At 57.6% G+C, this 44,093-nt stretch carries 37 protein-coding genes and 1 pseudogene; 12 read left to right on the forward strand and 26 right to left on the reverse strand.

What is annotated here, in order from left to right:
* Positions 1-567, reverse strand: a 567-nt coding sequence (locus ACYP33_RS00520) for an MFS transporter (protein WP_459618969.1), incomplete at its 3' end; no start/stop codon positions are given.
* A 118-nt stretch (positions 568-685) separates the two neighbouring features.
* Here ACYP33_RS00520 and ACYP33_RS00525 point away from each other — a divergent pair.
* The 4 genes from ACYP33_RS00525 to gcvA all read left to right on the forward strand — a co-directional run bounded on the left by ACYP33_RS00525 (position 686) and on the right by gcvA (position 4,918).
* Entirely contained in the window at positions 686-1,699 is a 1,014-nt protein-coding gene (locus ACYP33_RS00525; protein ID WP_459618971.1) for a LysR family transcriptional regulator, read from the forward strand.
* Between the two features lie 11 nt (positions 1,700-1,710).
* The gene (locus tag ACYP33_RS00530; protein ID WP_459619038.1) at positions 1,711-2,454 is read left to right on the forward strand and encodes a TrmB family transcriptional regulator; all 744 of its coding nucleotides are present in this window, start codon (positions 1,711-1,713) and stop codon (positions 2,452-2,454) included.
* Between the two features lie 518 nt (positions 2,455-2,972).
* Entirely contained in the window at positions 2,973-3,875 is a 903-nt protein-coding gene (locus tag ACYP33_RS00535; RefSeq protein WP_459618973.1) for an alpha/beta fold hydrolase, read from the forward strand.
* Positions 3,876-4,003: 128 nt separating this feature from the next.
* Complete coding sequence (gcvA, locus tag ACYP33_RS00540) at positions 4,004-4,918, forward strand: transcriptional regulator GcvA (RefSeq protein ID WP_459618975.1); 915 nt, start codon at positions 4,004-4,006, stop codon at positions 4,916-4,918.
* A gap of 69 nt (positions 4,919-4,987) precedes the next feature.
* Here the strand turns inward: gcvA and ACYP33_RS00545 are convergent, their stop codons facing one another.
* The 14 genes from ACYP33_RS00545 to ACYP33_RS00610 form a co-directional block, all read right to left on the reverse strand.
* Positions 4,988-6,442, reverse strand: coding sequence for an NAD-dependent succinate-semialdehyde dehydrogenase (locus tag ACYP33_RS00545; RefSeq protein ID WP_459618977.1), 1,455 nt, complete (start codon positions 6,440-6,442; stop codon positions 4,988-4,990).
* Positions 6,443-6,537: 95 nt separating this feature from the next.
* Positions 6,538-7,698 (reverse strand): iron-containing alcohol dehydrogenase, encoded by a 1,161-nt coding sequence (locus tag ACYP33_RS00550; protein WP_459618979.1) that lies wholly within the window; start codon positions 7,696-7,698, stop codon positions 6,538-6,540.
* Positions 7,699-7,713: 15 nt separating this feature from the next.
* The gene (locus ACYP33_RS00555; protein WP_459618981.1) at positions 7,714-8,376 is read right to left on the reverse strand and encodes an ATP-binding cassette domain-containing protein; all 663 of its coding nucleotides are present in this window, start codon (positions 8,374-8,376) and stop codon (positions 7,714-7,716) included.
* Positions 8,373-9,149, reverse strand: coding sequence for an ABC transporter ATP-binding protein (locus ACYP33_RS00560; protein ID WP_459618983.1), 777 nt, complete (start codon positions 9,147-9,149; stop codon positions 8,373-8,375). Before ACYP33_RS00560 ends, ACYP33_RS00555 begins: the two co-directional genes overlap by 4 nt.
* A complete protein-coding gene (locus ACYP33_RS00565; RefSeq protein WP_459618985.1) occupies positions 9,146-10,105 on the reverse strand; it encodes a branched-chain amino acid ABC transporter permease in 960 nt (319 codons plus the stop codon). The genes ACYP33_RS00560 and ACYP33_RS00565 overlap by 4 nt, the downstream gene beginning before the upstream one ends.
* A 1-nt stretch (position 10,106) precedes the next feature.
* Complete coding sequence (locus ACYP33_RS00570) at positions 10,107-11,009, reverse strand: branched-chain amino acid ABC transporter permease (RefSeq protein ID WP_459618987.1); 903 nt, start codon at positions 11,007-11,009, stop codon at positions 10,107-10,109.
* A gap of 65 nt (positions 11,010-11,074) precedes the next feature.
* On the reverse strand, positions 11,075-12,388 hold the full coding sequence (locus ACYP33_RS00575) for an ABC transporter substrate-binding protein (protein WP_459618989.1): 1,314 nt from the start codon (positions 12,386-12,388) through the stop codon (positions 11,075-11,077).
* Between the two features lie 30 nt (positions 12,389-12,418).
* On the reverse strand, positions 12,419-13,783 hold the full coding sequence (locus ACYP33_RS00580) for an ABC transporter substrate-binding protein (protein WP_459618991.1): 1,365 nt from the start codon (positions 13,781-13,783) through the stop codon (positions 12,419-12,421).
* 212 nt (positions 13,784-13,995) lie between these two features.
* Entirely contained in the window at positions 13,996-15,369 is a 1,374-nt protein-coding gene (locus ACYP33_RS00585) for a sigma-54-dependent transcriptional regulator (protein WP_459618993.1), read from the reverse strand.
* On the reverse strand, positions 15,366-17,051 hold the full coding sequence (locus ACYP33_RS00590; protein ID WP_459618995.1) for a sensor histidine kinase: 1,686 nt from the start codon (positions 17,049-17,051) through the stop codon (positions 15,366-15,368). Before ACYP33_RS00590 ends, ACYP33_RS00585 begins: the two co-directional genes overlap by 4 nt.
* Positions 17,052-17,985: 934 nt before the next feature.
* Positions 17,986-18,885, reverse strand: a complete 900-nt coding sequence (locus ACYP33_RS00595) for a LysR family transcriptional regulator (RefSeq protein WP_459618997.1) — start codon at positions 18,883-18,885, stop codon at positions 17,986-17,988.
* Between the two features lie 108 nt (positions 18,886-18,993).
* On the reverse strand, positions 18,994-20,001 hold the full coding sequence (locus ACYP33_RS00600; protein ID WP_459618999.1) for a zinc-dependent alcohol dehydrogenase family protein: 1,008 nt from the start codon (positions 19,999-20,001) through the stop codon (positions 18,994-18,996).
* A 42-nt stretch (positions 20,002-20,043) separates the two neighbouring features.
* Positions 20,044-20,439, reverse strand: coding sequence for a nuclear transport factor 2 family protein (locus ACYP33_RS00605; protein ID WP_459619001.1), 396 nt, complete (start codon positions 20,437-20,439; stop codon positions 20,044-20,046).
* Positions 20,440-21,466: 1,027 nt separating this feature from the next.
* Positions 21,467-22,060, reverse strand: a complete 594-nt coding sequence (locus ACYP33_RS00610) for a hypothetical protein (protein ID WP_459619003.1) — start codon at positions 22,058-22,060, stop codon at positions 21,467-21,469.
* A 755-nt stretch (positions 22,061-22,815) separates the two neighbouring features.
* Here ACYP33_RS00610 and ACYP33_RS00615 point away from each other — a divergent pair.
* Positions 22,816-24,306 carry an amidase gene (locus ACYP33_RS00615; RefSeq protein ID WP_459619005.1) on the forward strand — a complete coding sequence of 497 codons (1,491 nt, stop codon included), beginning with the start codon at positions 22,816-22,818 and terminating at the stop codon, positions 24,304-24,306.
* An 84-nt stretch (positions 24,307-24,390) separates the two neighbouring features.
* Here the strand turns inward: ACYP33_RS00615 and ACYP33_RS00620 are convergent, their stop codons facing one another.
* Together ACYP33_RS00620 and ACYP33_RS00625 are read right to left on the reverse strand one after the other, a co-directional pair.
* Positions 24,391-24,969 (reverse strand): chlorite dismutase family protein, encoded by a 579-nt coding sequence (locus ACYP33_RS00620; RefSeq protein ID WP_459619007.1) that lies wholly within the window; start codon positions 24,967-24,969, stop codon positions 24,391-24,393.
* Between the two features lie 317 nt (positions 24,970-25,286).
* Positions 25,287-25,868, reverse strand: coding sequence for a YceI family protein (locus ACYP33_RS00625; protein WP_459619009.1), 582 nt, complete (start codon positions 25,866-25,868; stop codon positions 25,287-25,289).
* Between the two features lie 463 nt (positions 25,869-26,331).
* Between ACYP33_RS00625 and ACYP33_RS00630 the strand changes: the two genes are divergently transcribed.
* Positions 26,332-27,324, forward strand: a complete 993-nt coding sequence (locus ACYP33_RS00630) for an alpha/beta fold hydrolase (protein WP_459619011.1) — start codon at positions 26,332-26,334, stop codon at positions 27,322-27,324.
* A gap of 261 nt (positions 27,325-27,585) precedes the next feature.
* On the opposite strand, the gene ACYP33_RS00635 is transcribed toward ACYP33_RS00630, so the two are convergent.
* The 8 genes and pseudogenes from ACYP33_RS00635 to ACYP33_RS00670 form a co-directional block, all read right to left on the reverse strand.
* Positions 27,586-27,987: a hypothetical protein gene (locus ACYP33_RS00635; protein ID WP_459619013.1), complete on the reverse strand. Its 402-nt coding sequence runs from the start codon at positions 27,985-27,987 to the stop codon at positions 27,586-27,588.
* Positions 27,988-28,288: 301 nt separating this feature from the next.
* A complete protein-coding gene (locus tag ACYP33_RS00640; protein WP_459619015.1) occupies positions 28,289-29,110 on the reverse strand; it encodes an IS3 family transposase in 822 nt (273 codons plus the stop codon).
* A pseudogene (locus ACYP33_RS00645) lies at positions 29,107-29,325 on the reverse strand (DUF1153 domain-containing protein); the annotation flags it as partial. The gene ACYP33_RS00640 and the pseudogene ACYP33_RS00645, both read right to left, overlap by 4 nt.
* A 541-nt stretch (positions 29,326-29,866) precedes the next feature.
* The gene (locus ACYP33_RS00650) at positions 29,867-31,384 is read right to left on the reverse strand and encodes a hypothetical protein (RefSeq protein ID WP_459619017.1); all 1,518 of its coding nucleotides are present in this window, start codon (positions 31,382-31,384) and stop codon (positions 29,867-29,869) included.
* Positions 31,375-31,971, reverse strand: coding sequence for a hypothetical protein (locus tag ACYP33_RS00655; protein WP_459619019.1), 597 nt, complete (start codon positions 31,969-31,971; stop codon positions 31,375-31,377). Before ACYP33_RS00655 ends, ACYP33_RS00650 begins: the two co-directional genes overlap by 10 nt.
* Before the next feature lie 1,057 nt (positions 31,972-33,028).
* Positions 33,029-33,742: a hypothetical protein gene (locus tag ACYP33_RS00660; RefSeq protein ID WP_459619021.1), complete on the reverse strand. Its 714-nt coding sequence runs from the start codon at positions 33,740-33,742 to the stop codon at positions 33,029-33,031.
* 183 nt (positions 33,743-33,925) lie between these two features.
* On the reverse strand, positions 33,926-34,174 hold the full coding sequence (locus tag ACYP33_RS00665; RefSeq protein WP_459619023.1) for a hypothetical protein: 249 nt from the start codon (positions 34,172-34,174) through the stop codon (positions 33,926-33,928).
* A 164-nt stretch (positions 34,175-34,338) separates the two neighbouring features.
* Positions 34,339-35,007 carry a GntR family transcriptional regulator gene (locus ACYP33_RS00670; RefSeq protein WP_459619024.1) on the reverse strand — a complete coding sequence of 223 codons (669 nt, stop codon included), beginning with the start codon at positions 35,005-35,007 and terminating at the stop codon, positions 34,339-34,341.
* 176 nt (positions 35,008-35,183) lie between these two features.
* On the opposite strand from ACYP33_RS00670, the gene ACYP33_RS00675 reads away from it, so the two are divergent.
* The 4 genes from ACYP33_RS00675 to ACYP33_RS00690 all read left to right on the forward strand — a co-directional run bounded on the left by ACYP33_RS00675 (position 35,184) and on the right by ACYP33_RS00690 (position 40,567).
* Positions 35,184-36,374 carry a mandelate racemase/muconate lactonizing enzyme family protein gene (locus tag ACYP33_RS00675; RefSeq protein WP_459619025.1) on the forward strand — a complete coding sequence of 397 codons (1,191 nt, stop codon included), beginning with the start codon at positions 35,184-35,186 and terminating at the stop codon, positions 36,372-36,374.
* 70 nt (positions 36,375-36,444) lie between these two features.
* Positions 36,445-37,785, forward strand: coding sequence for an MFS transporter (locus tag ACYP33_RS00680; protein WP_459619027.1), 1,341 nt, complete (start codon positions 36,445-36,447; stop codon positions 37,783-37,785).
* Positions 37,786-38,556: 771 nt separating this feature from the next.
* Positions 38,557-39,579 carry a 2-keto-3-deoxygluconate permease gene (locus tag ACYP33_RS00685; RefSeq protein WP_459619028.1) on the forward strand — a complete coding sequence of 341 codons (1,023 nt, stop codon included), beginning with the start codon at positions 38,557-38,559 and terminating at the stop codon, positions 39,577-39,579.
* Positions 39,580-39,643: 64 nt separating this feature from the next.
* The gene (locus tag ACYP33_RS00690) at positions 39,644-40,567 is read left to right on the forward strand and encodes a cupin domain-containing protein (protein WP_459619030.1); all 924 of its coding nucleotides are present in this window, start codon (positions 39,644-39,646) and stop codon (positions 40,565-40,567) included.
* A 280-nt stretch (positions 40,568-40,847) separates the two neighbouring features.
* On the opposite strand, the gene ACYP33_RS00695 is transcribed toward ACYP33_RS00690, so the two are convergent.
* Positions 40,848-41,543, reverse strand: a complete 696-nt coding sequence (locus tag ACYP33_RS00695) for a Crp/Fnr family transcriptional regulator (protein ID WP_459619039.1) — start codon at positions 41,541-41,543, stop codon at positions 40,848-40,850.
* A gap of 490 nt (positions 41,544-42,033) precedes the next feature.
* On the opposite strand from ACYP33_RS00695, the gene ACYP33_RS00700 reads away from it, so the two are divergent.
* Positions 42,034-42,381, forward strand: coding sequence for a hypothetical protein (locus ACYP33_RS00700; protein ID WP_459619032.1), 348 nt, complete (start codon positions 42,034-42,036; stop codon positions 42,379-42,381).
* Positions 42,382-42,615: 234 nt separating this feature from the next.
* Positions 42,616-43,956 (forward strand): sigma-54-dependent transcriptional regulator, encoded by a 1,341-nt coding sequence (locus ACYP33_RS00705; protein WP_459619034.1) that lies wholly within the window; start codon positions 42,616-42,618, stop codon positions 43,954-43,956.
* The last annotated feature ends 137 nt before the right edge of the window (positions 43,957-44,093 follow it).

Raw genomic sequence — 44,093 nt, forward strand, 5'->3', positions numbered from 1 at the left:
CTCGCTCAACCACATCGACAACAGCGCGGCGATGAACGTGCCGATCAGGAACGCGGCGGCGGCCGTGCCCGTGATGACGCTCGCGGCGAGCGCGCGGCGCGCTCTCGGTGCGCTCTCGACGATGTAGATGCCCGCGCTCGACCACTCGCCGCCCACCATCATCCCTTGCAGGAAGCGCAGCACCACCAGCAAGGTCGGCGCGGCCAGGCCGAGCGTGGCATAGCCGGGAAGCAGCCCGATCAGCGTGGTCGACACGCCCATCCCGAACACGGTCGCGATCAATACCGCGCGGCGCCCGAGGCGATCGCCGATCGGCCCCAGCACCAGCGCCCCGAGCGGCCGCGAGATGAACCCCACCGCGAACACCGCCAGCGCGGAGAGCAGCGAGATGCCGGGCGCGCTCGACGGAAAGAAGGTCTTGCCGATGATCGACGCGAAATAGCCGTAGATCGCGAAGTCGAACCATTCCATGAAATTGCCGATACCCACGGCAAGCGAGCGTTTGCGCAAGTCGACGCGCTCGTTGGCGCCCGCCTCCTCATGCATCGCGATAGCAGTGTTCGTCATACGATTCCCCTCTGTTCATCCCCGTTCCAGCCCCGATAGATTTGATGCACGCGGTGTTGCATAACGTGCCGGCGTCAGTGTTAAATGAGCGCTTGATTTAATCAAACGATTGATAAAAATGAGCGTGATTAACGTGGCTAATATCAGCCGCCTGGACCTGAACCTGCTGGTGGTGTTTCAGTGCGTGATGAGCGAGCGCAGCGTGACGCGCGCGGCCGAGATCCTGAATCTGACGCAGGGCGCGGTCAGTTCGTCGCTGCGGCGGCTGCGCGAGAATTTCGGCGACGAGTTGTTCGTGCGCGGCGAGGGTGGCATGCTCCCGACCCGGCGGGCCCTCGAACTGGCGCCCAAGGTGACCGAAGCCTTGGCCGCGATCGCGGTGATGATCGACGGCAAGTCGCCGTTCGCGGCGGAAACCTCGGCTCGCGTGTTCAATATCGCGCTGTCCGACGATATCGAAAGCTGCGTCTCGCCGATGCTCGTCAACGAAGGGGCCGCGCGCAATCTGTCGATCAGCCTCGCGTTCCTGCAAACCAACAGCACGCTGTGGAAATCGGCGCTGGCCGACGACGCGGTGGATCTGGCGCTGGTGTCCGAGCCGAAGGCGCTCAGTTCGCACTACTCATCGCAGATCCTGTTCTCGTCGTCATACTCGTGCCTGTACGACGGCCCGCGGCTTCACATCAAGAGCCCGATCACGCGCGATGAGTATCTGGCGCATCCTCACGTGCGCGTGTCGCGCGACGGCCGGCGCGGCTTCGTCGACGACCTGCTGGAAAGCGAGGGCATTCCGCGCCGCGTCAGCGCGTCGTTTACGCACTTCTCGGGCGCGCTGGCCTCGCTCGTATATTGCGACGCGATCGCCACGCTGCCCACCTTCGCCGCGCACGCCTATGCGCGCATCGCGCGGCTTACCGTCAGCCCCGTCCCCATCACCACGCCGGCATTTCGGGTGTTCATGGTGTGGAAGGCGTCGCGCAACGACGATCCTCAGAACGCGTGGCTGCGACGCTTCATTCTCGACACGACCCGAGAGTTGCAATACGAAGGCACGCGCACGGCGGCAGTGGCCGGCGCTCACACACAGACACGCAAGAAATCGGCAACCGGGTTACCAGGAGCAAAAGCATGAATCTTGTGGAGATGTTGCAGTTGGCGGGCATTGACGGGCACAAAGCCGACTTCTATCTCGCCTCGCTCGAGCTTGGTGAAGCCACGGTTGCCGCGATCGCCCAAAAGGCCGGCATCGGCCGCACGAATGCCTACGAGGTGATGGATCGCCTGCTCGCCACGGGGCTTGTTGCCACCGTTCAGAAAGGCGCGCGCAGTTACGTGATTCCTCAGGATCCGATCATGTTGCTACGGCGCGTAGAGGCGCAACGGCAAGCCGTGCAGGAAATGCTGCCGCAATTGCGCGCGATGCATAACTCGGCGGGAGGCAAGCCCAAGGTACGGTATTTCACCGGCATCGAAGGCATCAAGGCGGTGCTCGATGAAATGCTCGATTGCCGCTCGCGCGAATTGCGCGCGATCATGTCGAACAGCGAATTGTTCCGGATGCCCGGCTACGAAACGATCGCGAGTGTCGTGGCCAAGCGCGTGAAATCGGGTGTTTCATTGCGCGTGATCCGCTGCGGGCCGGCCGATATGCGCGACTTGTGGCGCAGTTCGAAACGCGAGCGCCGCGAGTTGCGCTTCGCGCCCGCTGCGTTCGACGCCGGCGTGACGACTTACCTGTACGACGACACGGTGGCCTTCATTTCATCGAAGGCCGAGCATTACGCCTTGTCGATTCAAAGCGCCGAAATGACGGCGTTTCAGACCAGCCTGTTCGAAGTGCTTTGGGAAGCCAGCACGCCGGATGGGGACGCCAGTCCGGCCGACTGACCCGCCCCGACATCCATTCATTTCGCATTCCTTCCTACGCAGAGCCGCAGCGCGAGCGATGACCAGCCCCTGCAGATCGGTGGATATCCGTGTAGATTGACCAGGATCTGCGGCGGTCAGCTCAACTCGAGCCGGGGCCTGTGATCACCCATGGCGCCTTCGACTGAGCACGGAAGAACCCTGACCAGCGCGTGTTTCGTGTCGAGAACTTTGATCAACTGGCGTCCAGAATTTTCCAGTACATCCATGCCGTGCGCTTCATTGACGCCATCGGAACCACGAGGCCTCCACCGAGCAACGCCGTCGGATTTCATCAGGCCCGCACGAGAGCAAGTGGACGTGTCGACCACACGAAGCAAACTATCGCGAATAGTTTTTCTTCTCGGGTGAAAAAGATTTACTAGTTTGCCGAGGACATTGACCACGGCGACAGTTGCCCTTGCACGTCGCGTCACTGATTCCCGCGATGGGAAGGTCGACGTCAGGTTTGAAGCAACCTTACTTCTGAAGAGAAAGCCATGTTCGATGGGTTTAAAAGTGCGACTACATTCGTTGACAACACCGAGATCCATGCAATTATTGGCGGGGACGGACCGCCGTTGCTGTTGCTGCACGGCCATCCGCAAACGCACGTCATATGGCACAAAATCACGCCATTTCTTGCCCGGCACTTCACCGTTGTTGCTGCAGACCTGAGAGGATACGGCGACAGCGGCAAGCCGGTTGGTTCGGAGGATCACGCGACCTATTCCAAGCGGCGCATGGCGCTGGACCAAGTCGGCCTCATGCGTGCACTCGGCTTCGAATCCTTCATGGTTATCGGGCACGACCGTGGCGGTCGTGTGGCCGCACGAATGGCGATCGACCATCCGGACGTCGTGACCCGGCTCGTAACGCTTGACATCGCACCGACCCTCTCGATGTATGAACAAACATCCTTCGAGTTTGCGCGCGCATATTGGCATTGGTTCATGCTTGTGCGACCAGCACCCTTTCCGGAAACGCTCATCCGTGCCGATCCAAAACTCTTTCTAGATCAAAGCATGTGTAGTGGCAGCGCCGGCCGGACGCCATTCACGGATGAAGCCTACGCGGAATATCTTCGCTGCATCTCGAATCCTCAAACGGCTCACGGCATGTGTGAAGACTACCGAGCGAGTATATCCATTGATCTTGATCACGATCGCGACGCGTTGCAGCAAGGAAAGCAAATACGATGCGCGTTTCTCGCATTGTGGGGCGAAAACAATGTAATCCATCATCACTTCGACGCGTTGAATGAATGGCGAAAATTCGCACCGCATGTCGAGGGCGGCCCTCTACCATGCGGACATTTCATCCCGGAAGAAATTCCGGACCTTCTCCTGGAGCGCATGCTTCCATTTCTCTTGGAAAACTGCGACACCACCGCATCCAAATGACCAGCAGATGCATTTGAATTGAGTTTTTCAGCATCAGTTCGAGATTGGTAGAGCGCTAGGCCGGAGTTGATAAAATAAGGTATTATTATCAATCTGGTTTATGCACTCAAATCCTCTCTTACCGAAAAATGCGGGCACCGAACAACCTGAACGCGTTGCGTGCCTTTGAGGCAGTAGCTCGCCATCTCAGCTATCAAACCGCAGCCGTGGAGCTCAACGTGACCCCGGCGGCTGTTGGTCAATTAATCAGAGGGCTCGAGAGCCACCTAGAGGTCGAGCTATTTCACCGCTCGACCTCTGGTCCGTCCAGATTGACGCTAACGGATGCGGCGCGAACTGCGTTATCCGATCTGCAGAGTGGCTTTGATCTATTGTCTACAGCAGTAGAAAGATTGAGGGCGAGCAAGTCCCGCATTATCTTCACGATAACGATACCGCCAGCGTTCGCAGATAAGTGGTTGACTTTGCGGGTCGATTCCTTTCAAAAGCAACATCCTTATTACGACCTTCGCATAGATAGCAGCAGGCGTCTCGTCGATTTCACGGCGGACCGAATTGACGTCGGTATTCGATATGGTGCGGGAACGTGGACAGACATGGTCTCCACATTCTTGCTCCGAGATGAATTTTTCCCGGTCTGCAGCCCAGCCCTACTCGATGGCAAGCATCGCTTAAAATCCCCAACTGATTTAAAACATCATCGCCTCATTCATGATATTTCAATGAGTGATTTTGGAGCATTCCCTACCTGGCGCTCGTGGCTTCAGAAATTTGGCGGTGCCGAGGCTGTCGATTGCGACCGCGGACTACAGTTCAACGATTCCGCCTTGGCTATTCAAACGGCAATCTCGGGAAATGGCGTCGCACTTGGAAGAAGTTCTCTGGTCGAACGAGATCTTGCCGATGGCCGACTCGTTCAACCATTTCCGGAAGTCGAAACCTGCGAACTAGCCTATTACCTTGTTTATCGAAAAGAACGCGAAACTTCAGCGCCGGTAGTCGCATTCAAGGAATGGCTACTCAATCAAGTTGGGACTCGATGAAGCAAGCCGAAATCAAGTCCCATCACTAAGCCGGGGTCGCGAATCGCATCAAGCGCCCCGGCGTCATGTTCAATTACCGCCGAGACAGAGATACTTGATCTCGAGGTATTCGTCGATGCCGTATTTCGAACCTTCTCGACCAGTACCCGATTCCTTCATGCCGCCGAACGGCGCGACTTCGGTTGAAATCAAGCCCTCGTTGGCGCCGACGATGCCGTACTCCAGCGCTTCCGTCACGCGCCAGACACGGTGGATGTCCTTGGTATAAAAATACGCGGCCAATCCGAAAGGCGTATCGTTGGCGAGCGCAACCGCCTCTTCCTCGGTCTGGAAGCGGAAGATCGTGGCGACCGGGCCGAAGATCTCTTCACTGGAAATGTCCATCGACGCGGTCACGTCAGTCAGGATGGTCGGCATGTAGAAGGTGCGGCCTTTCTCGTGTCGCGATCCGCCCAGCGCCACCTTTGCACCACTCTCCACGGCCGCTGCAACAAGACGTTCGACCTTGGCGACCGCCGCTTCGTTGATCAGAGGCCCAATTTCCACACCGGGAACGAGGCCGTTGTCGACTGCCATCGCCGCCGTAACCTCGGCGAGTCGGGTCACGAACTTATCGTAAATACCGCTTTGAACCAGGAAGCGATTGGCGCATACGCACGTCTGACCGGCGTTGCGATACTTCGATGCGATGGCCCCCTTCACTGCGGCTTCGACATCCGCATCGTCGAACACAATGAACGGTGCATTGCCGCCCAGTTCCAACGAGACGCGCTTGACCGTTCCGGCGGATTGCGCCATCAGCTTCTTGCCCACCGCCGTGGAGCCCGTGAACGAAATCTTGCGCACGATCGGGCTGCTGGTCAGCACTTCGCCCACGACCGCCGGGCGAGCCGTCGTGACGATGTTCAGGACGCCTGCAGGAATACCGGCCCGGATGCCCAGTTCGGCGATTGCCAAGGCAGACAGCGGCGTCGCCTCGGCAGGCTTCACCACCGACGTGCAACCGGCCGCCAACGCCGGACCGACTTTGCGAGTAATCATCGCAATCGGGAAATTCCAGGGCGTGATGGCCGCCGTGACACCGACCGGCTGTTTGATCACGATGATGCGCTTGTCGGCGCTCGGAGCCGGGATGACATCGCCATACACGCGCTTGGCTTCTTCGGCGAACCACTCCACGAACGCGGCGCCGTACCGCACCTCTCCACGCGCTTCGGCCAACGGCTTTCCTTGCTCGAGCGTCATGATCAAGGCGAGATCATCCTCGTTTTCCAGCATGAGGTCGTACCAACGGCGGAGAATGACGGAACGCTCCTTTGCCGTCTTGGCGCGCCACGCAGGCAAGGCCTGGTTGGCCGCGTCGATTGCCGCGCGCGTTTCTGCCTCGCCCATATCCGGCACCGTCGTGATCAGTTCGCCGGTTGCGGGGTTACGAACCTCGTGCGTTGCGCCACTGTGCGCGCCCATCCAGAGACCGTTGATGATGCCGTGCGAGCGCAACAGTGTTTCGTCTTTGAGTTTCATGATCGTCCTTTGAGAGATTGCGACTCGGGAGGCACTCCCGAGCAAAGCAGTAATGAGTCCGTGTACATCTCGTCCATCCGACGCCGAGCCAGCGCTCATTGCCGGAAGGCGGCCTCGTAGATTGAAATTGCGTCGCTGATGGTGACTTCCCGAGGGTTATTCATCAAAAGTCGTTGCACATTCATGGCATCTGCCGCGAGCGCCGGAATGTCATGCTCGGCCACACCCGCTCGCGAGAGGTTCTGCGTGATCGGCATGGCGGCAACCTGGTCCTTCAGCGCATCGATCAATGCACGGGCGCTCGTGTCATCGTCCGCTCCGGCCAGCTCGGGGAGAATGACTCTGCCGAGTTCCGCATAAAGCGTTTGCGCGTGGGGCAAATTGAACTCCATGACCGGAATCAGAACCAGCGAGTTGCAGAGTCCATGAGGCAGGTGATAACGGGCGCCCAGAGGGTATGCGAGCGCGTGAACGGCGCCCACCGGCGCATTCGCGAACGCCATGCCGGCCAGCAAGGACCCGACCAGCATGGCTTCACGTGCAGCGAGATTGCTTCCGTCCTCGACGACCGTCGGAAGATTGGCGTATAGCAGCCTCAGAGCTTGAATCGCCAGGGCATCCGAGATCGGGTTCTTTTTAATCTTGCTCGTGTATGCCTCGATTGCGTGGACCATCGCGTCGACACCCGTCATGGCCGTCACTGCCGCGGGAAGACCGGTGGTCAGCGTGCTGTCGAGCACGGCAATATCGGGATACAGATACGGCGATACCACGCCCTTCTTTTCGAGCGACGGCGTGGTCACGACAGAAATCGGCGTGACCTCCGACCCCGTTCCTGCAGTCGTTGGCACCTGAATGAGCGGCAGGCGCGGGCCTCGCGCATTGCCGATGCCATAGACTTCAGTCAGCGTTTGTTCGGCACGCGCGAGCAGCGCGACCAGCTTGGCGGTGTCCAGTGAGCTTCCCCCACCGAAGCCAATCACGCCGTCGATCTGGCTCGCCTGAGCGTGGCCGATCGCAGCGACAATGCTTGCCTCGGGTGGGTCTGCCAGCACGTCCGAAAACACGGTTACCGTCAGGCCGTCTTTCTCGAGTGCGGATATCGCCCCCTCGACTAGCCCGGCCTTGAGCACGCCCGAGTCGGTAACGAGAAACACCCGTTTCATTCCCAGTTGCTTTGCGAGTGATCCGAGACGCAAAGACGCGCCTGCTTCGCAAACAATCTTGGGTGCGGTTTCGAAGAGAAAATCCGACATATCGTTCCTGGTAAGTTAGCGGTCCTCGTCGGATCGAACGACACCGCGTTCGATCCGAAAGACCACATCGACGAGATCGGACGAATGCGTGTCGTCCGACTCCGAGAGAATGATCGAGAGCCCTTGCGCCCGCAGTTGCGCGATTACTTCCGTCAGTCGCCGCGAAAGCACGGGCGCCACGCCTTCGAACGGCTCATCGAGAAGAATGAGGTTGGTTCCGGCCATCAGCGCGCGCCCCAGCGCAACGAGCTTCTGCTGTCCGCCAGAGAGTTGCAGGGCGCGGCGCTTGCGGTATTCCGCGATTTCGGGCATTAGCTCGTAGGTCCATTCCAGACGCTTCTGCGCGTCGGGGATGTTCGTGGCCCACGCCGGCATGAGGATGTTTTCCTCGACTGTCAGGCTCGGGATCAGCCTCCGGTCTTCCGGCAGATAGCTGATGCCCAAGCGAGCCAGCCGGTACGGGGGCACCTTCGCAAGGTCTTGGCCATCGGCATGGAAACGGGCCGCTTTGGACGGCAGCAGACCCATGATCGCCCTCATCAGGGTCGTCTTGCCCGCGCCATTGCGCCCGATGAGCCCGGCCATCTTGCCCTTCGGAACCGACATGGACACATCACGAAGAATCGGAATCCTATCTATCGATACGTTTAGCGACTGAATATCCAAAGCGAGGCTCATGTGGCTTTCCCCAGAGAGGCGATGTCGAGATGGTGGCCGATGACGAGCTCCTGGACCTTGGCATTGGCCAACACGTCCATGGGAGGGCCGTCCGCGATGATTTCACCGCTGTAGAACGCAAGAATCCGAGTCACGTATCGCGCAACGATTTCCATGTCGTGCTCAACGAACAGGACGGTCACGCCGTGCTTGCGCACTGCGCTCATGACGGTGTCCATGAGCGGAAATTTCTCTTCCACGCTCACACCGCTGGTCGGCTCGTCGAGGAGAAGCATTCTCGGATTGCTGATCAGGGCCATGGCGATATCGATGAGTTTTCGCGCCCCTTGCGGAACCGTTCTCACCACCGCACCGGCGTAGTCGCTCACCCCAAACTCCTCCAGCACCTCCATTGCCCTGGCCCGGCGGCGCTCGGTGGAGAAGCGCGCCAGCACCGAGTTTCTGGAAGCTTCGCTCGCGACCAACGCAGCAACCACGTTGTCGAGCACTGTGAATTGGGGAAATAATTGTGCGACCTGAAACGAGCGTGCCATCCCCAGCCGGGTGATCGCACGAGGCGCGCGTCCAACCACCGACATTCCGTCCAAAAGAATGTCGCCCGAAGTCGGAAGCAGATAGCCCGTCACCATGTTGATAAACGTAGTCTTGCCGGCACCGTTCGATCCGATGACGCCGACTACCTCACCCTTGCCGATGCGCACGTCCAGGCTCTTGGCGGCGAATACCGCACCGAAGCTCTTGGTGAGGCTGCGGGTTTCCAGAACTGCATTCATGCCTTCGCCCCCTTGGAGAATTTGCTGCCGAGGCTCCAGAGCCCCTTCGGGAGAAACAACACGAGGATGAGCAGCACGATGCCAAGCGTCATCTGCCAGGTATGGGGTGCCTCCTGGATCGCATAAGTACGGATCGTCGAGAACACCAGCGCACCGAGGAACGGTGCCGCAACATGGCCCGTGCCGCCGAGAATCGCGATAAACACGAACTCGCCGGAGGTTGTCCAGAACGCCATATCCGGATCGACGTGTCCGGTCGCAAGCGCGGTGAGCCCGCCACCGAGCGCAGAAATCCCCGCCGCGACGACATAGTTGATGAAGATGATGCGTCGCGGCGACACGCCGAGATAATCGACGCGTACTTCGGATTCACGCACGGCTTCGGTCAGGCCGCCGACTGCCGACACGATGAAGCGGTGGCACGCAAGCGCCCCGATCAAGCCGAGCAGCACGGCCAGCAGATAGTTGGCCAGCGCTTGCTCGTCGCCTTGAGGTGCCCATCCGAAATAGCTGACGGGCGGAACATTGAAGCCGTCCGTCGAGCCAAGCAGCGACGACTTCACCAGCACGCCGTAGAGAATCATGGAAAGCGACAGCGTGAGCATTGCGAAGAAGATGTCCCGGTAGCGCGACAGCAACAGCCCACACACGAGCGCCACGACCACCGCACAGACCACGCCGATCAGAAGCAGCACGAACGCATCGTGCACGCCCAGCATCTGCGCGCCCATGCCCGCACCGTATCCGCCGATCGCATAGCACAATGCCTGGCCGAACGAGACCAGACCGGCGCGCATCTGAAGCACGACGCCAAGGACCACGAGTGCCTTTGCCAAGGAAATGGTCAACAGGAACATCAGCCAGCCGGGCACGACCCAAGCCAGGGCGACGAGAATGACAGCAGTGACGAGAATCAAGCGCTCGGTCGTCGCATAACGTTGGAGATAGGTTTTCATGTCAGATCTTGCGAACGAGGTCCTGCCCGAAAAGCCCGCGCGGTCGAAGCGCGAGCACCAGGAACATCACGCCATAGATGACGAAAAGTTCGAACTCTGGAGCGAGGTGAACTGCGATTGAACGCGACATGCCGACCAGAATGGCGCCGACCGCCGCCCCTCCGATGCTTCCAAGCCCACCGACCACCACGACCGCAAACGCCAGCACGATCACCTCGACGCCAATGCCCGGTGTGACCGATATCGATGGAGCGGTCAGCGCGCCTGCCAGCGCGCCGAGAATGGCACCGACGACGAAGGTGGCCGCAAACATGAAATTGACGTTCACGCCCATGGCGACGGCGATCTCACGGTCATGGATCACGGCTTTCAGGAGGCGGCCCCGCTTGGTCCGGTTCAAGGCGAACCAGGCGATGACACCGATCACGATGGACACAAGGATCAGCGCAAAATCATAGTTCGCAAAACGCAGGCCTTCGGCTGGCTCGGATTGACCGAGCAGCCGATAAGGCTGGAACGCGAAGTACGCGTCCACACCCCAGATCAGCTTGATGACGTCTTCGAAAATCAACAACAGCGCATAGGTCACGATGACCATCAGAATCTCGTCTTTACCGCGCAGAAACCGCAGCAGCGTCTGCTCGATCAACAGACCACACACCGTTCCGGCAACCAGCGCACATCCGAAGAGAATCAGATAGCTGACGTAGGGCGCGTTTTGGTCACCGGAAAAGTACGCCGTGATCGCAGAGGCAGCCGAATACGCGCCGATGGCATAGAAACTCCCATGCGCCATGTTGAGCACTCGCATGACGCCGTAGATGATGGTCATCCCGGCCGCGACCATGAATAGCCAAGAGGCATAGATGGCGCCGTCGATCAGGATCGCTAAGAAATTAGACATGCTTGTCCTCGAAGCAAGGCGTTAGCCTTGCTTGCGTCCAAAATAAACAGATTGTTCAGGTCAGATCAGCTGCACTTGGCGCCAGGGAAACCTGCCTTGATCCAAGCGGCCGAGGGGGTACCGTCGGGCGGCATCAAACATTCACCAGAGTAGGATTTGACCTTCACGACGGTCGCTTTCTTCGTTTTCTGGTCGAAGCTGTATTCGCCATAAGCAACGCCTTGAACGGCCTGATGGCCCTTGGCGCGCGACATCTTCACCGTTCCGCTCGGCGCTTCGAATGTCAGGCCGGCGAAATTCTTCACCAGCTGGTTCGCATCCGGGAAGCCCGGCTTGCCGGCCTTTTCAGCCGCCGCCTTGAGGCCGAGAATGGCCTGAGCCATCTTGTACGCCGGATACGTCGGCGCTTCCTTGAATTGAGCGATATACGCGGCCCGGAACCAATCATTCAGCGGATTCTTCGGCGCGAAGACACCGAACGGGCCGCGCCCTCCCACGATCACCCCATTCGGGATCTGGCCTTTGAAGCGGTCGACGCCTGTATCGCCGCAGGTCAGAAGCACCGAACGCTTGTCCAACAGCCCGCGCGCCGATGCCTGCAGCATCATGGCTTCCATGTCGCCGCCCCAGAGGCTCGAATGAATCAGATCCGGGTTCGCGACCGACATCGCTGAGACTTCGGCGCCGTACTGGCCCTGGCCCAGCTTCGGCCATTGCTCGGAGACGACCTTCGTAGCCGGCATCAACTGCTTGATCGCCAGACTGAAATCGTTCCAGGAATCCTGGCCGAACGCATAGTTTTGCTGGATGCTGCCGATCGTCTTGATGTTGGGTCGGGTCTCGGCGATATAACGCGCGGCCGCGATGTTATCGACTACCGAGTCGAGCCCCGTGCGGAACAGGAAGTTCGGATTACTCACGGTTTCATACACTTTCGACGTGCCGCAGTCGAACAGAACCGTCGGCGTTTTCATCTCCTCGGCGAGTGGCCCGACCGACAGGCAGTCGCCCGACGAGATATAGCCCACCACGGCGTTCACTTTTTGCCGCTGGACCAGGTTGCGGTACTCCTCCGCTTGCTTGGTCGCGCCGCCGGCCTCGTCGATCGTCACCGTCTCGACCTGAACGCCATTGATCCCCTTGGTCGCATAGGGAGCGGGGATCTTGCCATCGTTGATCGAATCGACGATCAGCTTGGCTGCATTGGCGGCGGGAACGCCGAACGGCCCGGCAGCGGCGCCCGACAGAAACGTCACCACTCCGATCTTGTATTTGTCGTTCGTCTGCGCCACGGCGCTGCCCGAAAGGCAGCTCAGTGCAAACGTCACGCCCGTGAACACCGCGGTCGCGCGTCCGGCTTTTGAAGAAAAAAACGGCATTGCTGTGTCTCCATTCTGATTGGAAGTCAACTACTGGTTATGAAGCTGCTGATTCTGGTGCTGCCGGCGCCGCTCAATGAGTTCGTGTGGCGGAGCAAGCTCGCTGGCGGAATACGTGACCCAGTGTCCCAACATGACCTTCGCGGGCGGGTAGGCGGTATCGGGAACGACTTCGCCGACTGCGGCCGCCTGGGCGATCTGATGCGTCTCGGGATCAATGTAGGACACTGAGTTCGGCGGGTCTTTCGGAAGCGGGAGGTGCATCCCTTCGAGCGCGTGGATCAAGGTGTCGGTATCGGCGGCCTTCCCGCTTCGGGCGAGCGCGTAGCCGATGGCCTTGATGCCGGCATACGCCCCTTCCGCGGCGTAAGTCGGGTAGCGCCCCTCCAGCCGATGGAAATCGTTCACGAACTTCCGGTTGGCCGGCGTATCGGGCCAGTTGACGTGATGCCGGGAAGACAGGACGAGATGCTCGGGGGTGGATTCGCCGAGCGCGACGAGCACGTCGTAGTTTCCGCCGCTATCGAAATTCGCCAGCCAGCTCTGCTCCAGCAGCCCCGCGCTCATGGCTTGCTGCAGGAATGCGAGGAAGTCGCCGCCCCACAGGACCGTCACGACGACATCCGCGCCGGTCTTGCGAATCGCCGAAATGTAGTTCGTGTAATCGGGCTCGTAGAGCTTGGGCCAGAAGTAGCCCACCATTTCATACTGCACGCCCAGCGCGTGCAGGTTGTCTTCGAGATCCTGAGACGCGACATGCCCGAGTTCGTAATCGGGGCCGACGAACGCAATGCGCTTCCATCCGGTCTTCTTCTTGAGTGCGGCCAGATAGCGCGCGCCTGCCGCCATGGAAGAGTACGTGTCGTTCGACACGCGAAAGTAGTATCGATTGCTTTCCTCGATGGTCAACCGCGAGGACGCGTGATCCGTGCCGACCATGATGATCTTGTGCTGCGCCGCCACGCGACTGATGACACGCGCCAAACTGGAACTCACCACGCCGCACAGGAAGCGCACCTTGTCTTGCTCGATATACCCCTCGGCAATACGTGTCGCGATGGACGTCAGCGAATGATCGTCGTCGACCAGCACGCGCAGCCGCGGCCGTACATTCGCCGGCAGTTCGGTATCCAGGTCGGCCAGCGCCAGCTTCATGCCGGCGATGCTGTCCTTGCCGAAGACGGCAGCTCGCCCGCTCAAGGGATACAGACAACCGACGCTCGCGTCGGCGCTCGCTTCGGCGGCACCCAGTTCGACGCGGGCGTGAGCGTGCTCGGCAACCAGAAGCAACGCAATGAGCATCGCCAGTAACGCGGCTCGGGCGGCCTGCCGGCGAGCGGCCGCTGCCATGAGCGAGCGCGAATCCGCCGCGCCCGTGCTGATGAGAGAATCCATGTTGTCTCCGTCGGTGCCGATCTCTTATTGACCACGCAGGGTGGATCGGCATCTGACGGTAGCTAGTGCAACTTGCATGCCAACGTCGACGTACCTGCGCAGAACCCCGTGAACATAGGGGGTGTCGCCCTTCGACGCGCATGTGGGCGACGAAAGGCGAGCGGCATCCGCTCAACGCATCGCTCTGGTGAGCGCCGTCGAGCGCTATCCGCTCAACTCAGCTTGAGCCGTTGCAGCCTTCGCTTGAAGGCGTGACGCGAGATGCCGAGCCGATCCGCCGCACGGCCTTTGTGGCCGCCGGTCGCGTGCAGCGCCTCGGCAATCAGTTCCCGCTCGGTTCCGACGAGCGTCTGCGCGATCGACATGACGTCCGTTGTGCGCACCGGTGGGGAGAGGGGACTCGGATCCGCGGTGTCCCCCTGTATCGATACGATTTCAGGCGGGAGATGCGCCGGTTCGATTTCCATTCCCGGATAGAGAATCGTCAGCCGCTCGATCAGGTTCTTCAGTTGGCGAACGTTCCCGGGCCAATTGCACGCGCGCAGATGGCGCGCGCTCGCTTCCGAAAAAACGATGGGCTTGACGTGTTCCTCGGCGGCGCACGTATAGGCGCAATGCCGTGCAATCGCAAGCACGTCGTCGCCGCGCGCTCTCAAAGGCGGCACGACCAGCGTGATGACGTTCAATCGGTAGAACAGGTCTTCGCGAAACGTTCCTCTCGCCACCTCGCTTTGCAGATCCCGGTTGGTGGCTGCGATCACGCGCACGTTGGCAATCAACGTGCGGCCGCCACCCACCGGGCGGTAGTGTCCGTTTTCCAGAAAGTGCAGCAGCTTTGCCTGCAAGGGCAGCGGCAACTCGCCGATTTCGTCGAGAAAGAGCGTGCCGCCATCCGCGAGCGCGACCAGCCCGACGCGTCGCTGATGCGCGCCGGTATAGGCACCCTTCTCTGCACCGAAGAGTTCCGCCTCGATCAGTTGCTCCGGCAACGATGCGCAATTGATCTCGATGAACGGGCCTTGGGAACGCGACCCGCGGCTATGGACCGCCTTCGCGACCAGCGTCTTGCCCGTGCCTGACTCGCCGAGCACCAGAATCCTGGATGCATTGCTATTCCCCACGCGATCGATGGTTGCCTCAAGCGCCTTGATGACCGGGCTGGCTCCAAGTATTCCGCCCTTGCGCACCACCTCGTTGCGATGAAACTCGATCTCGTTTTCCATCCGCGTCCGGTCGAGCGCACTGTCGATGCAATGAAACAGGTCATCGAGGTCGAACGGCTTGGTCAGGTAGTCGGTCGCGCCGAGCTTGACCGCCTTGACGGCGGCGCGCGTGTCGCCGTGGGCCGAGATCATGATGATCTGCGGACGATGGTCGCGGCCCGAGAGCGCCTCGATGACATCGAGCCCGCTCATGTCCGGCAACTTCAGATCGAGCAACATCACATCGGGCGAGACATGCCCGACCATGTCGAGCGCCACGTTGCCCGACGCCGCCGTATGCACCACGAAGCCCTCTTCTTCCAGCGCGAACGTCAGGGATTTGGCGAGGCTCGTCTCGTCGTCGACTATCAGAATGGTCTTCATGGCTCTGCTCGATGGGTGACCGAGAAACTCAGCATGACCGAGGTGCCTTGGCCCGCCTGGCTGTCGATGCTCATGTCACCGCCATTGAGTTCGACCAACTGCCGGGCGATGCTCAACCCCAATCCCACTCCCCGGCTCTTGGTCGTGAAAAACGGCTCGGTTACCCGCTTGCGAATATCCTCGGGAATACCGATTCCCGTATCGCAGATCTCGATCGAGATCGCGTGATCGCTCCGGCTTGCCCGCAGCAACACTGCGCCTTGGGCGCCGGTCGCCTCCACGGCGTTCAGGACGAGATTGACGAGGACCTGGATGATCTGGTCACGATCGATGAAGAACAGCAGCTTCGACGCGCCAAGACAAGTCAGGTGGACCGCCTTGCGGTCCGCCGTGCTCTGCGTAAGCTGGACGACCTTGTGAAACAGTTCGCCCGCGTCTACATACGTGCGTTGCGGTGCGCGGGGGCGACCGAAATCGACGAGGTCGGACACGACTCCGGCCAGGCGGTCGATCTCGCTTTCCATGTCCTCCAGCAGCGCCCTGCGCTTGGCATCGGCTTCACGCCGGCCCAGCGCCTGGCTGGTCGTCTTGAGCGACGCGAGCGGATTGCGCACCTCGTGCGCGATCCGGGTCGCGAACTCGCCGAGCACGGCCAGGCGCTCCATCTGCACGGCCTCGTCCAGCGTCTGCTGCAATTTTCCCGACATCGTGTTCAACGCGCGCGATACCGCCGTGATCTCGTCGTCTCCGTCTTCTGGAATTCGATGCCCCCATCTGCCGGACGAGATCGCCGTGGTCGCGCTGAGCAGCGGTTTGATCCGTGTCCGCATTCGACCCGATAGCGCGAGATAGAACCAGACCATGGCGACCACGCCGACGAAGACCGCCAGTAGGAGCGCCCTACGCTCGGATTCGAGCGAGCCGACCACTTCGCCGGGCTCGACTTCGAGCAAGGGCTTCCACCCCGCGATGAAATCCGGACCATCCAGCAGCTTCTGATGCGCAACGACCACCCGGCCTACGTTGTCGATATCGCCGGCTGGCGTGCGCAGCAACGGGCGCAATGCCCCGATCGCCGGGGTCGCGCCGAGTTGTTCGCCCAACGATGCGAGTCGTACATGAAGCGCGACGAAACTGAGGCGCCCCGCCGAGTCCGCCGAATTCGGTATCGACTGCTTCAGCAGGAACCAGCCCGATTCGTTCCCCTGAGGCGCAACGGGCCCAAGAATCTCGGCCTCTCCCAGTCTCGCGACCGGAAGCGCCGCGATCTCGAACGGACGCTCGCCCCAGTAGGCCCGCCCGGAGGCGGCTTGCCCTGGAATCACTCGTGTCAGGTGGCCGTCGCCCCTGAAGAACAAGATGCCATACAGGTCCGGCTGATCGGCCTCCACCTGTAGCAGCGCGGCAATGTCCGGTGGCGGACGGCGTTGGCCATCGCGAGCTATTGCGCCTATGCCGGGGTAGTTGGCGATCGTCTCTGCCTGATACCGCCGATTCTCCATGAACGTAGCGAGCCGGCTCACCGTCGCGGTAAAGTGCGCGCTCACGCGCTCACCCAGCATCCGCTCGAACGCCGTGTTGGTCAGCCGGTCATAAAGGAAACCGATACCCAGCACCGGCACGACGGCCGCCGCAATGGACAGGAGCAGAAAGCGGCGAAGGACGCTCTTCCTGAGAATCATGCCGGTGCAAGCAGGCGCCGCTGCAACATAAAAAACCCAGACAAGCTGACAAGAACGACCGTGCCCCGATCACTGCAACTCGAGCGATGATCGGGCGTCTCCATGAGGAAGATGGGACCGACAATCAGTGCAGCCAATCATCCGAATTCTGTTGGTTTTTATCGATGTGGAGCCGGGCGGAGACGCAAAGTCCCTATCCACGCTCCTTCGAGACATTCGCCTCGCAAACATCGCAACGATGATATCGAGCCGCTCGAAAAAGTCTTCGGCGACGCTCGGATATCGCTCGAATCGCGGCTAGTCTCATGTTTTTAAATAACTTATTTTGTACTATTGAGACGAACGACACAGGCACTTCTTGAGTTTGTGCGACAGCGTGACATGCGCCGGTATCGAACGTTGAACCACACCGAAGATCTCAGAGGCGGGTTGGTATAAGTTAATGCTGGTGCGTCAGCGGCATTTTTGAATTGGCTATAGCAATGTGCGGCAGCGGGCGGGATGTCGCCGACCTGACTCCATCAGCCGACGATGGCTACGTACAAGGCGGCGGAGCTGTGCCACGTAACGCATCTCGCATGCGACCTACTACAACGGGAAAGCGGAGTTCTGCGGGGTACTAAGCAGGAACGACGCCCCTCCGAATGGCTGAGCGTCTCCGCGATCCTCGATGCGCTCGACCATGCCCGCATGTGATGCGTCCGTCGCGCTATGACCCGCAGCAATGTTGGACTGGCCTCGTAGCTGCCTCGCTATCTCGACGGCGGTATCGCTCGTTGCGCAATGGACTTCCGCACGTGAATCCGCTGCGGCTCGACCGACGACTTTAGCCTGACCGCGTGGCCTGCTATTTCAATATCGCCGATGGACTTTTAGCAAAGTCCTTCTAACCCCGCTCCCTGAATTTCGCAGAGGTATCCGCTATTGCTCGATGTTATTTCGAAGCTTGTTCCGCAAAGCGTCGAATGAGCCAGGAAGCGGCTGGGCCGGGAGGTGCATCGGTGCGATATATCGCACTTAATCCATACCGCCCGCCGTCCGATTCAGCCAAATTGAGTTTTACCAATCTGCCCGCCTCGAGGTCAGCGCGCACCATAGGTTCAGGCATGTTGCCCCATCCAATCCCTGCAACCAGCAATGCATGCTTTGCACCAAGATCGGCCAAACGCCATGTCCGAAGACTGAGTACGCCGAAGTCATGGCCCTCCGTAATCGGCGAGCGGTCCGTTAAGACGAGCTGTACATGCCTGCGCGTATCTCCTGGATCCGGTTCTCCATTCTGGAACAGGGGATGTGAAGGAGAAGCTACTGGGACGAGCTCAACATGGCCAACATGAATCTGCTCGACACCAGCAAAGGGCAACTGCAGCGGACCACTGATGCCAATATCGGCGCCACCTCCATGAACGAGATGCGCAACCGCACCCAGTGCCTCGACATGAAGCTTGATTGTGACCGTCGGAAACTCGACTTCGAAGGCTTGCAGGGCATCGACCAGCCGTTCTATTGGGAGCATGACGTCCACAGCCAGCACCACTTCTGCCTCGAGCCCGGCAACGATGCCTTGCACGCGCGCGCGTAGGTTATCAACGCCGTCGCATACCGTTCGCGCTTCCGTTAAAACAGCGACGCCGGCCTCTGTCAGAATTGGTTTTCTGGATAACTCGCGGTTAAACAGCAAAACACCCAACTGGGATTCCAACGAGGAAATCGTGTAGCTGACCGCTGATGTTGCTCGACTCAACTGTCTGGCTGCCGCAGAAAAGCTCCCCGCCTCCACAACAGTCAGAAAAACCCGCAACTGATCTAGACTTGGTGCTCCTGGGCTGCGCATAACAACCTCCAATAACCGTTACCACTGTAGGCCAACCCATCAAGCCGCAGTAAGCTCACGGCACATATCTAACTCGCCGCAATAAATAATATTTTCAGGAAAAATCCGTTATATGGAAATGCCAATCTTTCCGAAATGGCTGTTTTTTTCCTGATGACGAAACGCGGCCGCGAGATCCGACAAACCAAAGCTACGATCAATCACAGGATGCAATCCCGTCGCATCGATGCCCCGAATCATCTCAACTTGTTGAAGACGGCTACCTACAATAATGCCTTGCAAACGCGCTTGTTTTGCCATCAATTGAACGGTTGGTACGTGCCCTCCCCAGCCCGTATGAACGCCAATGAGAGCAATCATGCCACCCAAACGGACAGCTTCTATTGATTGCGCCAATGTCCCTGGCCCACCAAGCTCGATGACTTGGTCAACACCCCGACCATCGGTGAGTCCAAGCACACGACGCCCCCATTCCGGGCATGTCTTGTAGTTGATCGTGTAATCAGCACCAAGCTTGCTGGCTCGTTCGAGTTTCTCGTCGGACGAAGACGTTACGATCACGGTTGCACCCATGCGTTTCGCGAATTGTATCGCGAAAATCGACACTCCCCCGGTGCCTAATACCAATACCGTATCACCCGCCTGGATTTGCCCTTCGACAACCAAAGCTCGCCAGGCAGTAAGTCCCGCTGTCGTCAAAGTAGCGGCCTCGGCGTGCGTGTACCCACGTGGCGCATGTGTGAACGAACGCGCCGGTGCATTCACCACCTCACGAGCATATCCATCGACACCATCACCGGGAACGGACGAAAAATCAAGTACAGGAGGGCGACCAAGCTGCCAGATCGGCGAGAAGCATGAAACGACACTGTCACCAGGTTTATATTCCGACACACCGGATCCGACTTCTTCAATTACGCCCGCCCCATCGGAGAGAGGAATCAGCCGATCTTTGATTGCACCGGAAATCGTCGCAACGTTGTAGTCATGATAATTTAGCGAACTCGCATGAAGCCGTACTCGAATACACTCGGGGCCGGGTTTGCCTGGATCGTCAATCTCGGCCATCTTCAGATTTTCAAGACCACCTGGGGCACGCAACAAAATTGCTTTCATATTCGCAATCAGATATCAATTAGCTATCTATTCGTTATAAACTCAAGACTGAAACGCCGCAACAACCCGCGATGGATCAAAATACTCTCGAATCAATACGATTCTTCCATGCTCGGCACGTAGATAAACAACATACTCCTGGTTGTAGAATTTCCCGGTGCTTACCACGATCCCTGCCCCAACGAGTTCGGCAATGACGGCATCCTCGCCTTCGATTTTATGAAGCTTCGAGATTTTTACGCTGAATCCGGTTACAGCGTTCAAAAATCCTTTGACGCCGGCGGCTATCGCCTCGATGCCGTGGAGAGGGCTACTCACTCCCGCCGAAGCGCCATAAACGAACACCATCGTGGCATCTTCGGCGTATAGCGCTCGCCACGCGGAGAAATCCACCAACATCTCACGGAGATGTGCTTCGAGAAGATCGGTTGCATTCATGGCACAACAACTCCCACCAGCACGTTCGGCATGGCTAATATCCCTAAGAAGACGTCAACAAAGCTGACGTGATTGCTTCATGAGCATGCAACGTATGCGACATGCTTCATTTGCGACTGCGAATTTACCCGAGATGTATCGATAAAAATAGTTGTATATTTTCGATCATTTCGTTCAAAAAACTTGAACGATCAGGCAAATCTCGGACGTATCCAGCAGACGCCAAGAAATTCGTCCAAATCTGGAGATCTTCCACATGCATGTTGGATTTGGCCCGGAACGCTTGCGGGAGTTCGCCAGTTTCGCAGGTCCCAGCCATCACATCGCGACGCTGATGGACCTGGCTGCTGCGTCGCCTCTTCAATCAACGCGGCAACGTCGACCGAATGCGATTTGAACACCGCGTCGTGGCTTGCTCCCTCGAAGCCACTCGTCGTGGCGTGCGCACAGGCCGCATACATGTGACTTGGATCGATACCCTGTCGACCTTGGCTACATGTCTCAGTTGGGTTTCGTCCTTCATGCCGGAGCCTGACCTGCGTCGAGAACGCCGAAGCGGCAGGCGGTATTTACGCCTGTGCCTCGAAATCGACCTGTGCTCGAGGAAGATCGCCCGCAATTGAGCCAGCGACGTCTCCCTACCTTGAGTAACGCGATGCTGAAGGGACCAATACCGCTACCCGCCTTGCTAACGACCCGCTCGTGCGTCTCAATCCGCGTGGCCTCGTAGGCACTATTGCCCGCCGGCGCGCTGACCGGTGCGTTCAGCCTGCTCAGGCAGCGCTTCCAGACGCGATTGCATACGTTTGTGGGATGCCCGTTTATCGACAACATCTGGAAAAACAGACCCGCGAAGTATCGTCGGCAAGCCGTCTCTGCGGAGCGTCGCTTACCACCGCACCTCCAGCGAGTGCAGGGTTTACGCGCCACTCATCGTCTTGACGAACTAACACTGCGGCCTTCTAGCGTTCTGAGAATCACGTGCCTCAATGAGACAGGGCACGTGATTCTCCTCGCAGATCAATCCTCAACGACCTTGATTTCTCTTTGATCGCCTAGGCTTTCGTGGAACCTTTTTTCCCAAGACTTGTGCGACATTTTTTTGATATTCCCACTCGATCATCTCGACGTCATAAAGAGTGCGGCCATGGCCGTATCTAGTCACGTATCGATATCCTCTCGCCAACATGTCGAGCTGATGCCATTGTTCAACAGTATCGCAGCCATAGAGTCCCATTACCTGGAGGGAGATCTTGCGGCGTTCCGGGCTGCACCCGAACCCCGAGCTTCGTAGCGCCCAATAGACCCTATCGGCGTCCGGGTGGGCCAAGTGCGGTACGAGCCTATCACTGAATTTTCGACACATTACCTCGACGGAATCATTTTCATCGAAGTAGGACACATTGAGTGTGTGCCCGATATCGCGAAGCAAAGTTGACCACTGGCGGTATCCGAACAGCATCGCAACCAGTAAGTGGACTCGCTGGAGGCCAAGCTTACTGCGTGTGCCGTCCGATTCGACATACTCCAGTGAATAGAATCGAAAGAAGCGGAAAAGCGAAAAAGCAGACTGTCGCGCGTCGGCGATACTGCGGAAGGGATGAACGGGATGTGCATTCATATCAACCTCATGTGTCCAGCGGGTCGACGGGGGCTCGCTCACCTATAACCCGCAACAATGAGTTGACGTAGGAACAATTAGGTACAACACAGACCCAGATGGGCTTCTCCAATGCGAGCGGAACGCTTCTGCTAGCGATGGCACGATCTTAGCAGAAGCAGCTCGCTCGCTCTTGGAATCGGTGGCACGACCGATTCAACAAAACCGATAAAGCCGCTTCGGGTTACCAACCAGGACGCGGTGGCTGGAGCCTCCTTAAACACAGGCCCCGATCGCCAACATGACCGAAGGCGGCGCCAAATGCGCAACCTGCCCTAAGCAACGCGTGGACCGCCACATAAATGGCAACGGCTCGATCACCATCGAGCTTCCCGTGATGTTCGATCGTCAAGAACGTCGAAGTAAATCGTGCGTGCTTACATCACCTCTCCGTTTTCCGAGGAGGCAAAACTCGAATCCAGACGATTCAACGACGTCGCATCGCGCGGCATGATGCCCACACAGAGAGCAGGGCCGAAATAGATAGATTGGCTTACGCCTTGTTTGGATAACAGCATGCCGAAAGCGTATCGGGTGTTGCGATTCAGCAAATCAGCATGCCGGAACAACTCGACAAATACTTGAGGCTCGCAGGCCCGGCGATGGCCGCAGATTGCGGCCGCGTCATCGCACACCGCGCCGCGACCGCGCAATACGCCTAGAGCGCACAGTGACGAACGAATTCCCGAGCCTGTGAGTGGGACGAATAGGACGATATGACGTACGACGATTTGCCGCTCAGCGCGGCGTTGATTGCAGAGCTGGTTCGCACGAAAGCTGTTTCCCCCGTCGAGGTCATGGAGCGCGCCCTCCAGCGCATCGAGCGCGCAAATGACCAGCTCAACGCGTTCGTCTATCTGAACCCGGAGCACGCAATGGAACGCGCGGTGCAGCTTGAGGGCCGCATCATGAGAGGGGAAGTGGTGGGCGCGCTAGCCGGCGTACCGACTGCGATCAAAGATCTGTTCTGTTTCTATCCTGGTTGGCCAGCGACGTTCGGCGGTCTGTCGGCAATGAAGAATTTCCGCTTTGATGCAGCGGCGTCTTGGTATCCGCAACGCATCGAATCTGCAGACGCGATCGTCGTTGGCATGACGAACGCACCGGCGTTGGGTTTTCGCGGTACGACCGACAACGTGCTTTTTGGCCCGACCCGCAATCCGTTTGATTTGACGCGTAACAGCGGCGGATCGTCGGGCGGGAGCACAGCGGCGGTGGCGGCCGGGTTGATTCCGGTCGCGCATGCAAATGACGGCGGGGGATCGATTCGTATCCCCGCGTCATGGTCCGGTGTGTTTGGTTTTCAGCCCTCGCAAGGCCGCGTTCCAATCGTTGCGCGTCCCAATGGATTCGACGGTGTTTCACCGTTTATCTTCGAAGGACCGGTATCGCGCAGCGTCGTCGATGCGGCGCTCGTCATGTCGCAACTGGCGGGATACGATCCGCGCGATCCGTATTCAAGGTCGGATCGGGTAGATTGGATCGGTGCGACGAACTGTCCGACCCGCGGCATGCGCATCGGTTACACGGACGATTTTGGCGTGTTTCCCGTCGATGCTGCAGTCGCTAATGTCGTACAAAGTGCGGTCAAAGCGTTCGAACTTGCCGGAGCTCATGTTGATCGGGTATCGATCAAATTGCCTTATTCACAACAAGAGCTTAGCGCACTGTGGTGCCGTTCGGTCGGCTTCAGAATGGCGGCGGTAATCGACGGCTTTCGTGCCGACGGGATCGACCTGACGGTCGCAGGTGCCGGTGTGCCGGAAGCAGTCTTCCAGTGGGTGGACGTCGCACGCGCCATGTCGCCAGCGGATATTGTTCGTGATCAGATCATGCGCACCGCCGTGTTCGACTCCTTCAACGCTGCATTCGACGATTTCGATATCGTGGCCAGCCCGGTGCTTGGTTGCTTGCCGGTCAAGAATGCGGATGAACGAGGTAGCACTGTAGGGCCCTCACAGATCGGCGGCGCGCAGGTGGATCCGTTGATCGGGTGGTGTATGACGTATTTGACGAATTTCTCAGGGCATCCCGCTGCATCGATACCGGCGGGCTTTTCATCCGATGGCCTGCCGGTCGGCATGCAATTGATCGGCAATCGACACGCCGATTTCGACGTGATGCGAGCAAGCGCAGAGTTTGAGCGGATCCGGCCATGGGCGGCCAGCTACCGTATCTGCAACGAAAACCTGTTTTCTCAGGAATGACTGTAGAAGGCCACTTGAGCAATTTGACCGTGACCCAAAATGAGTCGCGGTCGAAAGTAAAGTGGACCGGCCGGCCGGATACGGTCAGCGGCTTGGGGCGCGCTCCAGACGGATCTCCGTTTCCCGATCGACGTATTTCCATTCCTCGGTCTCGCGCAGCGCGGCAAGCAGGTCGTCGAAGCGCGCCCGCTCCGCCGGGGCGAACTCAAACCAGGTCAGGAAATCGAACGGCTCTTGCTCCGACAGATCGCGGCAATGATAGAGCTTTCGAGCGATCGCCGGCAGATACTCAAGGCCGATTTGGATATGCCGCGAGCGCGTCTCCAAGATCTCGCGGCGCTCTTCCTGAGTGAGCAACCACCAGTCCACGCGCTTGCGTATCGGGATCAGCGCAGCGTAGGTGGCGGCGTCACGCCCCAAGCCCGGCTGCGACGCGACGAGCGCGGCCTTCTCGTCGCGACTCGTATATCGCTCGTTGCTGGTGACGCCACGTAGAGACCAAGCGGCCGAGGAAGGCAAGTCAGACGACGCTACCGAGCCATCCAGTGCCATCAGCGCCGTGATGGCCGGCAACGCGTCTCCGGCGACGGCCTGCATCGCGGCGACGCGCCATGTGCCCGCGTCCGATCCGACAAATGAAACAAGGCGACCTGTTGGATGCATGGCGTGCTCCTCCGTTTTGAAAGTGGAATGCTTTGGGTGAGTTGCCAGTCGCGCCGGCAGTCCATTGCCAGTTCGGTCCACCTTCCGCGTCGGTTACACACACATGACGGGCATAGGAGGTTCGACTCTAGGTATCAGACAGCCCGGTCCTGGGCACGCAGCCCGTAGGCCGCACGACGCAATGCCAGGACACGCTAAAGCGACTCGTCGCCGAACACCACCCGTAGCCGGAAGCACAGATATTTTTCACGTTTATCCATGCCGCGGATCATCCGGAACTGCGAATGCAACGAGGCGCCGCGTCGGAGAAAGCCGCCTTACTGTTTGATCCCTTCCGCCTGGATCTGCAGCGTGGTCTTCATGTCGAAACCATACGATTTACCCCAGTCGACACCATAATCGCTGCGATCCAGCGTGGCAGTCGCCTCGGTCCCGCAGACTTCCCGCTTGAGCAGGGGATGCTGAATGCATTTGAACGATTCGATATGCAGGTTCAGCGGCTTCGTGATGCCGTTCATCGTGAACGTGCCGATCACCTCGGCCGGCTTGCCGTTCTCGAAGCGGATGCGTGTGCCCTGGTAGGTGGCGGTCGGATACTTCGTCATGTCGAAGAACCCTGGTTTGCGCACCCACTGGTTCAGTTTCTCGTTCCCGGTGTCGATCGAAGTCACATCGATCGTCACCGAAAGCGTACCGGTCTGCGCGGCTTCGTCGAGTACGACAGTGCCGCTGCTCTTCGTGAATTTCCCTCGCCAAATCGACAAGCCGCCGAAGTGATCCGTCGCGAAGCTCGGATACGTGTGGTCAGGATCCAGCTGATAGGTGTCCGCCGCCGAGGCAGTCGTGCAGAAGGTCGCGGCCAGCACGGCGGTCGCCAACATCGGAAATGCTCGTTTCATGAAATTCTCTCGGGAGTTCGTGTGTAGGTGCAACCGAATGACGCTCTGCCATTGCTTGATCACGATGTGCAACGTAAAAGGATGACTTCGGTGGCGAAGCATGACCTGTTCCGGTTCTTTGTTGAATACACCAAAGCTGAGGTACCTTTCCTCGGAAACCGATGAACTGCGCAACCCACGACTTTTCTCGAATACTCGCTAGCACGCTCCAGACGATAGCCGTCCACTTCAGTGCGGTTTCCCAACCAAACAGAGTCTGCCGACCAGAAGATCCAGTGGTCCGCTGGATAACACCTTCATCGCCGCGTTCCCCGCTGCCTTCTAAATTTTCAGTAACCTTCAAAAACCTATTGACAGGTTACACAAGCATCCGTAACCTCAATGATGATTTTTTCTGGTTACAGAAGGAGGCCACACGATGCTTCTGTAACATAATTTGCGAGTCACTCATGCTCGCTTTGTCATGGAGAAACTGATTGTGAAGCTGAGTTACCTTCTTCTGAGCGCGCTGATGTCAGTGGGAATCGTCAGCGAAGCTAGCGCCGCAAGCGGCCAAGCTACCCGGGTCGGCCAAACGCAGGCCATCAACCGAAATGTGAGCTTTCACTACCTGCAAGTAGGTGACGTCAACGTGTTTTATCGAGAAGCCGGCGACCCTTCTGCACCGACGGTTCTGTTGTTGCACGGCTTTCCAACATCGTCATTTATGTACCGAGACTTGATACCGATGCTAGCCGACCGGTATCACGTAATCGCACCGGACATGCCGGGCTTCGGCTTTACTGAAAGTCCGCCGCGTGGCCAATATGACTATACGTTTGACAACCTCACCAAGACCATCGATGCCTTCACCGAGAAACTGAAGCTGAATCGCTATGCTATTCAAGTATTCGATTACGGTGCGCCTGTGGGTTGGCGTTTGGCGGTGGCGCATCCTGAACGAATCACTGCTATCGTCTCGCAGAATGGCAATGCTTACGAGGAAGGTCTAAGCGACGGCTGGGCACCGATTCAAAAATACTGGAAGGACCCGTCGGAGGCCAACCGCGATGCGCTGCGTCCATTCTTTAAACTCGATGCGATCAAGTGGCAATACACACACGGCACAAGAAATCCAGATCAAGTGGCTCCAGAGTCCTACACGTTGGATGCAGCGTTGATTTCGCGGCCAGGAAATGAGGAGATCCAGCTTGACCTGTTCAAGGATTACGCGAATAACGTCGCGCAATATCCTAAATATCAGGCCTATTTCCGCAAATACCATCCACCCATCCTCGCGGTATGGGGGAAGAACGATCCGTTCTTCCTCCCACCGGGAGCGGAAGCGTTTAAACGTGACGATCCAAATACGGAGTTGCACTTCTACGACACGGGTCACTTCGCACTCGAAACCGATGTCGCAACCATGGGGCCAGTGATTCGAAGTTTCCTGGATCGGAATATCCCCACGAAGTAAGCTGAGTATTGAGCCACAGGTCGGTATCCCCAACCAGCCGGAAAATGCAAAGCGTTTTCCGGTAACTCGTTACTTGGGAAAAATTATTAGCGATCCCTTGCTGATCGAGATACTTCCGAATCGGCGTCCACTGGCCATAAGCGAGCAGAACCTCATAGATGTCCGGATTGTCTGGTAACGGTCCGCCCGCGCCAATCATATCCGAGAGCGGAAACCCGGTCGCCTCGCCCGTCGGTAATTCCAGTGCTACGTCTGACATAGTTACTTCTCTCCTGTGTGGTACTCGCTGCGAGCACCAGCGCTTTCCTCAGCAACGGCACGGTATGCTTTGTGGTTTCTGCGGGCGATATAAATTACCCACATCCCGATTGGGCAAAGTAAGCCGGTGAAACAAAAGATAACGCCAATGACCAACGGCAGAACGACGGCGGACTTTCCACTCACTCTCTTTGTCTTGTTCTGGTAAGCAAGCCCACGCAGAAGACCCCGCTTCTCGATTCCGGCAACTACAACCTCATCACCGTCGGATATCGCCACTACTTCAGGGAGCAGGAGCGATATTGGCTGCCCTCTTAGTTCGAATATAGCGGCATGGGTTGGCCCGGCCATTTCAGCAGCATGACGAACCCCAAGCGCCGTACCGCTAACCGACTTCAATCTCATTATTCTCTCCCGATTCTTGTTGTCGACGAGGCCGACCCTCACGCGTAGATGTCGTCGTAGCGCGCATAATGCCTCGCGCCGATGACGTCAGCCTTGTTGTCTTCTTATGCGACTCGCTTGATCGCGAACAGGCGTTCGAGCACATCGTCCAAATTGCCCAATATCTCGAAGGCGCTCTTCGTTAGCGCCCGCTGATTCGACCGTTCGGCCGTCACCCCTTACGCGTTTGCTCGAGTGTGCCGCCCAAATCCATATTTGGCTAGGTCGGGCAGTTGTAATAACCCAGCCAAACCTGCTCAGGTTAAGCGGCTAAAACAAACGCCTCGGCCGGGGTCTTCATCTTCAGCGATTGATGCGGTCGCCGGTGGTTGTAGAACTGAATCCAGTCGGCGATGGCTCGGCTCGCATGCTGTAGCGATTCGAAGCGTTGCCGGTGTACGCACTGCTCTTTCAGCGCCCTGATCACCCGCTCCACCATGCCGTTTTGCTGCGGGCAATGCGGCGTGATGAACTCCTGCTTCTGGCCGTAATCGCGCACCAGCTTCGTGTACGTTCGGCTCGTGAAAACCAGGCCGTTGTCGCTCCTCAACAGGAATGGCGTCGATACCCGACCCAGCGTGCCGAACTGGGCAATCAACGCGTGCTCCAGCGCGCTGGCCGCAGTCGTCGCCTTGCCGCTTCGAGACAGGTGCCAGCCCAGCAACTCGCGCGTGTAGCAATCGATGACCAAGGCCAAGGTTGCCCAGCCATCTCGTCCTGCCCAGACGCGGCACATGTCGGTCGACCAGCGCTCGTTTGGCTTGAGCGCAACCGATGGCATCGATTGCACGCGTGGCCGAAAGCCAACCGGCCGCTTGCGCACTTGCCAGCCCATCAACTGAAACACACGTTGCATCGTGTTCTTATTGAAGCCCAACAGGTGTGCCACGGTCCGATAGCCGAACGACGGTGACTCCTCGATCATCGCCTTGATCGGCTCCGAGAAACGCGCTTGCACGACCAGATGTGCCTTGACTGGCCGGTAATACACGGTTCGGCGCGGCACATCGAACCACCTGCAGAGCTTGGAAATCGAAACGACTACGCCTTCTTCTTTCAGTCCCTGCTGGATCGTTTCGATCACTTCTCGTCCTCGCCCAGCAGGGACTGCAATTTTTTTCTGGCGCGCAACTCCAGCATGGCTTCGCCGTAGGCCTCCTGCAACTCCTTGATCTGCCGCTCGTACTGCTCTTTGACGTCCAGCGAATTGGCGCGAAGCGCGTTCTCCATGCCTCGCTTGCCGTCGTCCACCGAGTTCTCGACCTCGGAGGGCGACAGGTCATAGGTTCGGCTGGCTTGGGGTATTTCAGGCAAGCCACGCGCCAAGCGCAGCGTTGACGACGCGTTCGCCCGTACGGACGCACCTTGGCAAATTGATACGGGAGCGCGATGGAGTCGCCGCTCCGCGAGTAAAAAGTGGACTTCGTTCAGTCCGACCTGTTTGAGCGCGACACGGCGAGCCGGCCGAACATCAAGCCGGGCTCGCATGGCGCGTCGAAGGTCAAAGGGGTTTCACTGAGGCCTGATTCGTCAAGCCTGTCGTTCCCGAGCAACGTCCATCAAGTAGCCTAACTCGTAGGAGTTGAAGCAAGCCGGAGGACGAAATCATCAACACTCTCGCCTTATCGCCGGGTAAAGGCTGGCACGATGCGAGCGACCCCGGGCCAAATGTCGGCCCAGATTGGTTTGCGAGCAAAATCCCACTCTGCTGAAATTCAACTACCGAGATACTTCCGCCACTCGCCTGCGCTATCGAAACCAATCCCATCAATAGCAAAAATCCCGTCAACTTCGCCATACAAATCTCCCGATAATATTAACTTAGCCGCAGCGTGACAATTTAAGCAGCAGGAATAGGCTTGCATATCTTAAGCTTCACCATTCTATTGACTACTGCAAATTGGAGCTCAGGCCAGCCAGGTACGGACTTGATGGACGATCCCTCGTCGTATACCTCTAACACCGCTTTACCGGGAGGAAGGCTATTGACTGCATTTCGAACCGAGTCCTCTAGTTTTGCATGATAGACGACATGAGTTCGCGGGAAAGTCTCCGAAAAATTCGTCGGATAACTCTGCGGATCGGGTGGGCTCATCGAAAAATTCATGGAGGCATCATAATAATTGGACCCCCATTTGGTAGTCGATGAAATCAGGTCCCCGGCACCGTTATACGTCTCTTCAATTTGAGTGTATGCAGACACCATCGGCCAGACACCCATAATGAGTCGGTACAATCCACTGTCTGGATTTGACGCATCCGCTGAGTATGGGAGAAGACGATTCAGCGCTTTGGTGGATTCTGCCGAATAAAATTGCACTTTCGGATCAAAGTAGGCGCCGGCCGCGTTCTTTAAAAAATCAGTCGAACCTCCCTCCTGGCAATAGTTAATCAGTGACCATGGAGCCGAGCAAACTTGGCTGGGTATGAAACTAGCATCCTGCTCTCCGCCGCCCCAGCCAGCAGAAATGGCTACGCGTTGCTTAACTAGCCAGTCATAAGTGCTTTCCGGCTCTTCGATTTGAGGAAGAGTCGAAGAGATCGCAGAGAAAATTTGGCCTCTCAATGGGAGAGAACCTTTCATATATGTTTTCAGAAAAAGGTGGCCACTAATATCATCCGGATTAAAAGGAACCGAAACATTAGCCGGAAGGACATTGCCCGTGGCGAGGCGCAGTGCACCTATAACGACGTCTGAATCAGATGTGAGGTAACTTCCGCCACCCAGGATTTGCGCTGCGGGCGAGGCTACCCCAATAACCTTTATATTGGCTGGCTTAACACCTGGAGCAGAAATCGCCCGTTGATATACCGCGTTGGAGTACAAATTTCCCTGCGAATGCGCAACTATTAGTACTCGGGTACCGTCATTCAATATAGTGCTCGTTACTTGCGCCACCTGCGTTTGCACATTTGCGTCCGCGTACGCGGTGGTCGACGCCACATCGCCTCCAATCCTTGAGGCGCTGTTCGCGTTCACCTCGGCCACGGCTTGTTGAGCCTGCGAAAATAGTGACGGGTCGATGCCAGTCGACAACCCGACCACAGCTCTCATCAGAATGGTCCAGGTTAGATTCGGATTTTCTGACAACTTTTGCTTATACACCCGCATTAGGTCATCAATAATTCCGCCAGTCTGATTAGCCATATTCGAATAATCAACCGGAACGCCATTAAATTGACTCCCAACCTGGGAAGCAATCACCTCCCGAGCGGCCACCATATCGTCAATTGTGTTTAGGACGCCGTTGCTAAAAAATATTTTATACGGAGACTGGCATTTGTTGGCACTTGCGTTTACTGCATTGGGCAGCGCCAGCAGCGCGACTGACATTAAAGCAACCTTGATTATTCGCATGAATCCCCCTTTGGGGCGTCGATGATGCGACCCGCGTGAAGGTCGACAGCTTTCCAGTAAGCCCTGAATCTTTCCTCAGTATCCACTGTCATCGCCGTTACAGACTTCAGCTCGTCCGCCCGATCCACCCCGATAAGCTTAAAGACACAAGCTGCCTTCACCATCAGCTTGTCGCCCGCTTGAATCGCCCCTGCTCGCGTCCCTCCATACTCGATAAAATCTTGTTGGGCAGCGGCATAATTTATAAACGCCGCCCTTGTCTTTTCATCTTTGTAATTTTGATCGATATATTTGAGAATATCGTCTCTAACTCGATATTTGTTTGTGACTTTTCCTCGAAGACTTTCATCATAAGCCGAGCTTTCCGCGCTATTCAAGGAGCTCGCAAGCGAACCATTCCGACCCGAATGGGATGAGGCGGTCGTCGGTGATTCTTGTTTTTCATTTTTAACCTGCGACGACGCAGCCTGCGCACCATTTGCACCTTGCCCCTCGTCGGCCGCCTTAATGTCTCGAATTACGAAAACAATAACAGCGATCCCGACAAATCCCGCACCAATTACGCCCAACCAATTGGCCCGTTTCATGGCTCCCCCTTTTTATTCGATAATACAAGCTACTACATTTCTATTAAATTTCAAGATGTTTTCATTTTGTAATTTCAAGACAGACGTACAGCCGTGACAGGCAACCTCTTTTTGTTATTAAAGCATCGGTCCTACGACGCCTTTTCAATCTCTTCAACCGGATAGCAACCGCCACTTCGTTTTATATCAAAATGAAGATCACAAATTTCATTGAATGACGGTCACCTCGCGAGGCAGGCGCGCGGACTGACGCCCGAAGGAGGGAGGCTTGCGCGGCGTGGCGCGAGGCGAAGCGCGAAAGGCGAGGCCATAGCGCAGCGCAGGGAAACGCCCGCCGACGGCTCTCGTTGCCGCGCGAGTGCGCTATGCTTTTCACATCAATGTCTGCATCAACTCCGGCACATGCTGATACGAGAACAAGGACGCTGCGTCATGCTGTTGCGCGCAGCGAAACACCCACGCGGGGCACGCCATAGTAAGGCAAGGCTTCTCCGATGAGGCCGACGGCACTGGCCCAGAGCCATACGCGAACCGGTGAATTTTGGGGCGGCGACGGTGTGCAGGCGGATGGGCTTACAGCAGAGACCTCGCAGGAGTGCAAGGCGCTCGAGCGATGGCTAGCAGGCCGTTGAAATACCAAACCGACTGACGCATTTATCTCCCCCGCGATCCAGAAAAGCGTTCGCGTCGCGCTCGATTCCGATATCGCGGCCGATTTTCTGCCCGTCAGACCACTTTTATGGCGGCATCTCGCCCCATCAGGTGGCCTGCGGGCGCAACGCCGCCGGCGTCCTCAAGCGTGTCAGGTTGTAGGCGGCCATCTTCGACGAACAAGGTTTTGCGCTCGGCTCGGTATGCGTGATGGATGTCAAACCGCGTCGTCCGAGCGAGCTGCATAAAGCGCTACTGCTGGATCTCTCTGCAATTGCAACGGACGAAATACGTCTCGCGAAATTTCGGCGCGAAGCATCCGCTGGTTAAGGTTATGGTTCGGCATACCGAACAATGAATTCCTGAATCAATTTTCCCGATCGCTTCCAACATTTCCATCGTCCAATCAAGCGTTCGAAATGGAATGCGGTCGGGCGACATTCAAATTGATGTCGGGGTGATCCATCAACATCATGAACTCGCGTAGCGGGTGCGAGTGCTCGCGCCACTCTTGATCTGCCCCGCCAACATCGAACGCCATAATTCGATGAGGAATGTTCATTGCATGGGCGAGTGGAATAAATTCGTTTTGACCAAAGACATCGCGAAAACGCAGCGCCGCGTATTGGCGATCGAGCGGCCTTCTTGCCGCTACAACCATCCACTCGATGCCTTCTTGCAAACAGAGCAGGTAGAAGGCTTTGAACAGGCCCATCTTGACCGTTTTACCTCGATCTCCCGCCACTACCGCTAGTCGGTTCGCATTGGCCATGCGGCCCGAGATCCACTCAGGCAGCCTCACCGATTGCGCGATGCGCAGTGGAGCGGCGTGATTGGTCTGAATCCGCATCGTTCCCAGCGGGCTATGGTCGGACTTTGACTCTGCGAGTAGCGTAAAGCTGTTCGGCCCGTAGTCGTCCGGCTCGGATTGCCGCATCGATGATGCGAACTCCGGAACATGGCGCATGTATGCCGCGTGACGCAACATCAACGCGCGCTCGAGTGCCTGATCATCGGCAACGATTTTTATCGTGAAAGCGAGGCATTCTTTTTTCCGATGGCGCTGGGTTGGGCCGGCCACGATCGCAGCTTCCGATCTCGAAGAAATTGGGCTTGTCATCGAAGATTAATGTCGATCCTATCGAGCCAGATTGGCTACCCCTTTATTCGCAGGATCGAGCCCAGTGGTTACAGTCGAAAAAAATTTCCCTTTAGCCAGCGCCGCTCCGCTTGCATTTCGCTACAGCGCAGCAGCAACGTGAACGGATGCGTGCCGATGGCACCGCTGTGCATTTGCACAGAGTCATTGAGACGAAATCGCGTCTATTTCCGAAACGTACCAGAACGCAATATCTGCAGGAATTGGTCCGGTGCATTGCCATCCCGGCAATGGCCGTGGATCGAGCCGGTCAGCTGTATAGGCCACCACTTCCCGCACAACGCCATCGCGCAGCACATGGGCCACCGTGACCAACCAACCGTCGTCGCCGATGTGGAAGGCGGTGCCGGTACTCAAATCTCCCACCGGCGTCTGCACCGTGATGCGAACCAAGGCTGGCTTGTAGCTTTGGATAGCGCCCGCAGGTCCATAACCGTCAGCCAGGTTATGCGATCAAGGTCAGCAGAACCTGCTGAGCGACGTCACTGGTGGCGCCGGGGATGTATCGGACTCCAGTTAGGCTCGACGAACCGTGGCAGGAGGCTACTAGCGCGCGGTTACTTCGCACTTGACTCCAACACCTTCATCAAGCGTTCTCCGTGCGATCGCGCCGAATCACTGGCCAGCCGCTCCGCCTCGAGCGCGTCCCCACAAGAAATTGCACTGGCCATCTGCTCATGCTCGGGCAAGATGGAGTTTGAATATCCCATCAAGCGATTCGTCGAGAGGATGTAGAGCTGGACAGCATCGCTGATCAAAGCGTATTGAGCGACGAGCCGCTGATGCCTTGAAAGCCTGACGATCGTCTCGTGGAATGCCAGATCTGTCCGGGCGATGCTGCGGCGATCCTGGGCAGCAATAGCCGACTTCAATTCCGCCAGTGCCCGATCTAGTTGTCCTCGACCCACATCGTCGATATGTTGCGCCGCAAGGCGTGCCGCCATCCCTTCAAGCGTGCTGCGAAGCGTATATAGCTCCCATGCATCCTCGGAAGAAAGAGAAAAAACCTCCCAGCCGGTGTAAGCGTGTTGAATCAGCAACCCCTCTCGCGCCAGCCGCTGCATACCAGCGCGCACGGTTGAGCGAGACAACCCTATCTGCGCAGCCAAACCGATCTCGGTGAGCTTCATTCCAGGCATCAGGTCGCCTGCGAATATGGCATCCCGAATCCAGTCGGCCGCCTGTTGATCCAGGCTTCGTTTGTCAATGGTTACGCGAGCATTCATGGAAAAGACCTATTGAAGACGACCATGATCACGTTCATCCGGCGCATCGTCAACAGTTAACAATCGGTAACATGTACCCAGTCGGTAGTGGTTAACACCCACTTGACCGTGAGGAGCCGCGAGGCAACACTGCGTTAATGTTAATTGTTAACAATTAATCATAGACAAAGGACATCATGAAAATTGAAAAAATCGAGACGATCGCCTGCGACGGTGGTTGGAGAAATTACTATTTCCTGAAAATAGTGACCGATGAAGGCATCGTGGGGTGGAGCGAATACGATGAGTCCTTCGGGCCGCCCGGGTTGACATCGGTCATCGAAAAACTGGCGACCAGACTCATCGGGATGTCCGTCTACAACCATGAGGAGTTGTACGGCCGGCTTGCTGCATCACTGCGTCCTGCTCCCCTCGGCTTGAGCGCCGAGGCCCTGGGTGCAATCGAAAATGCTCTGCTCGATGCCAAGGCCAAATCCTTGGGCGTCCCCTGCTATCAATTGCTGGGCGGCAAGCAACGAGATCATATTCCGATCTACTGGTCGCATTGCGCAACGTGGCGCATCACACACCCTACCCTCTACTCACCTGCCATTACGGATCTCGAAGGAGTCAAGAAGGCAGGTGAAGACGCACGAAACGCCAACTTCCGTGCGCTCAAGACGAATCTTTTCGTCAACCAGGATGGAAAACCTCGCCAATGGATGGCAGGTTTCGGCGCACCGTATCTGCCGGGTCTGAACGTCGACAAGGCACTGATCAGAAACATGCAGGCCCATCTTGGCGCACTCCGTGAAGGAGCCGGGGCCGACGTCGATCTGCTGATTGACCTTAACTTCAACGCTCGCACGGAAGGCTTTCTCACGTTGATTCGGGAGTTGCGGGATTTTGATCTGTTCTGGGTCGAACTCGATCTGTACAACCCGGAAGCGCTCGCACATATCCGCCAACGCAGCCATGCTCCCATCGCAAGCTGCGAAACGCTGCTCGGCATTCGCCAATTCCTTCCGTACTTCCAGGCGCAGGCCGTGGATGTGGCGATCATCGATGCGGTCTGGAACGGCGTATGGCAGGCGATGAAAATTGCCAACGTGGCCGAAGCCTACGATGTGAACATCGCGCCTCACAATTTCTACAGCCACCTCTCCACCATGATGAACGTCCATTTTGCGGCAGCGGTGCCTAATTTGCGCGTCATGGAAGTGGACGTCGATCGCATCGCTTGGGACGACGCGCTTTTTACCCAGACGCCGCAGATTATCGACGGCTCGATCAAGGTACCCGACGCACCCGGCTGGGGATGTGACCCGGTGGAAGAGATGCTGCTCGCACATCCCCCGCAAGCCAAGCGCAGTCACCTGGGACTTTGAACACAACGAACACCCGACCCATCGCGGTCTAGTGACTAAGCAATCACAACACAAATTTCGAGGTGCGATTATGACAATCGTTCGCTCTTCAACATCCGCATCTGCGGCGACGGATACCGGTACTCGCAGTGACATTCGTGCGGTGTACGCGAAGGTGACACGCAGGCTCGTCCCCTTCCTCTTTATCTGCTATGTCTTTGCTTATCTGGACCGCGTCAACATCGGGTTTGCCGCACTCTCGATGAAGGATGACCTCGGCTTCTCCGACACCGTGTACGGCTTGGGCGCGGGAATCTTTTTCCTGGGCTACGTTCTGTTCGAGGTTCCAAGCAATCTTCTTCTTGAAAAGATTGGTGCCCGCAAAACCATGATGCGGATCATGGTGGTCTGGGGATTGGTCTCGATCAGCTTTGTTTTCGTCAGAACTCCTCTTCAGTTTTACTTTGCACGTTTTCTGCTCGGGACTTTCGAGGCCGGATTTTTCCCGGGCATTGTCCTGTATCTGACTTACTGGTATCCGCCCGCGATGCGAGGCAAGATCATTACGATGTTCATGTCAGCGATCGCCGTCTCGGGTGTCATAGGCGGCCCGCTGTCAGGGTGGATTATGGCGAACCTGGGTCAATTACATGGCCTGGCAGACTGGCAATGGCTATTCATCATCGAGGGAATTCCGTCGGTCGCACTCGGGATTCTCGTGCTCTTCGTGCTGGCGGATCGCCCTGCCGACGCAAACTGGCTCACGGAAGGTGAAAAGCAGATCGTGATGGAAACCGTGAAGGGCGCGAAGCCCGTCGGGGAACGTGATCACTCTTTTGGTAGCACGCTGCGTGATCCGAGGCTGTACCTTCTCTCGATCGTGTATTTCACCATCGCGGCGGGGTTATACATCATCAGCTTCTGGCTTCCCACGATGGTCCGAAGTTTTCATGTCAGTGATCCGTTGCAAATCGGCGTCCTGACGGCCATTCCCTATCTGATCACTGCGATCTGCATGGTGCTCGTGGGCCGCCATTCCGACAAGACTCGCGAGCGGCGCTGGCATGTCGCTCTCGGCATGATCGTAGCCGCCGTGGGCCTCGTGGCCGTGACGTTGGTTCATACCAGCCTGACGATTGCCCTGTGCATCCTGACCGTTACTGCAATTGGCGTCTTATCGGCCATGCCGGTTTTCTGGACCATTCCCACCTCTTATCTGTCGAACTCGGGTGCCGCAGGTGGCCTTGCAGTCATCAATTGCATCGGATTGATTGGTGGATTCGCAAGCCCCTCTCTGCTGGGGTGGATCAAAACGGAGACGGGACGGCTCGATTTCGGTTTGTATGTGTTCGCGGTGGCACTTGTGGCTGCCGCGGCTCTCTTGATCGTCACGATGCCCAGGCATCTACTGCGAGAAGCGCAGTCCGATTGAGGAAAGAACCCGTGCCATAGAAAGCTCTACGGTGCGCAAAACCGCAAACCGTGCACGCGAATTTCAGGCTGCCATCAGGTTTCGGCAGCCCTGTCCGTAATTTCGTGCCCGTGGAAGCAAAGGCGTAAGAGATCGAGTTACAGCTGCAGGCGCCATTCGACCGCGAAAGGCCAATCTGAGCGGCTAGGCCCAGTTCCATGAGCCTCCCCCCTGGTATCAGGTCGCCGATGAAGATCACATCACAAATCCAATCGGCTTGCTTGTCGAAACTTTTCTTGCCGATGATCACGCGGGTACTTATTTAAGAATTTCATTGAATCCTGCACTTTCCCGTCCCGCTCGAACGTCACCAACAATTAATAACCGTACTAATTGTCGAAATTAGTGGTTTACGTGAGCTTGACCGAGTCATTTCAACGTTGGAGACTGCATACAAGTTAATTGTTAACAATTAACTTGTATGCAGAATTAGCCAAGAAGCTAGACCGAGTGGAGGCGATAGCGTGCGACGACGGCTGCTCGTAATGGAAGTCGATGTCGATCGCGTCGCTCGGGACAACTCACTCTTTTCCTGCTCGTCTCAGATCGCCGATGGCGGGATCGTCATTCCGGAAATGTCTGACTAGAGCTGCGACCTGATCGAAGAAGTATTGCGCACCCATCCGTCGCAAGCGGAGCGAAGTTATCTGGAGCTGTAGCAAATAGTGATTGAGAGATGCGCACGTCTCTCATCACACATCACCAATCGACGCACGACGTCTGGAGACAAGCATGGCGCAGATCGCAATAAAACGTTCAATCGAACGTGTTCCGGGTGGCATGATGATCGTACCGCTCGTGGTCGGCTCGTTGATTGCGACGTTCATCCCCGGCATGCCGAAATTCTTCGGCTCGTTCACCAACGCTATGTTCAGCGGTGCACTACCCATTCTCGCGGTCTTCTACGTTTGCATGGGCGCCAGCATCGATGTCAAAGCAACGCCATATCTCCTCAAAAAGGGTGGCGCGCTGTTGTTCACCAAAGTCGGCGCGGCGGTGGTCGTCGGGGTGATTCTAGGACGAATTCTCGGTGAACAACCGATTTCATCCGGTGTCTTCGCGGGGATTTCGACCTTGGCGGTTGTTGCGGCAATGAACGACACAAACGGCGGCCTCTACATGGCGCTTATGGGGCAATACGGCCGATCCGAGGATGTCGGAGCGTACACGCTCATGTCGCTGGAATCCGGCCCCCTTCTCACAATGATCACGCTTGGTGTTGCAGGCCTCTCTGGATTCCCCTGGCAGACGCTCATCGGCAGCATCCTGCCGCTTGCGCTCGGCATGCTCCTCGGGAACCTCGACCGCGAGATGAGAGCGTTTCTCGCGAAACCCGTGCCCGTGATGATTCCCTTCTTCGCCCTATCCCTCGGCGCCGGACTCGATCTGCACAAAGTCTGGCAAGCCGGCTTGCTGGGTGTGGCGCTCGGCATCGGCGTGGTGGTGATAACCGGTATTCCGCTGTATCTCGCTGATCGTTTGACGGGCGGCACCGGCGTGGCGGGGACTGCCGCTGCGAATACCGCAGGTAACGCAGCGGCCGTACCGGCGCTCGTCGCCGCAGCCAATCCCGTGTACCAAGAAGCCGCGAAGTCAGCCACGCTGCTTGTTGCATCCTGCGTCGTCGTTACGGCGATTATCTCTCCCATTCTCGTAGCATGGGTTGCCAAGCGTCATGAGCGAAGCGTGCAGGAAAAGTCCGCTGATCGTGACGAAATCCCGATTCCCGAGTATCGACATATCGAGTCCCGCTGATTTTCGTCGATCTGCTATTCCAACTCTCCCGGCTTAACGCTTAAACAAAACGCGAGTGAACAGCATGAAAACTTTAGAGTACAACCCGCTGGCAGAGACCAGCTCGGGTCAAACGGATGCCGAAAAGAATGCAATCTTCTACGTTCCGGTGAACCCATTCGTCTATAAACAACCGCCCGTGCCCATCCATAGCTTCGAGGACGAACGACTCGACTTACTTGCAGATACAGGTAACACGCGCATCATCGCGCTCGATCTCAGTCGCGAAATGGGCCTGACTTACCCCGCCACGACTCCGAATATGCTGGCGCGCTATGTGGTCCTATCACCAGATGGCACGATCTCGATTGAGACGAATTCGGTCGTCGAGATCTATTTCGTCATGGAAGGGAGCGGTCGGTCCGAGGGCGAAAGTGGCTCGATCGAATGGAAAGCAGGCGACGTATTCGTCCTTCCGGGCGGACAGTCCCGGGTTCACCAGGGCAGTCGGAACGGAGGCATGTTGTATCTCGTCACGGACGAGCCGATGCTCGCGTTCTGCGGAACACTGGCCAGCGACCGCGCGCGCGTCGCGCCGACCCACTATTCAGCAGAAGAGATCGAACTGAATCTCGAGAAGGCCTATGCGCGCGACGCTAGCGGCGTAGAGGCTGCCAAGTCCGTCTTCTTCACGAACAAGCAAATGGAGGATCTGCGCACGACCTCGCCGAATGTCACAGCAAACCTGAACACCTTGGCGGCAGGCGACGATCAACGCCCCCATCGGCATAACGCGGCTGCCCTGACTCTGTCGATCGTGGGCGACGACGTCTATTCCGTAGTCGACGGACAGCGCGCAGACTGGAAACAGTACTCCGTGATGGTGACACCTCCCACATCGCTTCACTCGCATCACAACCGGGGACAAGCGACGATGCGAAGTTTCGTCGTGCAAGATTCTGGGCTTCACTATTATTCGCGTACGACGGGCTTCCGCTTTGACAACTAAGCGATTCGCTTGCCCTCCCTCGCGCCCCTTTGCAGTGGTCTAACAGGTTGTTTAAATACCTCCCGCAGACGTCGTCCGAGCGGGAGGTAAACGTTGAAACAAGGAATTGACTGACGCTGAGAGCGAAAAGATGCGCGGAGCGGACTGGACCGGCCAGAGTCTCATAGACGCTCACGAGCCGTTCGGTGCGTAGCGCCGTTCAACTCTACAGGTGAGAGATCATCGACAGAACCATACTGGATCGATTAAGAGCCGACGATATCGGACCATCCTACGATGATCATCGCAGCAACAACAGCCGATCGCTTTCCTCCCGCACCACCTGATAGCACTCACAGACATGACGCTCCAGCGCGGGGCGATCGAGCACTTCGATCTTGCCGCGCGAGTAGCGGATGAGGCCCGCCTCCTGGAGCTTTCTCGCGGTCTCCGTCACGCTCGCGCGGCGCACGCCGAGCATGTCGGCAATCAGTTCCTGCGTCATCTGCACGTCGCTTGAATCGAGACGGTCGAGGCTCAGCAGCAACCAGCGGCAGAATTGCTGCGATATTGAGTGATGTCGATTGCAAACGGCCGTCTGGGCCATTTGCGTGATAAGCGCTTGCGTGTAGCGCAGGAACAGGTGCTGCAAAGCTCCCCCACGCTTGAACTCATCCTTGACGATCTGCCCGCTGAGTTTGAATGCATCGCCCTTGCTTTGGACGATTGCACGATTCGGCATTGTCTCGCCCCCCATAAACAACGCAACCCCCACAAGACCGTCGCGCCCCACCACTGCGATCTCGGCCGATGCACCATTCTGCATGACGTAGAGCATCGAAATGATCGCCGTGGTCGGCAGATATATATGGCTGAGATGGTCACCCGATTCGTAGACGACGTGCCCGAGCGGCATCGTGATGGGCGTCAGATGCGGCTCGATGCGCCGACGCTCGTCACCGGGCAGCGCTGCCAACAAATGATTGAGCTGGGCCAACGAATCGCTAGCTTCGTGCGGCGCCCGATCTTCCTGCTCGTAACGCTGTATGCGCTCGATCAGGCGTTGCTGACGTTGCGCCTGTTCGTGGTAATCCCGGCTCGGCAGCAGACTCTGCACCGACGATCGCAACGTGTCATGGCCAAGCGCATCGAGAATGCGGATCTTGGTCAACACGCCGAGGTCGCTCTTGCCGTTACGCCAGGCGGAAATCTGCGCGCGAGTCAACCCGAGACTTTCCGCCAACTGTGCGTCGCTGGCGAACCGCCCCTTGCGCTTCAATTCGTCGAACGTTCCAAACCAATCAAATTGCATGAGTTGATCATCAAAATGGCGTCAAATACATTTGACTTAATTTCTTGACTTAAGCACAATCAAAGAGCGCTATTGGCGTGTCAAATGCGTGGGCGATATATATAGTACATGCGCCTATGGCCGCCACGCCGCTTTTGCGCGCACGTCGCGTTCGTGCATATCTCGAGATTCGTGCATGACCGATCCCCTCTCGCATTTCCGTTTGCCCGCGTCGTTATCTCCTCAGGCCGTTGCAGCCGTTCCCGCACCGATCACCGACGACGAATTTTCTGCATCCCAGGTCGATTTCATCCGTAGTATCTTCGCGTACGCCGAGTATCTTCGTGAGCACGGTCGGCCCACCCCGCTCTCCGACGCATTCCTCGGTGCGCTCGTCGGCTTGCTCGAAGTTGTTGACACGAATTCGCACGAAGACGCGGTGCGCTGCACGTCTCAATTCCGTGAGATCGTTACGCGGCTCATGCCGGACGCGACAACCGATGCGGGATCGGTGATTGCCCCGACCGCTCCGCAGCCTAAATAGGCCGCCCGCCCGCGCGGTTTGCCCGTCGACGTCGCGATGCGGCGACCTCAATCGTGCCATCGTCATTCACGCATACCGTACAGAGTTCGTGCGCATGCCCGCGCACACTGGCGTCGCTCTACCGCATTAGTGTTGCGTTTCAGTCAAGCATGCGACGTTTTATGTGCATACGATCGGAACCGAATTGTGCTCGGTTTTGTTTGTGGCCGCCCCATCCCGAACGAGAATGCTTGCATGCCCCATGTCTTGGTGGTCGACGACGACGAATCAACGCGCACGGCCATGCTGGCGCTGGCTCATGCCCAAGATCTTGGCTGCGACACAGCCGCCACGCTAGCCGAAGCGCGACTGCGCATTGGCGAGCGCCATCCAAGCCTAGTGCTGTGCGACTTGATGCTGCCCGATGGCAACGGCATGGCCCTGCTTGGTGAATTGACGAAGCTCGGCTGCGAGGTCGTGGTGACCACCGGACATGCCTCACTCGATTCGGCTATCCACGCGCTGCGGCTGGGCGCTTCCGATTATCTGGTCAAGCCCGTCAACATGGAACGGCTGCAGGCCCTGCTCATGCGCGTGCCGCGCCACACGGCGCGCAGCAACATCTTGGCGGGGCTCGCCACAGAACTGCGAGCGACATCGCGCTTCGGTTTAATGCTCGGCCGCTCCGAGTCGATGCTGGCGGTGTATGACGCGATCACGCGCGTCACCGCAACGAGCGCGTCGGTATTGCTGACTGGCGAATCGGGCACGGGCAAGGAACTAGCGGCGCAGACGATCCACACGTTAAGCGAGCGCCGGGACGGACCATTCGTCGCGATCAACTGCGGCGCACTGCCGGCGCGACTGATCGAGAACGAGATGTTCGGTCACGAACGCGGCAGCTTTACCGGCGCCGATCGCGACCATCATGGTTTTTTTGAACGCGCTGACGGCGGCACGCTGTTTTTAGACGAAATCGCGGAGATGCCAGTGGATCTCCAGGTGCGCCTGCTGCGCGTGCTGGAAACGCGTCGCGTGCGGCGGCTGGGAGGCTCGCGCGAACGCGAGGTGGACGTGCGCATCGTAGCCGCCACTAACCGTGACCCGCTCACGGCGGTCGACCTCGGCACGCTACGCACCGATCTCTATCACCGTATCAACGTATTTCCGATCCCGCTGCCGCCATTGCGCGAACGCGGTCGCGACATGATTTTACTTGCCGACGCGTTCCTCACTCAATTCAACGAGACGAGTGGTCGACACCTGCGTTTCTCAGAAAATGCTCAGTGTGCGATGACACAGCGCCTCTGGCGCGGGAACGTCCGCGAACTGCGTAACATGGTCCAACGTGCAGCGATCTTCTGCGAGAATGACTGTATCGATACGTTGCCGCCCACCATTCTCGATGAGGCGTCAGACAATGCATCAATCGACATCCGCGAATCGGTGTCGGTACAGTTAGCAACGCCGCTCGACGAAATGGATCGTTGCTTGGTGGCCGCCACCCTGGCGCATTGCGGTGGCGTTAAAACATACGCAGCCGACATGCTTGGCATCAGCCTCAAGACGCTGTATAACCGCCTCTCCAAATCGTAGCGCACGCCTGATTGGGTTCCATGCTTCCTCCTTCTCGGAGCATCGACGTCTCCCCACCCTTGAGTAGCGCGACGCTTTAGAGTCCAATCACGTAGTCAGGAGATTGGGCATGAAGAAACGATTCACCGAAGAGCAGA

The sequence above is a fragment of the Burkholderia sp. 3C genome, assembly GCF_054589155.1.

What these genes read in the sequence shown, in the direction of transcription:
- ACYP33_RS00525 (WP_459618971.1), top strand. Translation starts at nt 686, where the DNA reads ATGAGCGTGATTAACGTGGCTAATATCAGCCGCCTGGACCTGAACCTG.
- ACYP33_RS00530 (WP_459619038.1), top strand. Translation starts at nt 1,711, where the DNA reads ATGTTGCAGTTGGCGGGCATTGACGGGCACAAAGCCGACTTCTATCTC.
- ACYP33_RS00535 (WP_459618973.1), top strand. Translation starts at nt 2,973, where the DNA reads ATGTTCGATGGGTTTAAAAGTGCGACTACATTCGTTGACAACACCGAG.
- gcvA (WP_459618975.1), top strand. Translation starts at nt 4,004, where the DNA reads ATGCGGGCACCGAACAACCTGAACGCGTTGCGTGCCTTTGAGGCAGTA.
- ACYP33_RS00545 (WP_459618977.1), bottom strand. Translation starts at nt 6,442, where the DNA reads ATGAAACTCAAAGACGAAACACTGTTGCGCTCGCACGGCATCATCAAC.
- ACYP33_RS00550 (WP_459618979.1), bottom strand. Translation starts at nt 7,698, where the DNA reads ATGTCGGATTTTCTCTTCGAAACCGCACCCAAGATTGTTTGCGAAGCA.
- ACYP33_RS00555 (WP_459618981.1), bottom strand. Translation starts at nt 8,376, where the DNA reads ATGAGCCTCGCTTTGGATATTCAGTCGCTAAACGTATCGATAGATAGG.
- ACYP33_RS00560 (WP_459618983.1), bottom strand. Translation starts at nt 9,149, where the DNA reads ATGAATGCAGTTCTGGAAACCCGCAGCCTCACCAAGAGCTTCGGTGCG.
- ACYP33_RS00565 (WP_459618985.1), bottom strand. Translation starts at nt 10,105, where the DNA reads ATGAAAACCTATCTCCAACGTTATGCGACGACCGAGCGCTTGATTCTC.
- ACYP33_RS00570 (WP_459618987.1), bottom strand. Translation starts at nt 11,009, where the DNA reads ATGTCTAATTTCTTAGCGATCCTGATCGACGGCGCCATCTATGCCTCT.
- ACYP33_RS00575 (WP_459618989.1), bottom strand. Translation starts at nt 12,388, where the DNA reads ATGCCGTTTTTTTCTTCAAAAGCCGGACGCGCGACCGCGGTGTTCACG.
- ACYP33_RS00580 (WP_459618991.1), bottom strand. Translation starts at nt 13,783, where the DNA reads ATGGATTCTCTCATCAGCACGGGCGCGGCGGATTCGCGCTCGCTCATG.
- ACYP33_RS00585 (WP_459618993.1), bottom strand. Translation starts at nt 15,369, where the DNA reads ATGAAGACCATTCTGATAGTCGACGACGAGACGAGCCTCGCCAAATCC.
- ACYP33_RS00590 (WP_459618995.1), bottom strand. Translation starts at nt 17,051, where the DNA reads ATGATTCTCAGGAAGAGCGTCCTTCGCCGCTTTCTGCTCCTGTCCATT.
- ACYP33_RS00595 (WP_459618997.1), bottom strand. Translation starts at nt 18,885, where the DNA reads ATGCGCAGCCCAGGAGCACCAAGTCTAGATCAGTTGCGGGTTTTTCTG.
- ACYP33_RS00600 (WP_459618999.1), bottom strand. Translation starts at nt 20,001, where the DNA reads ATGAAAGCAATTTTGTTGCGTGCCCCAGGTGGTCTTGAAAATCTGAAG.
- ACYP33_RS00605 (WP_459619001.1), bottom strand. Translation starts at nt 20,439, where the DNA reads ATGAATGCAACCGATCTTCTCGAAGCACATCTCCGTGAGATGTTGGTG.
- ACYP33_RS00610 (WP_459619003.1), bottom strand. Translation starts at nt 22,060, where the DNA reads ATGAATGCACATCCCGTTCATCCCTTCCGCAGTATCGCCGACGCGCGA.
- ACYP33_RS00615 (WP_459619005.1), top strand. Translation starts at nt 22,816, where the DNA reads ATGACGTACGACGATTTGCCGCTCAGCGCGGCGTTGATTGCAGAGCTG.
- ACYP33_RS00620 (WP_459619007.1), bottom strand. Translation starts at nt 24,969, where the DNA reads ATGCATCCAACAGGTCGCCTTGTTTCATTTGTCGGATCGGACGCGGGC.
- ACYP33_RS00625 (WP_459619009.1), bottom strand. Translation starts at nt 25,868, where the DNA reads ATGAAACGAGCATTTCCGATGTTGGCGACCGCCGTGCTGGCCGCGACC.
- ACYP33_RS00630 (WP_459619011.1), top strand. Translation starts at nt 26,332, where the DNA reads ATGGAGAAACTGATTGTGAAGCTGAGTTACCTTCTTCTGAGCGCGCTG.
- ACYP33_RS00635 (WP_459619013.1), bottom strand. Translation starts at nt 27,987, where the DNA reads ATGAGATTGAAGTCGGTTAGCGGTACGGCGCTTGGGGTTCGTCATGCT.
- ACYP33_RS00650 (WP_459619017.1), bottom strand. Translation starts at nt 31,384, where the DNA reads ATGCGAATAATCAAGGTTGCTTTAATGTCAGTCGCGCTGCTGGCGCTG.
- ACYP33_RS00655 (WP_459619019.1), bottom strand. Translation starts at nt 31,971, where the DNA reads ATGAAACGGGCCAATTGGTTGGGCGTAATTGGTGCGGGATTTGTCGGG.
- ACYP33_RS00660 (WP_459619021.1), bottom strand. Translation starts at nt 33,742, where the DNA reads ATGACAAGCCCAATTTCTTCGAGATCGGAAGCTGCGATCGTGGCCGGC.
- ACYP33_RS00670 (WP_459619024.1), bottom strand. Translation starts at nt 35,007, where the DNA reads ATGAATGCTCGCGTAACCATTGACAAACGAAGCCTGGATCAACAGGCG.
- ACYP33_RS00675 (WP_459619025.1), top strand. Translation starts at nt 35,184, where the DNA reads ATGAAAATTGAAAAAATCGAGACGATCGCCTGCGACGGTGGTTGGAGA.
- ACYP33_RS00680 (WP_459619027.1), top strand. Translation starts at nt 36,445, where the DNA reads ATGACAATCGTTCGCTCTTCAACATCCGCATCTGCGGCGACGGATACC.
- ACYP33_RS00685 (WP_459619028.1), top strand. Translation starts at nt 38,557, where the DNA reads ATGGCGCAGATCGCAATAAAACGTTCAATCGAACGTGTTCCGGGTGGC.
- ACYP33_RS00690 (WP_459619030.1), top strand. Translation starts at nt 39,644, where the DNA reads ATGAAAACTTTAGAGTACAACCCGCTGGCAGAGACCAGCTCGGGTCAA.
- ACYP33_RS00700 (WP_459619032.1), top strand. Translation starts at nt 42,034, where the DNA reads ATGACCGATCCCCTCTCGCATTTCCGTTTGCCCGCGTCGTTATCTCCT.
- ACYP33_RS00705 (WP_459619034.1), top strand. Translation starts at nt 42,616, where the DNA reads ATGCCCCATGTCTTGGTGGTCGACGACGACGAATCAACGCGCACGGCC.